Genomic DNA, 57,671 nt, shown 5'->3' with positions numbered 1-57,671 from the left:
CCAGGGCACCGGGGGATCCGCTCAAGGCGGAGAGCAATCGGTTCTGGACATCCGGCGCTTCTTCGGGCATCCATTCTTCATCCAGATAAGCCGCCTCCTGTGTCGCAAAAAAACCGAAGGGCAGGACATGGTGATTCCGGAGAAGCCGCGTTTCCTCGCCCCGGCTGATTTCGGTCCTGGTGCGGTCATCGAAGATGCGGTCCTGGCGGACGATCAGGTACTCAATTCCCAGCAGGCTGTCCATGACGATGGTTGATTCCTTGTATTGGAAACTGTTGACTCCATTGGTCGGATAGCCCAGGTCGGAAAAAAAATCGATTGAGGCCTGTGGAAAAGGCGAAGCAAAAAGAGACATGCCGTTGGAAGCAAAGAGAAAAGGATCATTGACACAGGTATCGGGCAGTATTTCCGCACGCCAGGGCTGGCCGCGGTGTGCTTCTTTCAGGTCGGCAGTCATCTGAAGCACCTCTCTGGCGTAATGATTGTCAAGGTAGTAAGACCGGTCCCCGAGCGGTGCGACCTGCTGATAGAGCACTGCGGCGGTGAAAGCCTGAAAGAGCAGCTCGGCGACCAGGAAAAGAAAGAGGAGGGACTGCGCGCGGCGGTAGCGGAGCAGGCCGGTCCGTGTCGCTGGTTCTGGAGCAGGAATTCTTTTTCGCTTCAATGCTGCCAGCGAGGCCAGCCTGTGGCGGGGACTGAGCTGATGGCGCCCCGACATGATATAGAAAACCCCCCGTCCGGGCACCCGCTCTCTGCCGCCTGGGACGGGGCGCATCCGGGCAAAAACCGTCAGATAGAGGATCAGGAAGAGCGAGGTGGCCCAGAGCCGCCAGTGAGACAGGGTGTCATTTTGTTTGAATTGCTGCTCCGCAAGCAGGAGAACAAATACGGACACCGCCGACGTGACAGCCGCTCCGCGTGAAAGGGTGAGATCGTCCCCCATCGCCTGGTAGGCCATGGCCAGGGTCAGCAGGATAAAAACAAAGGCGTAGCGGTAGTCAAGGGAGTTGGGATAATGGCCCCCGTGCCAGAGGAAACTCAGGGTTTTCGACTGGAATGAAAAGAGAAGAAACCCCAGCAAGAGGCCGTAGGCCACGCGGACACGCAAAGGGCGCCTGCGGTTTGCAAAAAAGGCGGGAATGAGCAGGAGGACAAAAAGGCCCGCGAAGATATTGGGCAGGCCGCTCATGATCTGCGGAGCCCTCAGCGGTGTCATGCGAGCCAGCATGTCAAGGGCTGACTGCCCGAAGGCGAAGCCACGGGGGAAGGCATCACCGGCCGCTGATGTGATGGCCAGGGCTTTAATTGTCGGCCAAAGCGTGATGGCGGCAAGGAGGGCCGACAGACACGCGTAACCGGCGAACCGGGCAAAGGCAGCCAGGGAGGCCAGCAGGCTTCGTTTTTTCGGCGCGAACTGGCACCGCAGGACGAAATAATAAAAGAACAAAAAAACGCAAGCGAAAAAAGCGGTGTAGTAGTTGGTCAGGAGCATCAGGGTCAGGGCCAGGACAAAGCGCCGGGGTCTTCGATCGCGGACCAGTTCGACCAGGCCCAGACAGGCCAGCGGGAAAAAGACCAGGGTATCCAGCCACATGATGTTCCAGCTGTAGGCGTAAACCCAGGCAGAGAGAGCGTAGAAACCCGAAAGGACTGAGGCTGACGGATCTTTGCGGAAAGAACGCGTCAGGAATTCCCGAAAAAAGAGGCTCGAAAAACCGAGCTTCAGCAACGTCAGCAAAGTGACGGCCTCCGTGATGAAGGTGTCAGGGAAGAGGAGGGTCACAATGTTGAAGGGACTTGCCGTGTAATAGGTGAAGAAGCTGTAGAAATTGACGCCCAGCCCGCCGCTCCAGGAAAAGAACAAGCCGTCACCGGACAGGATTTTTCTTTTCAGTTCCAGGAGGAAGGGGGCATATTGGTGGTAAAGGTCGTAAGCCAGCAAATGCTTGTTGCCAAAAGGCCACAAACCGTGTGCCACAAAACCGAAATAAAAGGCGATGACCGGGAGCAGAAAGGCAATCAGCCGCTGATACAGCTCTTCCTGGCGCTCTTTCTTCTCGAGCAGGGTCGTCATGGGCCGGAACCTTTCGCGGGCAATCACGCCCCCGAGCGCAGGAGCTGGTCAATTAACCGTTCGCGCTCGTCGGCGTTGTGAAAACGGATGACAATTTTCCCTTGTTCGGTTCCGCCTTCCAGGGTGACACGGGCGGCAAGCGCCCGCCGCAGATTTTCTTCGACCGTGCGGATGTGAAGCCTTTCCTGGGTGTCGGCCCTTGCTGAAGGCTTTTTCCTGGGCGGCGGCTCCTTGAGGCCCTGGACAAGTCTTTCCGTGTCGCGGACGCTGAGCTGTCTGGCCAGCACCTCGGCCGCTGCCTTGTTTTGCTGGTCTGCATCCGTCAAGGCCAGGATGGCTCTCGCGTGGCCGGGCGACAGACCGCCTGTACGGATCAGATCCTGGAGGCTGTCGGGCAGGTTGAGCAGCCGGAGCGTATTGGCGATGGCAGGCCTGCTTCGCCCCAGTGCTGAAGCCAGAGTTTCCTGCGTCATCCCGAATTCCTTAATCAGCCGATCGTAGGCTTGAGCTTCTTCCAGGGCATTCAGGTCCTGGCGGACTACATTGTCGATCAGGGCCTGGCGCTGGACATCCTCCCTGGTCAGCTCCCGCACGATGGCGGGAACGCTGCGCAAACCGGCCATCCGGGCGGCGCGCCATCGGCGTTCACCGGCAACGATGGTGTAGTGATCCGGCCTTTCGGAAGGGGTGACGATCAGCGGGGTGATGACCCCCTGATCGCGGATGGAATCCGCCAGGTCTTTCAGGGACTCCGGGTCAAAACTTCGGCGGGGCTGGTCCCGGTTGGGCTCCAGCCGGTTGATGTCCAGGTCAGCCGCCTGGCCCCCGTCCCGGCGCCCGGGATCCGCCTCCGATTCAAACAGGGCGCCCAAACCGCGGCCCAGGCCGCGCTTCGATTTCGGAGGCATCTCTCTTCTTTCTTCGGCCATGCTTGATCTCCTGCTCTATCAGCCTGTCCGGCTAAATTTGTCCAAGGCTGCCATCCTGCCAGGCCTTGCCTGCCAGGCGGCGGGAAAGTTCTCGCGCCAGCGTCTTGTAGCCCTGGGCTCCCCGTGACCGCCTGTCATATTCGAAAATGGTATTCCCGAAGCTTGGCGCCTCGCTCAACCGCACATTGCGGGGAATACAGGTTTCGAGAAAGTCCTGGCGAAAATACCAGGAAACTTCGTCACGAACCTGCTTGGAAAGTTGTGTCCGCGCGTCAAACATGGTAATGAAGACTCCCGCCAGGCGGAGTTTGGGATTGTAGGCCTTTTTGACCAGGCTGAGCGTGGTCATCAGCTGCATCAGTCCTTCCAGGGCATAGTATTCTGCCTGCACCGGGATGAGCACGGCATCGGAGGCCGTCAGGGCGTTGACCGTCAGGAGGCCCAGAGAGGGCGGACAGTCGATCAGGATGTAGTCGTAAAGATCCCTCAGCTGGGACACGATCTGAGCCAGCCTTCTTTCCCGTTCGCTCAGGGCAACCAGTTCAATTTCGGCACCCGCCAGATTAATGTTGGAAGGCAAGAGATGGAGATGGGGCCGGGCTTCCACAAGGGAACCTCTGACATCGCTGGAATTGCCCACGATCAGGTCGTAGGTCGAGCCCCGGAGCATTTTTTTGTCGACCCCCATTCCGGAGGTCGAATTGCCCTGTGGATCGGCGTCCACCAGCAATACTTTTCTGCCTTGACCGGCCAGGGCGGCTGCCAGATTGACGCAGGAGGTGGTCTTCCCTACGCCACCCTTTTGATTGGCAACAGCGATCACAATTCCCATGATTTTCCCACTATCCTTGTCGATCTTTTCGTCAAACCGTCAACGCGTCAATTGTATCATGACCGGTGACACCCTCCGGACAAGGCGTGATTTTATGACAGCAACCGTTCGATATCCTCGGGGCGCGTCGTATAGGAGGTCACAAAACGACACACCTGACGACCGTCATCGGTCGTCATGATGCGCTCAAAGACGGCACGCTCGGCAAAGAAGGCCTCCTCTCCCGGATCCAGCATGACGAAGAGCTGATTGGTCTGCGGAGGTACCATGAAGTCGATCCCCCGCGACCGGAAAAGGGCGGCCAGTTCACTCGCCCTTTGATTTCCGTAACGGCCGATCTCGCAATAGAGATCATGGCGGAAGAGGGCGGCAAACTGGATGCCCAAAAGGCGCCCCTTGGCTAAAAGTCCCCCCCGCTGTTTCATCAGGGAACGGAAATCCTGTTTCAGGGATTCCCGGCTGATGACCAGAGCCTCGCCAAACAGTGCACCGCACTTGGTTCCTCCGATGGTGAACAGGTCACAAAGACGCGCCATATCGGCGAGGCCAAGCCCTGTTTCAGGAACTGCCAGCGCGGCGGCCAGCCTGGCTCCGTCTACATAGAGAATCAGTCCCCGTTGATCGGCAACTTTTCGGATGGCCTCCAGGTCCTCCTTTTTGTAAACAGTTCCAAGTTCTGTCGGCTGTGACAGATAGATCATACCGGGTTGCACCATGTGTTCCGCTGTCGGATCGTCCTGATAGGCCTGGCAGAAACGGTCAATTTCTGCGGCATCGAGCAGGCCGTCCCGGGACGGAACCACCAGCACTTTGTGTCCGGTCGCCTCAATGGCACCGGCTTCATGGACGTTGATGTGGCCTGTGCCTGCCGAGATAATTCCCTGCCAGGGCTTGAGGGCGCCGGCTGCCACGATCAGGTTGACTTGTGTTCCGCCGACAAGGAAATGGACGTCTGCCCCGGGGGCGCGGCAGGCCTCTTTTATCAGGCGGGCTGCCTCTTCGCAGAAGGCGTCCAGGCCGTAGCCGCTCGTTTTTACCTGGTTGGTTTTAATTAATTCTTCGAGCAGGGCCGGATGGCAGCCGGCATTGTAATCATTTTCAAAAGAGATACGGTCGCGTTTCATGGCCCGGTAAGCCTCCTCCGTCAACAGGAATTCTAACGATGCCTCCGAGGAGGGAACATCGCGCTTTCTTTCAAAGGTGCGGGAAAAAGCAAAACCTGTTTTCTCCAGCACCCGGCGGCTTTGATGATTGGACCGGGAACAACAGCCAACCAGCAGGGTCGCCGGGGTAAAGCGAAAAAGATAGCCGACCAGAACCGCAAGCGCCTCCGCTGTCAGCCCTTGCCCCCAGTAAGTTTTGGACAAGGCATAGCCAATTTCCTTGGCATGGCGGTTTTGAAAAGCTTCGGGAAGGGTCTGGGGGACTGGATGGACTCCCATCGAGCCGATGACCTTGCGATCCTTTTTGTGATAGACGGCCAGGACCTCCCCGGCTTCCATAAACTGCCTGAGAATGGTCCTGGTTTCTTCTATCGACCGGTGATGGGGCCAGCCGGCCATCTCCCCGACACCGGGCACCCGGGCATAGGCGTGAAAGTCATCCAGGTCGGAAAGCTCCCAGGGTCTAAGCTGCAGGCGGTCTGTTTCGAGGGTAATGCCTTTGATTGAAAATTCAAAATCCATGATTTACCAAAGCCGGCAGAAATGTTTCACGTGAAACAATGCATGATTCAGGTATCGAGCGTTGCCAGTTTGGCGTTTGCCCGGATAAAATCCCGGCGTGGCTCCACTTTATCGCCCATCAGAAGGGTGAAGGTCTCATCCGCTATTTGCGCGTCGACCACCTGGACCTGGAGGAGTTTGCGCTGCTCCGGGTTCATGGTCGTCTCCCAAAGCTGATCGGAATTCATCTCACCGAGACCTTTGAAACGCTGAAGTTTTGGATTGTCCCAGCCTTCCTCTTCCTTAATCACAGCAATCTCCTCCTCATCGTAGGCATACCGGCTCTTCTTATCCTGATAGACCCTGTAAAGCGGTGGGCAGGCAATGTAGACATGCCCGGCATCAACCAGCGGGCGCATGTAGCGGAAGAAAAAGGTCAAAAGCAGCGTCCGGATATGCGATCCGTCCACATCAGCGTCAGCCATGAGGATGATCTTGTGATAGCGGAGCCTCTCCAGATCGAAGTCGTTGCCGATGCCGGCGCCGAGCGCCATGACAATGGGCATCAGCTTGTCATTATCCAGCACCTTGTCGACACGTGATTTTTCCACATTCAACATTTTCCCCCACAGGGGCAGAATGGCCTGGTATTTTCTTTCGCGGCCATTTTTGGCGGTGCCGCCGGCCGAGTCTCCCTCCACGATAAAAAGTTCACAGAAAGTCGGGTCCTTTTCCTGGCAATCGGCCAGCTTGCCCGGCAGGGCATTGCTGTCCAGAGCACTCTTGCGGCGGGTCATATCCCTGGCTTTTCGGGCAGCTTCCCGGGCCTGAGAGGCTGCCAGGCTCTTGCCCGCGATCATCCGCGCCGTTTGGGGGTTCTCTTCCAGGTAGACCATGAGTTTCTCGTTGACCGTTGACTCAACGACTGTCCGCACTTCCGGATTACCCAGGCGGGTCTTGGTCTGTCCCTCAAACTGGGGGTTCTTCAGCTTGACGCTGACAATGGCGCACATGCCTTCCCGGATATCCTCGCCTTGAAGATTTTTGTCTTTTTCTTTCAGGATGCTGTATTTTCGCGCATAGTCGTTGATCGTCTTGGTCAGCGCAGAGCGGAAACCGGTCAAATGGCTGCCGCCCTCAATGGTGGCGATGTTGTTGGCATAGGTATAGACATTTTCGCTGTAGGAATCGTTGTATTGAATGGCAACTTCGACAAAGCAGCCGTCCTGTTCAGCCGAAAAATAAATGGGCGGATCGTAAAGCACGTTCTTGTTGCGGTTGAGGTATTCGACAAAAGACACGATCCCCCCACCGTAATGCAGGTGTTTGACAAGCGGCGGCGACACACGCGCGTCAATCAGGGTGATGGCTACATCACGGTTAAGAAAGGCCATCTCCCTGTAGCGTGTCGTCATGAGATCAAAATCGGCATCGAGTTCGCTGAAGATCTCAGAGTCCGGCTTGAAAGTGGTCACCGTTCCCGTTTTATCAGTCGCCCCCGTAACCGTCAGGGGCGTCACCGTCTCTCCCCGTTCGAAACGTATAAAATGAGCCTTGCCGTCCCGGTTGACTGTCACCTCCATCCATTCCGACAGGGCGTTGACGACTGCCGCGCCGACTCCGTGAAGTCCGCCTGACACGCCATAGGCTTCGCCGCCGAATTTGCCGCCCGCGTGGAGCATGGTGTGGACCACTTCCACGGTTGGGATGCCGGCGGTCGGATGGATACCGACGGGAATGCCGATGCCGTTGTCTTCGACACGGATCGACTGATCAGGCAGCACGGTTACCTCAATGGCATCACACCTGCCCGCCAAAGCTTCGTCAACGGAGTTGGCGACAATTTCATAAATCAGGTGGTGGAGGCCGCGTGCCGTCGTATCCCCGATGTACATGCCGGGCCTCTTGCGGACAGCCTCCAGCCCTTCGAGAACCTGGATATCACGGTCCTCATAGCTGGCGGTTGATTTTGTGTCGTAATCTGTCAGCTGGACGGCAGCCAGTGACTCTTCATCCTCGGCGTAATCGTCGGTCAGCGCACGGACGTCTTCAGCCAGATTGACCAGCCCCTCTTCGGAGGATCCTGCGTCTTCTTCCGCCCTTCGAAGCATTTCTTTCAGACTTTCCGATGGTCTGCTTTTATCTTTTTCACGTTCTTTGTTCATGGCATCCTTCCGCCTTTTATTTCCGCCCTGCAAGCCGGGAATGCAGTGTTTCCGCCGAAACAGGCGACAAAAATACACGGTCTACCGTGACAACCAGAGAACGGGGCAGATCCGCTGTCATCCAGTCCAGCCGACCCTCCTCTTCCAGCTGCCTCATCAAGTCCGCCGTTCCCCCTGAAGGTGCGATGCGGTCGAGATCAAATATTCCGACAATCCAATGGGCTGGCAGTGAAACATCGGCGCCGATGTGTACGTACATATTTCTCCGGTTCAGGGTGAAATCCCTTATGCTTGCTCACTTGAAATTATATCATATTCCGGCTGAAACGGCTCGCAGCTGCCCCTGGTTGGAGAGTTGAAATCAAGCCGTTTCAGGCCTTTTCGCCGGTTCAACCTTTCCCTCTTTGACCCGGTAAAAGTGGACCGGCCCCGACCAGACGTCAGGATCGCTGCCGGAGCCGGTCGGATCCGGATCGGTGCAGGTAATAAAAACCTGGTGATCGCGGATCACCTCCATCAGCCGGGAACGTCTGGCGTCATCAAGCTCTGACATGACATCATCCAGGAGAAGAATCGGTTTTTCACCGGTCATCTCAGTCAGGATGGTCAGCTCAGCGATTTTCAGGGCCAGAACCGCGGATCGTTGCTGCCCCTGGGAAGCATAGACCCGGGCATCTGATCCGTTGAGCAGGATCAGCATGTCATCGCGGTGGGGGCCCTGCGAAGTGCTTCCTCGGGACAGATCATCCTCCCGCGCCCGGATCAGCCGTTCGAGATAGAGGGAGGCGATGGCCCGGCGGTCCATGCCGGTAACCAGACCTGCAAGCCCTTTGTAATGCAGCTCGAGGCTCTCTTTTGACCCGGTCAGATGTTGCAGTGACAAGGAGGCGTACTGGGAAAGAAGACTGACACACCGGATTCTTTTTTCCAAAATGGCTGCCGCGTGCCCTGCCAGGGTCTCGTCCCAGACATCCAGCTGGGTGCCTGAATCGACGGGGAGGCCGCTGGCCTTTCCGGCTGGCGCATCTTCTGTTTGTTCGCGGGCTCTAAGGGATTTAAGCAAGCGGTTGCGATGAGCCAGAATCCTCCAATACGCCTGCAGGTCGAGAAAATAGGTGCGGTCTGTCCGCGAAATCAAGATATCAAGAAATCTCCGGCGCTCTGCGGGACCTCCCTTTACGATCTGGAGATCTTCCGGTGCGAAAAGAATGGCATGAAACAGGCCCATCATGTCGGCCAACCGGCCTATCTCCATCTCGTTATACAGGATGATCCGCGAGGGGGCGCCGTTTTTTTCAGGTGGCCTCCGATATTCGATGGAAACCGATTCTGAAAGCCCCCGGTCTGTTACAAAGCCGACCGATGCCCGGTAAAAGTCCTCTCCCTGGCGAACCAGTTCATCATCACGGCCGGTCCGGTGTGAACGGGCGCAGGTGCAAAGGTAAATGGCTTCAAGCAGATTGGTTTTTCCCTGCGCGTTAGAGCCATGGAAAATGTGCGTTCCGCCGGGAAAAGAAAGCCGGAGGTGCCCGTAGTTCCTGAAGTTGATCAGTTCGACAGAACAAAGGCGCATGGATGGCCTAGCGGCGAAGCGGGAGAATCATGTAATAAAATTCATCGCCTTTTTCCGGCTTGAGCGAACAGGGCCCGAGGCTGCCGCTGAAGGTCATCAGGATTTGTTCGTCCTCGATCTCGCGCAGGGCCTCGATAAAAAAGCGCGGGTTGAAATCGATTTCGATCTTGTCGCCGGACAAGGCCACAGGGATCTCCTCCCTCGCGGTCCCGATGTCTGTTTTTGACTCAATAGTCAGGGTTTCGTGGTCGGGCGAACTGAAGATAACCGGGAACTTGCGGTCTTCGGTGTCAATCATGATGGAGGCCCGGATGACTGCAGCAAGCAGCACATCGGGAGCAATGGTCAAGCTGGTATCGGCGTCACGGGGGATGATGCTGCGGTAATTCAGGAATTCCCCCCGGATTAGCCGCGTCACAACCCTGACCTTTTCCTTGCTGAAAATAATGTAGTTGTGCGAAGGAGAGACCACCACTTCCTCATCTGTCTCAGACAAAATTCTGGCGATTTCCCCCATGGCTTTTGCGGGGACAATAATATTGATATTGGCCGTCACTCCCGGGATGGCTTCCCTGCGCACAGCCAGCCTGAAACCATCCAGGGCGACCAGGGTCAGGGTTTCGTCCTCGACGATCAGGTTGATCCCCATCAGTATGGGCCGGCTTTGGTCGGTGCTGACAGCGAAACTTGTCTGGTTGATCATCTGCCGCAAGGTTTTTTGATTGAGTACGATTTTCGTTTCTTCTTCGAAGAACTCAATCTCGGGATATTGTTCTGCGGCATAGCCACGGATATTGAACACACTCTTGCCGCTTTCGACCACAAGAACTGTCCCGTCCTTGATCGCAAGATAGACCAGATTGTCGGAAAGTTTTTTGACAATCTCGGACAAGACCCTGGCTGGCACCACAAGACTTCCCGCTTGCGAAATATCGGCCTCCATCCGGTACTCGATGCCGGTTTCGCTGTCGTAGCCGGTCAAAACCAGTTCCTGATTGGCTTTGAGCAGGATGCCGTCCAGAACAGGATTGGTTGACCGGGTTGAAACGGCCCGCTGGACAGTCGTGATGGCTTCCATTAAAAGATTTCTAGAGCATGTCAGTTTCATTTTCAAGTCTCCCGTTTTGCCTGTTGCCTTCCTGGATAATTCACCCTCTTCTTATTCTAGGTGTCAGTTGTGTGAAAAATCCGCCTTTACCGAAGCATGCAGGGCCTTTGGCCTTGTTGCTAAACCGTTGATTATCTGTGCATCTTTTGTTGAGAAATCGTCTTGTCAACAATCCCGCACCTGTCCACAAAAGATCAACACGGTATTGACAACGAATTATCAACAAATGATCATAACTTGTTCATTACTGCAACCGCATTTCGATGTTGTTGATGGTTTCGGAGAGCGCGGGATCCATCACAATACCTTCTGCAATTTTATCACAGGCGTGAAGGACGGTTGCGTGGTTCTTGCCGCCGAAGGCTGTCCCGATTTCCTTGAGGGTTCTGTTCAATTTTTTGCGGCAGAGATACATGGCAATCTGCCGGGGTTCCACGATGTCCTGACTCCTTTGGCGTGATTTCAGGTCGTCGACTGAAATGCCATAATAATGGGCCACGATTTCCATGATCAAGGGGAAATCGAGGGCCTTGACCGCGCCGGGTTGAATGACACTTTGCAGGGCTTGCCTTGCCACCTCGGCTGTGACGTCAGTACCCATCATCTGCAAGGCGCTGACCGTCTTGAATGCGCCTTCTATTTCGCGGACGTTGGAAGTGATATTCCCTGCGATGTATTCGATGATATCGGAAGCGATGTCTACGCCCTGCGTGCGGCAGAGGTTCTTCAAAATTGCGATCCGTGTTTCGTAGTCGGGCGGCTGGATGTCGATGGTCAGCCCGCTGATAAAGCGGGTGCGCAGGCGGTCCGTCAGGGACGCCAGGCTTTGGGGCGGCTTGTCGCAGGTGAGAATGATGTTCTTGCCCGACTCGTAAAGGGCATTGAAGGTGTAAAAGAACTCGACCTGCATGCGTTCCTTGGACTCAATGAACTGGATGTCATCGATCAGGAGCATGTCGGCCAGCCTGTAATGGCTGCGAAAGGCCTCGAAGTCATTTTTCTGAATGCAGGTAATAAATTCATTGACGAATTGCTCAGATTGTACGTAAACGACGCGTTTGTCGGGGAAGTCCCGGCGTACCTGATTGCCGATCGCGTGCATCAGGTGTGTTTTCCCGAGACCTGACCCGCCATAAAGAAAAAGCGGATTGTAATTGCCCGGGGATTCCATGGAAGCCACAGCCACAGAGGCGGCATGGGCAAAACTATTGCTGGAGCCCACGATGAAGGTCGAAAAAGTGTAACCGGGATTAAGCCGGCCGATCTGGAAAGAGCCATTGTGACCGAAAGCAGTGTCCTGACGCCGTTCCAGTTCTTCTCTGCTGGGGATGCTGCCGTCCGGCCGAACGGCGATTTCCAGGTCGTAATGGACCCGGGTTGCGTTTCTCAAGGCAAATTCGATCTGCTCGCGGTGCTGGCCGATGTATTCCATGGCAATCTCGTTGGGGACGGAAAGGCCGAAGGTGCGCTCGCTGGACAAGTAGGGTTTCGCATTGGTAAACCAGGTGTTGAAGGTCAGGGGGTTAATCTCTTTGCTCAAGGTTTGCTGGCAGACAGAACTCCAGATCGAATCAGCGCTTTTTCTTGCCATCTTGGAAAAATACGTCCCCTTCCGCTATGCTGATGCCTCTTCTTTTACGAAATGATCGTGTTCTACATGCTACCAGAAAAAAGCAAGCCGTGAAAGGCTAAAATGTCTGATTTTTCGGGCATTTTCAGGATTGTCCGAAGAAAATTCGGCTAACAATTTGTGAGATGCAGCTTGTGAATTGTTAATAACTTTGTGGATAAGTCAATCGCTCCCGCACAGTTGTGAACCGGGCGGTTATTTTCTGCAAAAGGAAGAAGGAAACCTGCGAAATGCTGTTGATAACTTGTTGATTATTCAGAGAATGCATGTTGAAAAATCATTTTCACCTATTCTCTTTGAGCCTCAAAATGGTTTTTGGCCTCATCAATCCAAAGATCAGCCATGGCATCACCCGGCATCTGCCAGGCTGTGAGCGGGACAAGGCGTCTGGGAAAGACCTGGATCCCCTCCGGAGACGCCGTGCGCTTGAATTGATTGCGGAAAAATCTTTGGATGAAAATTTCCATCCAACTGGCCAATTCTTCCTTTCCAAAGTCCTTTTCGAAAGCTTTCCAAGCGAGATTGAGCACAGCAGAGGGTTTTTTGGCGCCGAAAACCAGATGCCAAAGGAAAAAATCGATGACTTCATAGGGACCTACCACCTCTTCCGTCAGCTGGGAGGGGGCGCCGTCCTTGTCAGGCGGCAGGAGTTCAGGTGATACCGGCCGCGACAGGATGGCACGCAGGGCTTCAGCTGCGGCGAGCGCCCGTTCCCGGTCGCTGATCAGGGGGGATTTGCCCTTTTCCAGAAAATCCGCAGCCTGGCGCACCATCTCCCGGATGACCGTTTTGGGGATGGAGGCGTTGATGGCATACATGGACATCTGGTCACCATTATAGGTGCACCAGCCCAGCGCCAGTTCGGACAGATCACCCGTCCCTACAACCAGCCCGCCCTCCAGGTTGGAAAGGTCCATGAGAATTTGGGTCCGTTCCCGGGCCTGGGCATTCTCGAAGGTCACATCCGTGCGGTTCCCCTTGTATCCGATGGCCTTCAGATGAAGGTCAAGGGCCTCATGGATGGAGATTTCGCGGAAATCGAGGTCCGCTGCCTCTGCCAGTTGGCGGGCCAGTTTGATCGATCTTTCCGAGGTTCCGGGCCCCGGCATGGAAAGAGCCAGGATGTCCGAAGGAGGCCGCCCCGACAGCCGCATGGCTTCCAGGCAGGCCAGGAGGGCGGCGGCGGAGTCAAGGCCGCCGGAGAGCCCCAGGACGGGCCTGGCGCCCAGGAGCCCGAGCCGGCCTGATAGCCCGCGGCCCTGGATGGCCAACGTTTCTTCATAGAGGCTGGCGGCCTCAAGTTGACTGCGCATCAAAAAGGGAAGCTTGTCCGGCTCGTCCTTTTCGGTTTTTTCCTTGCCGTTTTTCAGGATATCCCAGCGGGTGCCGGCCTGGCTTCTCAGGCGGAACAGGTCTCCTGCTGCCAGGTCAGCCAGGGTTATGCCGCTTGTGTAGGGATCACTTTCAGCCAGGACGCGGCCGTCGGAGATGATCAGCCTGTGACCCGCGTAAACACCGTTGCTGACCGATTCCCCCTGGCCGGCCCCGGCGTAAAGGATGATGCTGTGGTCGCGCAGTGAGCGTCGGATCAATTCCCGCTTGAGCCTTCGATAATCGCCGGTCCACTCAGGCCGGCCGTCGGCGATGGCTGCTACCGGGATGGAACCGTGTGCCAGAGCGTCAAGAGCGTGAGCCGGCTCGAAATTGAAGAGCCTGACATCCCGGCAGTCATGGAGCTGGCCCGGCAGGAGCGAAGGGCGGACGGCCAGACAGGGAATAACGGTGCAAAGGTTGACAAACTGAAAGGTAAAAGACAGCAGATTCTCCGCATTGATATCACAAAGGGAAAAGTCAAAGCCCGACAAGCCGTCCCATTCACCTTTTTTCGGGGGCACAAGAGGTTCGTCGATGGCATGACGCAGGATGGTGGGGCACTCGGCCGGCGGAAGGCTGACCTCCATGATGTCTCCGGTCTCACCCTTGCCGGCTTCGGCGATCAGTTCACAGGAGAATGCCTGGTGATCTTCCAGGTCGGGGGAGAGAGGGTCGGAAAACCAGCGTCTTTCTTCATGGGAAAGGTAAGAGGCGGGTGTCATGCCTACAATTTCACCATGGTACAGGATGGCCGTCGCTTTGAAGAGGCGCTGTTCGAGGCGCAGGGGCAGGGACAAAAGGACCAGGAGGTGGGAGTCGGCTGTCGCGCGCGTGATGCGGGCCAGACTCTCCAGGCAGGTGTCCTGGAGGATGCGCTGGAAGAAAAGATCCCCGGCGGTCATGCCGGTCAGGGCATGGTCGGAAAAAAGCAGAAGATCGGCCCCGGCTTGAGCCGCCTCGCCGATCAGGGCCAGGATCTCTTGTTCGTTGGCCTCAACGTCTCCCAGCCGCACTTGCGGGGTCGCGACGGCCATGCGGATGTCGCGGAAGTGGTCAAGATGCCCGCTTGCCGCCAGCTCCAGCGTCAGCGTTTCATCCTGAGTCAGCGTGATGGTCGCCGGCTTGACGGGGCTTTGGGTTGGCGCACCGGCCATCTTGGAAGTGTCCGCTTTTGCTGGCATGGCCCGCCTTCCTTCACAAGGGTTCTGTCTGGTCCAGGACAAAACGGACCAGGTCCTCATCCGCAAGAGAGGGAATGACCGCCTCTCGTACCGACTGGTGGTAATCGTTCAGCCAGGCTGTTTCCTCCAGCGTGAGGAGGGCCGGATCAATGGCCGGGCGATCAAAGGGGACATAGGTCATGGTCTGGAAACGAAGGAAGACATCGCCGTCTTCGTTCAGGAGCTCTTCGGACTCGACGAGCGATGGCATGCCATCCCGGAATGCAACCGCCTGATTGGCCTTGAGCACCAGGTAGTCGTTTTCCAGCCGTATCCCATGTTTGCCCTGGCGGTAAACGCCGGGTTCGATGGTGATGACCATATGTTCGCGGAAACCATAGCTGCCAGCCCGGGGATTATGTGTCAGCCGCTGAGGGCCTTCGTGGACACCCGAGAGGTAGCCGAATCCGTGACCGGTTCCGCACTTGTAGTCCAGCCCGTAACGCCACATGACCGACCGGGCAATGGCATCCAGGGCCACACCGCTGGTCTCCCGCAAAAAGGGTTGCGAAGCCAGGGCGATATGGGATTTCAGGGTCATGGTGTAGTCGCGTTTTTCCTGTTCGGTCAGATGACCCAGGGAGACGGTCCGGGTGATGTCGGTGGTGCCATCCAGGCTTTGGGCCCCGCAGTCGACAAGGTAGAAGCCTTTCTCTGCCAGGAGACTATGCGCTTCGGGGCTTGCCTGGTAATGCATCATGGCAGCGTTGGCCCCGTAAGCTGAGATGGTCGGGAAACTTTCGATGATGAAGTTCCCGGATTCACGGCGGATGGAGGCCAGCTTTTCTGCGGTCTCAATCTCGCTCAAGCCCTCCCGGGCTGCCCGGGTCTTCACGAAGTGTAGGTAGCGCGTGACTGCCACGCTGTCCCGGATGCCGGCCCGGAGCTGGCACATGAGCTCAACCTCGTTCAGCTCGGCCTTCATCAGGTAGGGATAATCTTTCCTGGCCAGGACCTTGACATGGCCGGGCAGGGCCTCGATCAGGGACCGGCCTGTCCGCCCGGTGTCGGTGACCAGCAGGCCCGGGGAAAGCCCCTGCAGCTTTTCCCCGATTTCCTGATAGGGCAAAAGGGTGATCCCCTGTTTTGAGAAAATGCCCGCCATTTCACGGTTGACTTTCACCGGATCGATAAAAAGAAAGGCCTCCTCTTCCGCGATCAGGGCAAAGGCCATGGCAACCGCACTATGGGGAACATCACTTCCGCGGAAATTCATGAGCCAGGCGACATCATCCAGACCCACGTAGAGGGCGTAAGCTGCGCCATCCTCCTTCATCTTCTCCCTGACAGCGGCAAGCTTGTCCGCCGCTTCCCAGCCGGTGTATTGAAGGTCATGATGAAAAACAGGGCCGGAAGGCAGAGCCGGCCGGTCTTCCCACAGGTGACCGACCGGATCCAGGTCAGTAACGAGAGAAATTCTGCGGGCCGCAAGTTTTTCCTCCTGCTCCTCCGCTTCTTTTTGGGGGAGCAGGCGGCCGTCAACCGCAACACACTGGCCCGGACCCAGCGATTCCGCCAGCCAGTCCCAGGGGCCCGGCGTGCCGGGGGAGCCCTGCTTCATGAGCTCGAAGGGTGATCCTTCCAATTGCTTTTCTGCCTGGATGAAGTAGCGTCCATCGGCCCATAGCAGGGCCCTGCCGGCAGTTACAACTGCCGTGCCTGCCGACCCTGTGAAACCGGTCAGCCAGGCCCTGGCCTGGTAATAGGGGGCAACGTATTCCGAGTTATGAGGGTCAGCTGTGCCAATCAGGCAGGCATCAAGCCCCTCCTTTTTCATCCAGGCGCGAAGCCGGCCAACTTTGTCATGAACCGTCATCGAAAGTTTCTCCTCCGAGGTTTCTTCCTTTCATTGTAACACCCGCAAGGCCGGCCTGAGAGTGTTGTACAATAACGGGACAGTCACAAGAGGACAAGCCTTCCCGGGCAGGGGTCCAGAAGTTGAAAGGCGGCCATCCATGAGCAGGCAGAAAACGGCATTGGTAACAGGCGGCGCGCGCGGGATCGGACTTGCCATCTCCGAAACCCTGGCCCGCGACGGCTATCATGTCCTGGTCAATTATTTCCGATCGGAAGAGGAAGCCAAAGACCTGCTGGCAAGGCTCCGTGAGACAGGATGTGCGGCGACCCTGCTCCGGGCTGATGTGGCCAATCCCAGGGACGTCCGGGAAATGGTGGCTGCCGCCCTTCTGGAAACCGGCCGGATCGATGTCCTGGTCAACAATGCCGGACTGGCTTCCTGGGGCCTTTTGACAGAAACACCCGAGGAGACCTGGGACCGGGTCCTGGCAACCAATCTGAAATCGGGCTACCTGCTGTCGCATGCCGTCCTGCCCAACATGATCCAGAACAAGGCGGGCAGCATCGTCAATGTGTCATCCATGTGGGGGGTGCTGGGCGCTTCCTGTGAGGCGGCCTACGCGGCCAGCAAGGCTGGCCTGATCGGGCTGACCCGTTCTCTGGCCCAGGAGGTTGCGCCCGCGGGCATCCGGGTCAACGCCGTGTCACCGGGGGTTATCCAGACCGATATGATCCGGGGCTTCAAGGAAGAAGAGCTTTCCGCCCTGATCGACAGGACACCCCTTCACCGAATCGGAACGGCCCAGGAGGTGGCTGAGGCCGTGGCCTTTCTCGTGTCCGACAAAGCTTCTTTCATCACAGGCCAGGTCCTGGGGGTCGACGGCGGTTTTACCTGCCAATAAAAAGGAGCTGCGCCGGGCAGCTCCTCAATGGGATCCACGATGCGGGCCTAGTAGCCGAACAGTTCAGGGCGGGGGAAGAGGGGCATCATCTTGTCAAGGTCCAGGGGCGGCCCCAGGGCCCGGATGTCCTCAATCAGCACCGCATTGATCCAGACCTCTTCGGTGAAGGGAAAGTAGGGGTAGGCGCCGGCCAGGAAGTCCGCAAAGGCTCCCATGAGATAGGGATCCTGCAAGGGGATGACAGTTTCACCGGACGGCATGGTATCGAGTGTCCGGAAGGGGATCACGATAGCCTTGCCAGCCAGAACGTCATCGAAAGACTCGATAAATCCCCGGAATTTCTGGGGTTGGATCACATGGAAGCAGAGACTTTCATAGCCGTCTTCGAAGACGAAGAGTTGGGGTACGACCACCCACGGATTCCACCAATCCATATCTTCCCCCGCCGCTTCAGCATCCATCAGGCTGCCCAGGTCGGTGAGGCGGATGTATTCGAATGAACGCTGGTCAGCGGCCCGCACAGGGATGCTGTGCACTTCGACCCCGAGCTGGGAGAAGTTTTCTCTGGCATCCATATCCAGGAAATAAAAGTGATCCTCACAGTAGATAAGAGAGGATTCGCCGGCAACAGAAAAGTCAATCAGCCGGAGCCCATAAGGCGTCTCCGTAAAGACGACCCAGTAGCCATAATAAGGGAAATCCCCGGTTGCGTAACAGGAACAGTGGACCAGATACTCCATAAAACCGTCCCCGTTCAGATCCAAAGCGCCGTACTCATAAATCGGCTTGGTCAACAGGATGGTCAGGAAGTCCGCGTTGGGCAGGGCGGCTCCCGGCATGATGTCCGTGGCATAAGGCGGCATGCAGTAACGCCATTCAAACTCGGCCGGGTTGAAGTGAAGCAGGCCGACAATCCGCTCCCATTCGGCGTCTGAATCAAAGGGGGTTTCATTGATGGAAATCCCCGGTTGAGGGCTGTCCAGCAGATGCTGGCTCAGGTAGACGTAATCGAAAAAGACCGGGCTTTGATAGAGTTCTTTGGCAGTCCAGGCCGGGCCGGGGCCCGCCGTAAAATTATCCCGGACCAGCAGCTCACCCCCTTGTACCGGAACCCAGGCGGCCCTGACCGTTGTGCCCTGGCTTTCGATCTCTTCAATGTGGGCAAGCTCCTTCTGCTTTTGTTCCTCTGACAGGAGGTCAATCCAGACGGTGATGCCTTCTGCTTCATGGCCGGCCTCATAATCCCTCAGAGAATTGAACTGATAGGAGATGGTCTGGCGGTGGGTTACGGTGAAACCGTTTTCCGTGGGGAAGACAAACATCATGCGGGCGGCTTCTTCCTCTCCCCTGAGGTCGATGGCGATGTCCAGGGTCGGATGCTGGTAGTAATAGACAGGGTTGGCCCCCAGGTGCTGGATTTCATAGGGATCAAGGGTCAGCGCCCATTCAGCGTAAACCGACAACTCCGTTTCCGGCTCGGTTTCCTGAGGCTCGGTCTCCCCGGGCTCCGTCTCGGCGGGTGCCGTGGTCCGGGGCCGCCGGGTTTCTGTGGTGGGAAAGTGAGTGGGTTCAGGACGCTTGTCTTTTTTCAGAAGCAGCAGGTAGACGGCAGCCGCCGCAGCTCCAAGGAAGACAATGGCTGCCAGGATGATGGCGGTGATGGCGCCGGCGCCAAGTTTCTTCTTGGGCGGCGGAGGCGGCGGATAGTAGCCGCCGGGGTAGCCCTCCCAGCCGGGAGGCGGCGGATAAGGCGGCGGGTAAGGTGGAGACGAATAGGCCGGAGGGTAACCTGGCGGCATTTCCGTGGGGCTTCGGCCGTTTTCCTGGTAGGAGTGGTTGCTGACCATGGGGAACCTCCCGGCGCCGGGCGTCTTTTGGGCGAAAGGGTGGAAACTGCAGTACTGCTGTGCCTACACACTATATAAGGAAGGGCTTCCCGTCAACTGTTGATGAGCGGCTCTTATCAAGGCCCGGAGCTATAAAAGGGCAAAGAAGGAGCCGCGCGGGGCGGCTCCCTGACAAGAACAAAAGTCTGAGACTAATAATCGAGCAGTTCCGGGTGGGGCAAAAGGGACATAACTTTGTCTTCGGTCAACGGCGGTCCCAGAGCCAGAACCGAGGACACGGAAACCGCATTGTCCCAGTCTTGTTCAGCGAAGGGAAAGTAGTGGAACTCACTGTCCAGATAGTCCACAAAATTCCGCATGCGATATGGATCCTGCAGCTGAACGACGGTCTCCCCGGGCGGCACTGTATAGGGGGTCCGGATGGGCACCACAGTCGCCCTGTCTGACAGAGCCCCGTCCAGCGTTCCGACCACGCCCCAGAATTCGAAGGAGTTGATCACGTAGTAGTCAAAATACTCGTAGCCTTCATCGCTGGTGAAATGTTTAGGGACGATCACCCAGCTTGCCCACGGATCCAGGCTGTCGCCCTCGCTTTCCATGATAATCAGTTCGTTCAGATTGGTGAAGTAGGTGTATTCGAGCGGCCGCAAATAGGTGGCGGGCACGGGGATGCTGTGCTCTTCCGCAAAGAAGCTGTTGTCACCGTACTGACCGCGGGCCCCCAGAAAATAGAAGTGGTCGTCACTGTACACGAGATTGGCCTCGCCTGAACCGCAAAAACCGATCAGCCGCAAACCGTAGGGCGTCTCGGTGAAGACAACCCAATAGCCGTAACGCTCGGGACCATACTCATAAGAATCACAGCAACAGTGAACCAGATACTCGTAGAAGCCGTCTCCATTCAGGTCCAGGGCGCCGTATTCATAGATAGGCACGGTGGACAGATCCTCCAGGAAGGCCCAGTTGGGCAGGCCAACGGCCGGCCGGGGATCCCTTGAATAAGGCGGCATGCTGTAGCGCCACTCAAATTCCGCGGGGTTGGTGTGGAGCAGGCTGACGATCTCCGCCCATTCGGCGTTGGCGTCACCCGGAGTCTCTTCCACCTGAACCCCCGGCTGGGCACTTTCCACCAGATGATGACTTAAATAGACATGATCAAAAAAGACGGAGCTATTGTAGAGTTCTTTGGCGTACCAGGCGGAGTCCGGGCCGCCGGCCATATTGTCACGGACGTAAAGCGCGCCGTCCTTGACGCGGACCCATTCGACCAGGACCTCCTCCCCCTCGAGGCGGCGGGTGCTGATGGCGGCAATCTCCGCCTGCTCTTCCTCAGGCGACAGGAGATCAATTTGGACCGTGATGGATTCCACGTCCATGCCTCCCGGATAGTCTCTCAGCGAGCCAATCGCATAGGAGATGGCCTGGCGGTGGGTCACCGTAAAACCGGTTTCCGTGGGGAAGACATACATCATGCGGGCTGCTTCTTCTTCTCCCCGCAGATCAATGGCAATGTCCAGCGTCGGGTGCTGGTAATAATACACGGGGTTGGCCCCCAGGTGCTGGATTTCATAGGGATCAAGGGTTCGTGTCCGTTCAGCGTAAACCGACAACTCCGCTTCCGGCTCTGTCTCCTGCGGCTCGGTTTCCACAGGCTCGGTCTCGGTGGGCGCCGTGGTTCTGGGCGGCCGGGTCTCTGTCGTGGGCCAGGTGGGTTCAGGTCCCTTGTCTTTTTTCAGCACAAAATAGTAGACGGCAGCCGCCGCAGCCCCCAAGACGATGACGCCGGCCAGAATAATAGCGGTAATGGCGGCGCTGCTGAGCTTTTTTTTGGGCGCTTGCGGCGGCGGATAGTAACCGCCGGGGTAGCCCTGCCAGCCAGGGGGTGGGGGAGGATAAGCCTGGGGCGGTGGGGGCGGGTAAGCCGGAGGTGGCGGGGGGTAGCCCGGAGGCGGTGTTTCCGGGGCGTTCCGGCCGTCTTCCTGGTAAGAGTTGCTGCTGGCCATGGCGATCCTCCCGACGCGAGGCGTCAATCTTGAAAATGGGTTGTGACAGCAGTTTTGCTGATGGCTTCACACTATACAAGGAAGGGTTTTTCGTCAATACAAAACCGGCAGAAAGCGTTAGACTACAGGCAGGAAGAACTGATCGAAAAAACATAACGGGCTTATGAAAGAGGCATGGAAGTGATAAGTGAAAAATTGATTGAAGTGCTAAGTTCCCCGCCTGACGCCGCCTTGACTCTGGTCACCCAGGGCGAGGATGGCGCTCATCTGGCCAACTCCTGGAACAGCTATGCCCGCATCGAAGGAAACCGGCTCCTGCTCCCTGTGGGAGGGATGCGGGAAACCGAGCGAAACCTGGCCGTGGACAGCACAGTCAAGCTCTCCATCTCCAACCGGGAGGTTCAGGGCCTGACCTACAGGGGCACTGGATTCCTGCTTACCGGAAACGGGGAGGTTCGCGCGGAAGGCCCAGATTACGAGAAAATCAAGGATTCCTTTCCCTGGGCACGGGCCGTTCTTATCATCACGGTGACCCGGGCAACGCAGACCCTGTAAAAAAAGAGCCGCTCCCGGGAGAGCGGCTCAGAGGCGCGAAAACAATTTTGTTCAGCGGTCCAGGTGGAAGGCCCCCCAGCCGGCATAAACAGCGGCTTCTCCCAGCTCTTCCTCGATACGGAGGAGTTGGTTGTACTTGGCGACCCGGTCGGTTCTCGATGGCGCTCCGGTCTTGATCTGGCCGGCGCCCATGGCGACTACGATGTCGGCGATGGAAACGTCTTCCGTTTCGCCGGAGCGGTGAGAGACCACGGCTGTCCAGCCGCTGCTTTGAGCCATGTCAATGGCATCAAAGGTCTCTGTCAGGGTGCCGATCTGGTTGAGCTTGATCAGGATGGAGCTGGCGGCATCCTCTTCCAGGCCGCGGGCCAGCCGCTCGGTATTGGTGACGAAGAGGTCATCGCCCACCAGCTGGACGCGGTCGCCGATGCGGTCATTCAGTTTTTTCCAGCCTTCCCAGTCATCTTCTGCCAAGCCGTCCTCAAGTGAAATGATGGGGTACTTGTCGGCCAGCATCTCGTAGTAGTCGACCATCTCGTCCGAGGTCTTGAACTCGCCAGTCTTCCAGAAGAGGTAGCCTTCCTTGCCCTGAGCCTTGGCTTCTTCCCAGAGCTCGGTACAGGCGGGATCCATGGCGATAAAGAAATCGTCGCCCGGCTTGTAGCCTGCGGCCTCGATGCCGCGGATCAGCCACTGGATGGCTTCCTCGTCGCTTTTCAGGTTGGGCGCAAATCCGCCCTCATCACCCACGGCCGTCGCGTAGCCTTCTTTTTTCAAGAGACCCTTGAGGGTGTGGAAAACTTCAGCTGACCAGCGGAGGGCTTCCTTGAAAGAGGGGGCGCCGACCGGCATGATCATGAACTCCTGCAGGTTGACGTTGTTGTCAGCGTGCTTGCCGCCATTGATCAGGTTCATCATGGGGACGGGCAGGACATGGGCCCGAAGGCCGCCGAGATACTGCCAAAGGGGCAGGTCAAGGGCCGCTGCCGCTGCCTTGGCACAGGCCAGGGAAACGGCCAGAATGGCGTTGGCTCCGAGGTTTGCCTTGTTGTCTGTTCCGTCCAGCTCGATCATGACCCGGTCGATTTCAACCTGGTCAAAGACATTCATGCCAATGACCTCGGGAGCAATGGTGAAATTGATGTTGTCCACGGCCTTTTGAACGCCCTTTCCAAGGTAGCGTTCCTTGTCGCCGTCACGGAGTTCAACGGCCTCGTAGGCGCCGGTCGACGCGCCCGAGGGCACGGCCGCGCGGCCCATGGAGCCGTCTACGGTATAGACTTCCGCCTCAACGGTCGGATTGCCGCGGGAGTCCAGGATTTCTCTTGCCTTTACGGCCTCAATCCATAGTTCTGTCATCTTTATTTATCCTCCTGATTCAAAATCACAAATTGAAATTTGTCGATCCAGGCGATAGTATAGCAAATTACGCCGGAAAAAACGCCCGAACCCAAAACTACTCCCGGAAGCCCTTGGGAACTGCTTTCCAGGAGAAGATCAGGATCAGAAGCTGGGCGGCTGAGGTGAACAAAAGCAGATAGGCGATGGGGAAGAGGTCGGCCAGGGGGCCGAAAATGGCGGCGCCCAGGGGGATGGCTGCGGAGCCGACCATGTAAAGCAGTGAAAAGACGCGGCCGTGGTAGGCCCGCTCCACCTGCTCCTGGAAAAAAGTGGTGACAGCTGTCGTGTAGAAGGGCACGATGATGCCCAACAAGAAGGCCAGGGCGATGAAGAGAACAAAGAGAGGGGAGTCGACCAGGCCGAAGCAGGCCAGGCCCAGGGTTCCCGCCGCTACCAGCAAGCCCGACATGCGGATGGTGTTGAGTTTGCTTTTAAACTGGCCCTTGAGCGATACGGCCAGGCCCCCAGCGGCCATGCCGGTGAAGACAGCCGTCTGGGCAGCAGAGACCCGCCAGACCTGGGCGTCGAAGTGGCGCCTGATGAAGAGGGGGAAGAGGGTGGCGATGGGGGACAGCAGCACCATGAAGAGGGCATAAATGATCATGAGGTTGCGGATGACCGGGTTGGTCCCGACATAGGCGAAACCCCTGCGGAATTGGCGGGTGACCGGTTCATGCGGCAAAGAGACGTCTTCCAGGTCCTCCCCGGCGGCCGCAATTTCCAGTTCCTCCGGTGTCGGGAAACCCCAGGTGGTTCCCGGCTTCAGGCGGGGCCGGCGGCCGGTCGCCGTCGTGATAATGCCGGTCCGCTGATGGGGGACGGGCAGACCCAGCATGATGGAGACAGCGATGGCGGCGGTCGCCACGTCGACCATGAAGACGATCCAGACGGGAAAGAGGGTGATGAGCGCGCCGCCCAGGACAGGCGACAGCAGTAAAACGACATTGTCCAGGGTACTGTAAAGCCCGTTGATCCGTACCAGTTCCTTGTGCGGCGTGATCTGTGGAATCAGGGCTTTAATGGCGGGGCTCTGGATGCCGCCGCCCAGGGACCGGATGGCGGCCGCGATGTAAATCATCCAGACCCGATCGTAGCCCAGAAGGAAAAAGATAGCGGTGGCCAGGGTCACCAGGGCGATGCCCGAATCCGAAAGGATGATCAGCCAGCGCCGGTCGTGCCGGTCGGCCCAGACGCCTGCGAAAGGGGCGATGACCAGCTGGGGGATGAAAGAGGTCAAGGTGATGATCATGAGGGCGGTGCCGGAGTTGGCCCGCATGGTGACAAACCAGATGATGGCGAACTGAACCAGGCCAGAACCCAGGATGGAAACGGCCTGGCCGCTCAAAAATGCCGCGCTGATTCCCTTCCACCGCTGCGGCTGCTTTTCGGCACACCCCTGCATAGGCAAAAGTATAGCACGAAGCCCTTGTGCTTCCATTGAGAGCCGGGGTCGGTTTTGTTACACTTGACAGGATGAAACAGGCCTCGCGTTTGTCAACAAGACACGCAAACAAAGGAGCAAACCGATGACTCTTGACTGGAAAAACCAGATCAGACGGTTGACGGACCAAGGCGCCTCCTACGCCGATGTCCGCTATTACCCCAAGGAAGAGGAGGACTTCCTCCTCATGTGGAACGGCAACCTTTTGGCGTTTAACCGTTCCGAAACAAGCGGATTTGGCGTCCGTGTGCTGGCAGACGGTGCCTGGGGCTTTGCCGCCTCGTCCAGCCTGAACGACATCCAGGCCACTTTTGACCGGGCACTGGAAAATGCCCGGGCGGCCGCCGGCCGCCTTAAACGGCCCATCCGCCTGGCCGACAAGGAGGCGGTTAAGGGCTGCTTTGACAGCCCCTGCCAGACCGATCCCTTTGAGATCCCGCTGGAAGACAAACTGGCCCTGATGAAAGAACTGGATGGTTTCATTGACCAGCCGGGCGTCCAGCAGCGGCGGGTCATGATCAGCACTTCAAAAAGGACAGTTCACTATTATGACTCTGAAGGGGCTGAGATCGAAAAGCGGATTATCGACATCTTTCCCAGCATCCAGGTGGCCGCCATGGACGCGGACGGGGTCCAGCAGGAGCGAAAATACCTGCCGCCAAGACTCGGCCCCAGCCGGGGCTGGGAGACCATGGACCGTGACCACTGGCAGGGTGAAGCGGAGCGGATCGTCAGGGAGATGAATCAACTCCTGACAGCGCCGGCTTGCCCCAAAGACCGCCTGTCAGTCATCCTCTTGCCCGACATGATGTACCTGCAGGTTCACGAGACCATCGGGCACCCCCTGGAGCTGGACCGGATTCTGGGCTATGAGCTCTCCTACGCCGGAGGATCTTTTGTCAGGCTGGAAGATTTTGGAAAGCTGCAGTACGGTTCCAAGAAACTCAACGCCCGGGCCGACGCCACCCTGATCAACTCGCCCGGCAGCTTTGGCTATGACGATGACGGCGTTCCGGCCCAGAACCGCATGCTGATTGATCAGGGCATCCTGGTGGGGGCCCTGACCTCCAGGCAGATGGTGACCGAGGCCAATGACAAGGCCGGCCGGCAGCTATTTGACAGCTCCGGCGGTGCTTGCCGGGCCTGCGACTTCAACCGGGTGCCTCTGGAGCGCATGACCAACATCAACATCGATCCGGGAGAGGACGGCAGCCTGGAAGACATTATCAAGGGAACGGAAAAAGGCCTGCTCCTTTCCGGTGACAAGAGCTGGTCCATCGGCTCCAACCGCGAGCAGTTCCATTTTGCCACCGACATCGGCTGGCTGATTGAGGACGGGGAGCAGAAGCATGTTTTGAAAAACTGCTCCTACAGCGGCATGACCCTTGAATTTTACCGCTCGCTCTCCGCCGTTGGCGATGAGTCGACCTGGCAGGTCCAGTACGTGGACAACTGCGGCAAAGGGGTTCCCGGCCAGGTCATGCAGCTGGGGCACGGCGTCCCCGTCTGCCGTTTTGACCATGTGAAGGTAGGTGACTAGGATGAGACCTGAAGCTGTCATAGAAAAACTGAGAGAATTAAGAGAACACGCACTCAAGCAGGGCGCCCGGGTCCAGATCAGGTGGAGCTCGGAAGACAGCCGCATGGTCCGCTATGCCAACTCGGCCGTCTCGCTCAATTCCCACGAAGCCATTACCCGACTGGAGGTCATGGCCATCGGAGACCACCAACAGGCCTCCGCCAGCCTGACGGCTGACGAGGAGGACCTTGAGGCCATGCGGGCCACCGTGGACAAAGCCATCCGCATGCTGCCCTTTGCCTCGAAACTGTCCTACCAGCCCAGCCTGCCAAATATCCAGAAGACCTCCATCTCCGAGGCCAGCTATGACCCGGCCGTCGAACAGCTGACCAGCCGTGAGGTCGTGGATTTTGTCAATCAGGCGACCCAGGGCCTGGAAAGCGATGACATCCTCCTGTCAGGCAATTTCTCATCCGGTTCTGCCGTAACGGCCGCCATCTCGACGGCCACGCCGGAGGTGGTCTACTGGCGGGCCAGCGATATCGGCATCACCCTGGTTCTGGCCTCGGAAAAAAGAAAATGGGAAATCAATGCCGAGCAGTTCGTCTATAAAAAGAACGACCTGGACGCTCGGGCCCTCCATGACCGGCTCTCATGGCTTTCAAAGCTTTACCAGACTCAAGAGGAGACCCGGATCCCCGAAGGCCCCTGCAAGGTGGTCATGGGTCCCGCCGCTGTTGCCGAATACCTTGGCTACCTGGGCTATCTGGGTTACCAGGGCGGCATGATGAAGCGCGGTTTTTCCATGTTCAGGGAAACCGATGTGGGGAAAAGGGTCATGTCCTCCCTTTTTACCCTGACGGAGGATCCTTCGCTCAAGGAAACCTTTGCCATGCCGGTCGATTTTTATGGCAGGACAAGAGACAGACGCAAAATCATTGACCAGGGAAAACTGACGGGCTTCATCTGGGATCAGCAGTCAGCAGACGAATTCCAAGAGGAAGCGACCGGCCACGATGTCAATAACCTGTCGATTCTGGTCCAGGGAGGGACGGAAGAAGTCAAAACCATTCAGGAGCTGGCTCAAATGCCCCGTGAAGAGGATATCCTTTACGTGCCTTTCATGCACTACATGAACGCGGTCAATCCCAGCGAGGGGCAGCTGACAGCGATATCCCGCTTCGGCGCCCTCCTTTTGAAAAAGGACGGCTCCATCCAGCTGCCCTACAATGTCCGTTTCACAGAAAAGATGAAGGAACTTTTTGGCGACAAGCTCCAGTGGATGTCAAAACACACGGTGCCCTACGGCAGCTCCTCCCATTATTACGGGCGGGAGCCCTACGCCATCCTGGTACCTTCACTGACCTGTTTTGACGGCGTAAAGGTGGAGATTTCCAACGAGAGTTTTGGCTAGAAAGCCCGTAGAGAAATCCGGGAAGATTGATTCGCTGAACCTGGAAGACTCCTGTTCAAGGGTCCATAAGATCGCGTGATCTAGCCCTTGATCCCGCCTGTGGTCATTCCCATGACAATGTATTTTTGGAAGGCCAAAGTGATGACGACTGGGATCAAGGCGCCGATGATGCCGGCCGCGGAGATCATCCCGTAGTCGATTGTGAACTTGCCGTTGAATTCGGCGATTGCGACGGTGATTGTCTTTGAAGAAAGGCTGGAAGTGAAGACGAGCGCATAAAAGAATTCGTCCCAACTCATGAGAAAAGCCAGGATGCCTGTCGCGATGGCGCCCGGCCTTGCCATGGGCGCGAAGACATAAAGCAGGGTCTGCAACCGGGACGCACCATCGATCTCGGCTGCTTCCTCGTAAGTCTTGGGGATACTCCCGAAGAACCCCTGCATGACCCAGATGATGAAAGGGATCGTGAAGGAGAGGTAGAGGATGATCAGGCCGAACCGGGAGTCCAGAATCCCCCAGTTATTGAACATCTTGTACATGGGGATAACCAGGGCGACTGGCGGTAGCATGTAGGTAAACAGGGCCAGAAGCATGAGACTGCTCCGACCCTTGAAATTGAGGCGGGCAAATGAGTACGCCGACAAGGTGCCGATGATCAGCGAGAGAACGGTGACAAAGGCGGCGACGATGGTGCTGTTATACAAGGCCCGCCTGAACACATAAGCCGCGTCGCTGGTTCTTTTGCTCTGAAAGATCTGCTGGTAGCGGTAGAAGGTGATATCTCTTGGTATCAGACGAATCGGGTGCGCGGTCAAATCCTTCAGGTACATAATGCTGGTGAAAAACATCCAGATAATGGGAGCCAAAACCAAAGCAGCGACCAGGACGCCGAACATGAAACACATGATCTTATGACGGGTTTTCCTCTTGGACATTATGGAAGATCCTCACTCATATGGTTTCACGGCCCCTTCTCATCATTTTTACGTAGGCAAGTGTCATCAGGGCAACAAAAAGAGCAATCAGGTAGGAGTAGGTAGCTGCCTGCGAGAAATTCAGATGCTTGAAAGCTTTCAAATAAGCGTCGTACATAAGCGTGCGGGTTGCGTTGGACGGGCCTCCCCGGGTCATCAGATAGAAGAGGTCGAAAGATTTGAACTTATCGACCGTGCGCATCACAGCCACAATGATAATGGTCGGCATCAAGTCGGGGAGCGTCAGCTTGAAGAACCGCTGAAATACATTGGCCCCGTCCACCATGGCAGCCTCGTGAATATCCTTGTTGGAGCTCTGCAGGGCGGCAAGAAAAAAAATCACGGAGAGTGGTGCCATCTTCCACACATCCGCAATGATGATGGTGCGCATGGCGGTAACCGGGTTTCCGAGCCAGCTGCGAAAATTCGGGATAAGCTTCAGGCGCAGCAAAATTTCGTTCAGCACCCCGTATTCACCGTGGAAAATCAGTTTCCACAGGCTGCCGCTGACCACCGTTGGCAGAGCCCAGGGGATAATGATGATGGATCGAAGGAATCTGACACCGGGGAAACGCTCGTTGAGGAGTAAGGCGATAAGCAGTCCAAAGGTTATCTCCAGGACGATGGAAACGACGGTAAAGTCAAGGGTGCGCCAAAGATCAGCCCAGAACTCCCTGGAAGACAAGGCACTTAGATAGAAGTGCAGTCCGGCAAACTCTCCGTACTGAGAACTCATGAGGTCGGAGTGTACCAGACTGTACACCAGGGTGGCGAAGAGAGGCGCAATGATAACCCCGAAAACCACAACCATGGCGGGAGAGATAAGAGTCCAGGCGTATCGTTGTTCTTCCCGTCTTCGTTTCAATCCAGCCTCCGTCAATCATGAAACGCGAAGCAGCCGGGGCAAGTTCGAAGGCTTGCCCCGGCAAGTCGGTTACAAGCAAACCCTATTTGGCAGCAAGATCAAGTGCCTTTTGCTGCATGTTGTCAAGTGCGTCCTTGGCGCTGACGTTGCCCAGCAGCGCCCTTTGCAGTTCTGCCTGCATGAAGGTAGACAGTTCACTGTAATAGGGTACCATGGGACGGTTCTCGATATACTGGAACTGGGTTCCCGAAGCCTCAACCAGATCCGCGCCAGCCGTTTCAATGACCCTGCTGTCAGTATACAGGGATTTCCAGATAGGCAGGGCATTGGCGCAGTATTTGGCCTGAACATCCTTTGACGACAGATAGAGCATGTATTCCCAGGCTTCGTCAGGATGTTTACAGCCCGTTGTGATCATGAGGGGCATCCCGCCATTGACCGTTGCGCTGACGATATCTCCCTCGCCGGGAATGATGGCAATCTTGCACTGGCCGGCAACCGCCGACTGTTCGGGGTCGTTCATCACGCTGTTCATGTAGGTCCAGTTGACTGCGAAAGCGGCATTCCCCGCACAGAAGGTGTTAAGCACGTCGTCTTCAATCATTTCAATCGATGTGGGGTTGATAAGTCCATTGTTCAAGCTCTCAACCCAGAATTCGAGAGCGGTCAGATTTTCAGCGCTGTTGATGGTCGGGTTGTTGCTGGCGTCAACGAAGGCTCCTCCATGAACACCCGCGATAACGGTGAAGGCTGTGATCATGCATTCTGCCTGCGCCCAGCTGGAAACAACCGGGTACTCCACGATGCCGGCATCCTTGATCTTTTGCGCAAACTCAAACATCTCCGACCAGGAGGCGGGCGGCTTGCTGATTCCAACCTGCTCGAGCATGGCTTCGTTGTAGAAGAGGTACTGAACATCGTTCAGCCAGGGAAGACCGTAGTACTTGCCTTCATACTTGCAGGAGTCCAGAGCGCCCTCATAGATGTCGTCCAGGTCGAGTTTCTCGACCTTGTCAGTCACGTCGAGGACCAGCTTGGCTTCGGCAAAGGCGGGAGGCCAGATACAATCGCCCAGGACCACGTCGTAGCCACCGCTTTCAGCAGACGCAAGAATTTTGGGTTCCAATTCTTCATAGGCGACGAAAGTCAGGTTGATCTTGATATTAGAATTGGCAGCCATGAATTCATCTGTCATCGCTGTAACTTCATCTTCACTGTAACCTGCCTGTTTCATGAACAGGGCGTTCAGAGTGATCTCACCACCTGCAGGCCCGGGTTTGGCACATGCGGTAAAAGTGAAGAGCATGACCATCACCAGGATGAAGCTCATCACGATCCGTATTCTTTTCATTCTTCTTTCCTCCTTAGGTTTTTTCTCTCATTTCCATCGGCGCGTTTATCGCCGTTCCAACCATTCAGTGCTCGCTGACGACAATCTTCTCGGCCAGCTGCTCGACAAAAAAGAACTTGCCCGGCAAAGTGGGCATGTAGGACGAAGGAATCCACCTGGAAGGCCCATGGCGCAACGTGCACCACAAAGACACACCGGCGGTGGCGGCTCCGTAGTCGAAGATAGCGTCCACACCCCCAATGCAGTAATCACTTTCCAAAAAAATCCCCGGACCAATGGTGTTTGCCCGGCAGGGTACGCTGGTAAAGTCACTTTTATAACTCAAAATGGCATTCTGCTCGATGGATAAGGGATGAAGCTGGGCTGCGATTCGATGAGTAGCCTGGCGCCACTCTTCATCGGAATCATAATCATCGCCGAAATGCGGTTCCCAAAAAGCAACATGAAAATCGCGTCCGACTCCGTACACGGTGATCAACTTGCCGCCGTCCGCTTTGATGGCATCAATCTTATCCCGGTAGAAGGGCAAGAGTTCCCTGGTCGCGAAAAATCTTTGATCGCGGGGGACCGTCAGCTGGCCGAGCTTGCCAAAAAAACCGCGTTCCATGGCGAATTGAAAAGATCCGATCTCATCACCGGGAGTCGAGTTGCCCTGATCATCGGTCCATTCATCCATGCTGAAGCAATAAAGATGGTCGCAGCACACATTCCAGTATTTGAGGAAATACACCACCCAGTTGTACTGTTCCATGGGCCCCACAGGCAAAACTAAAGCCAGTTTGGTCTTCTCCTCCCTGGCCCTTTTGATCTGTGAGGCGATTTCAAATCCGAGCTTCACGTAAAATTCAGGTCTGTCTTCGCAAGAATCCACCTGAAAGTCCGGATGCCAGAAGGGTTGTCTCAGCATGGCTTCCTCGGGTGATGTCCCAAGGCAGGCACGGATCTTCTGCAGATCCCAGCCTGATGGATAAAAATTCTCCATCAAAGAACCTTTGATGGTGTTGAGCATGTTGAACTTCATTCGCTAATCGTCTCCTAGAAAATAAACTTCGTTTACTAAAGCAGGGTTTTGCCTCCACCTTCAGCCATAAGTCTGCAAGGATTATAGAACCGGACAGGGGAAATGTCAACAGAATTTTGTGCAGAATGACCGATATCAAGGAGATAAAAGAGAAGCCAGAGCGCTGCACGATTGACTTTGTGGCCCAATGGCATGATAATATCCTAAACAGACGAGTTATATTCAAAAGCTTTTAATAATGTCACATGCGAGAGAAAGGCAAATTAAACTGAAACACGGCGTCAATCAATTTGTGCAGAAGCAGAATAACTTATCGTTAATCCTGCATTACCTTGTCAGGAACCGCTCCTGCACAAGAGTCTGGCTGGCAAAAAAAACGGGACTGACCCAGGCGTCCGTGGGCAAACATATCGCACAGCTCCTTGAATGGGGAATGGTCTCCGAAGAAGAAGGGATCGCGACGGAAAAAGGCCGCAGGCCGCGCCGGCTTGAGCTCCAGGGTGCGAAATACCGTAGCATTTCCATCCGGGTCAACCGCGACTACATCGCCTGCGCGCTCTTTGATATGTCCGGCAGACAGTATGACTACAGATGGATTCCCGTCAAGGCGGTCGAGGGGGTGGATGCCGCCATGGCCCGAATGCTCGACACCGTCAACGGGATGATCCATGCCAGTGACGTCAAGCCGATCTGCATCGGGGTGGCGGTAGCGGGACCTTATAACAAGCGGACAGGCAGGATTGTTCTCATGAGCGGGTTCCCCGGATGGGAAAAGGTGGACTTGAAGGCGGAACTTGAGCAGGCCTTCTCCATTGATACCTTCGTCGAACATGATGCGGTTTGCGGCGCCATGGCGGAAACCTGGTTTGGCAGTTCAGGGTTTCACGACAACCTGATCTTTATTGCAGCTGACAAGGGCATTGGCGCGGGCATGGTAATCAACGGAAGTATCTACGAGGGCCGTGATGGATTCGCTGGGGAATTCGGTCACTCCAGCATCAATGTGTTCGGTCCCAAATGCGAGTGCGGCAATTTGGGCTGCCTGGAACTGTATGGCACCCTGAAAGCCATGCTCAATGACTACAGGGATGTGATTGGAAACCCGTTGAACTCAGGGCTGGAACCGGAAGAGATCACGGAGGAGTACTTCATCGAGAAAGTGAAGGGAAAGGATCCGACAGCGCTTGATGTCTATAAAAAAACCGTCAGCTACCTGGGTTTTGGCGTTGTCGGCCTGGTCAACACCATGAGCCCCGACGCGGTGGTTTTTGGCGATAAAATCATCTTCGAAAGGGATCTCTTCCTCGACACAGTTACTCAGGTCCTCAAGCGTTATTTGGTGGATGAGATTTTCCGCGGGCTGGAGATCCGTGCAGCATCGCCCGATATGGATTCCATCCTGGCAGGCGCGAGCGTTATTGCTTTCGACAGGTTGCTGCAGAATCCTTCGGCCAGTTTTACTGTGGGCTGAGAAAGGGGTGTCATGCCTTTTTATCTGGGCATCGACTTGGGCACAACGGGTCTCAAGACCATTGTGACAGACGGGCAGGGTGCGATTTGGGAGAGTGCCTACCAAGGCTATCCCATCTACACTCCTCTGCCGTCGCACGCTGAACAGGATCCGGAGGACTGGTACCGGGCCTTAATCCAGACCGTCAGGCTGGCGCTGAAAGGTGCGGGTATCGATGGCCATGACATTGCCGGCATCGGCTTATCGGGCCAGATGCATGGAACAGTGCTTCTGGATGACAAGTTAAGGCTCCTGGGTCCGGCAATCATATGGTGCGATCAGCGATCCAAAGCGGAGGTGGCACAGGTATACCGTCAGTTTTCTCCCCTGGAACTGGCTGACCTGGTGCAAAACCCGGTTGCCGCAGGGTTTCAATTGAGTTCCCTGCTTTGGCTGCAGGCCAATGATCCGGCAGCCTACCGGCGGATCCGCCAGGTCCTGCTGCCCAAAGACTATTTGCGTTTCCGCCTGACAGGAGCTATTGGAACAGAGCCTACAGATGCCTGCGGTACATTGCTTTACGACGTGATCAGGGAGGAATGGAGCCAGGAAATGCTCCGGCAATTCGATATTGACCGCAGATTGCTCCCTGATCCCGGCCACCGGCCCTGTGACATCGCAGGCACGTTGACGGCGGCGGCTGCCGGGGAGCTGGGCCTTAAAAAACAAACGTTTGTTGTTTTTGGAGGAGGCGACCAGCCAATGCAGGCTGTAGGAAACGGCGTCCTGAAAGACGATCAGCCCCTTCTGACTCTGGGAACAGGAGGACAAGTCCTGGTGCCGACCTCCACACCCACTCCGGATCCGGAACTCCGCTTCCATACTTTCTGTCACGCCCAGGCGGGCAGTTGGTATTATCTGGGTGCTGTTCTCAACGCCGGCCTCGCCCTCAACTGGGCTCTCAGGAACTGTTTCGATCTCACTGTTTTCCAGGAGGCGGATGAACTGGCCGGCAAGTCACCTGCTGGCAGCAGAGGTTTATTTTTTCTGCCCTATATCAGCGGTGAGCGGACCCCTTACATGAACCCTGACGCCAGAGGCATCTTCTGGGGCATGGGTCTTGGCCATACACGGGAGGATCTGATCCGGGCCGTCTTGGAGGGGATTTCCTATTCGCTTTGGGATGCGTACGAGTGCCTGCCTTTTGTCAGCGGAAAACCTCATTCCCTGATTGTCAGCGGAGGCGGCGCCAAGAGCAGTCTGTGGAAGCAGATACTGGCTGATATGTTGGATGTCCCCGTGTTCACGACAGATAGTACAGAAGCCGCCTGCCTGGGAGCAGCTATTTGCGCCATGATTGCCAATGGCGACTACACCGATCTGGCAACTGCTTGCGGAGAGATCGTCGGGATAAGCGGCGACCCGGTGATCCCTGTTTGGGAAAATGTGGAAATATACAAAGAAAATCATGTCACCTTCAAGAAGATTTATCAGGCTAACCGGCACCTGTTTTAAGGACTGTGCTTACGAAACTGTTGGATCACGGCTTTACGGATCCGTATTGCGTATAATAAAAAAAAGAAGAGATTTTCATCAAATAACTGACAAAGGCAGGGGGTGTTGAGATGGCGCAAGTGACCTTGAAGGGAGTGCAAAAAATTTATCCCCTGGACGAGGGCCGCAAGGCACGAAAGGCCGATCCAGCGGAGGGGAGAGAAAAAAATTCTCAATACACAGAAAAGGGCTTCATTGCAGTCCAGGATTTTAACCTTGATATCGAAGACCGTGAGTTCATTGTCCTGGTCGGCCCCTCAGGTTGTGGCAAGTCGACGACCCTGCGGATGATCGCCGGCCTGGAGGAAATCACCGCGGGAGAATTGTACATTGGAGACAGGCTGGTCAATGAGGTGGCGGCCAAAGACCGGGACATCGCCATGGTGTTCCAGAGTTATGCGCTCTATCCCCACATGACCGTCTATGACAACATGGCCTTTGCGCTGAAATTGCGCAGGCTGCCAAAAGACGAGATCGACAGGGCTGTTCGGGAAGCGGCGGATATCTTGGACATTGCGGAATATCTGAAACGGAAACCGAAAGCTCTTTCAGGCGGCCAACGCCAGCGGGTTGCCATCGGCCGGGCGATTGTCCGCAGACCGCAGGTCTTTTTGATGGATGAACCCTTGTCGAACCTGGATGCCAAACTCAGAAATCAGATGAGGGCCGAAATCATCAAACTGCGCCAGAAAGTCGACACAACCTTTATCTACGTAACCCATGACCAAGTTGAGGCCATGACGCTTGGCGACCGCATTGTGATCATGAAAGACGGTCTGATCCAACAGACCGGCACCCCGCAGGAAGTCTTCGACCACCCCGCCAACCTGTTTGTGGCGGGCTTTATCGGCTCTCCGCAGATGAATTTCTTTGAGGTCACACTTAAAGAGAAAGAGGGTCGATACTTTATTGCGGTCGACGGCAATGAGATCGCGCTTTGCGATGAAATGCAAGCGGCGTTTAAAGAAGGCAAGGTACGGGGAGGCGAAGTAATTCTCGGCATCCGCCCCGAACACATTGCTTTGTCGGAGGAATCCCTGGCGCACATGAGCGCAACCGTCGACGTCTCCGAAATGATGGGCAGCTCCATTCACCTTCATGCAAAAAAGGGAGAAAAATCGCTGGTGGCAATCATTCCCGACCAGGGCTGGTCGCACCGGGCCAGTTTTCAATACGGTTCACCGGTCTTTTTTACCTTTGATACGGAGGTCATTCATCTTTTCGATAAAGATACGGGGGCCAATCTGCTCGGCGGGACTTAAAACCTCAAGGCTGATCCACGCAATCCCGTTTCTGTCTGTCGTGACACGACCTTATGCCGTGCTGTCAAGGACAGGACTGAGAATTGGTTTCGTGCGATAATGACTCCGGAGTGAACCATGATCTACTTTGACAACGCGGCGACCAGCCTGACCCGGCCCCCGGAGGTGGGACAGGCCGTCCGGTACGCCATTGATCATTTTGGCAATTCGGGGCGGTCCTTTTACGACGCCGCCATGGAGTCCGGCCGGGCCGTCTTCGATGCCCGGGCAGGCATCGCTCAACTGATCGGCCTGGACAATCCCCTTCAGGTAGCCTTTACCTCTTCGGCCACCGAGGGCCTCAACCTGGTCATCCGCAGTTTGATCAAATCACAGGATTCAGTCATTAGCACGGTTACGGATCACAATTCGGTCCTCCGGCCGCTTTACCTTACCGGCTGTGACCTCCGGATCCTGGGCTGTGACGACAAGGGCAATCTGCTCTTGGACGACCTGGACCGCCTGGTCCGGCCCAATACCCGCTTCATGGTCTGCAACCACGGCTCCAATGTGACCGGCAATATCAATGACGCAAGAGCCATCTACAGCTGGTGCCGTGCGCACGGCATCACCTTGATCCTGGATATTGCCCAGACATTGGGTTCCATTCCCGTGACCGCCGACATGGCCGACATCTTCTGTTTTACCGGACACAAAGGCCTTTTTGGCCCCCAGGGGACAGGCGGCATCATCGCCGCAGAAGACCGGCCCTTCCCCCTGGTCAAGACGGGGGGCGCCGGTACCGACAGTTTTGAGCGGCATCAGGCCACCCGCATGCCGGATGTCTTTGAGGCGGGCACCCAGAACAGTCACGGCCTCTTCGGGCTTCTCAAAGGGGTGGAGTTCATCAACCGAACCGGGCTTGCCAGCATCCAGGAAAGAGAAAGCCGGTTAACCGAAAGGTTCCAGGAAGGTATCCGGGATCTGGAAAAGATCACCGTCTATGGCGACTTTTCCAAAGCCCGGCTGGCCGTCGTATCCCTGACCCTGGAAGGCATGGATTCATCCGATCTGGCCCTCCGGCTGTGGGAAGAGGACCAAATCGCCACCCGGGCAGGTGCCCACTGCGCCCCCCTGATCCATCAGCATTTTAAGACTGAAGAACAGGGCATGGTCCGCTTTTCCTTCTCCCGGTTCAATACGGAAGAGGAGATTGACCAGGGCATCAAGGCCTTAAGGAGGATTGCCGGTTAAGATGGAGTACCTCATTGCCTTCACCAGCACCAGTCAGGCCATCCGGGCCGAACGCCTGCTCATGGACGCCAAACTGAAGATCCGGGTCATGCCCCTGCCCGGTCAGATCAATGTGGGTTGCGGGATTTGTCTGAGGGTCGAGGCCGAAGAACTTGAAGAGGCCCTACGGATCCTCCAAAGCCGTCTGATCGGCGGGATCGAGGTCTATCAGAAGACTTTGGAGGGCAAACGGATCATCTATCTGCCACACCCCATTACCACCCAGGAGGATGAATCGACAGGATGAAAAAAGAAACTGAGCTGGTCATTTTGATAAGCAGTGACACCATGGGACAGGGATCCCCGGAGCTGGGCCAGATTCTGATCAAAAGCTATCTGGCCACCCTGGACGACCTGCCCCGCACACCCGACTGCCTGCTCTTTATCAATGCGGGGGTCCGGCTGACGACCAAAGACTCCACGGTCCTGGAGGATCTGAGAACCTTGGAATGCAAGGGAACACGGCTTCTGTCCTGCGGCACCTGTCTCAACTACTTTGAGCTGGGAGAACCGGAGGTGGGTTCTGTTTCCAACATGCAGACCCTGTCGGAGGTCATGGCCTCGGCAAAGCGCTTGATCTGCCTTTAAGCTGATCAGGTAAAAACAATGACGGATGGCTCCGGCCTCTTTTCTGTGAGAAGATGGAAAAGAAACCACTTTTCAGTTTACCTTTGGAGCCGGACCCTTGGACCCTGTCATTTTGCACTGTGACCTGAATGCTTTTTACGCGTCAGTGGAATGCGTCTTTCAACCGCATTTGAAGGACCTTCCCATGGCGGTGGCAGGTAACCCGGATCATCGGCACGGTATCATCCTGGCCAAAAATGAGCTGGCCAAACAGACTGGCGTCAAAACAGCGGAAACCATCTGGCAGGCCAAAAGGAAATGCCCCAACCTGGTTTTGGTTCCGCCCCGACACGATGAATACGCAAAATACTCCCGCCTGGTCAACGACATCTATGAAGAGTTCACCGACCTGGTGGAACCCTTCGGCATCGATGAGAGCTGGTTGGACGTGACGGGTGTCCTCCACCTGTTTGGCCAAGGTCAAACCATTGCGGACCTGATCAGGAAAACGGTCAGGGAACGGCTGGACCTTACTCTTTCAGTGGGAGTTTCCTTCAACAAGATCTTCGCCAAACTGGGCAGTGACTATCAAAAACCGGACGCCACCACGGTGATCACAAGGGACAACTACAAAACACTCCTCTGGCCCCTGCCCGTCTCCCGCCTCCTTTTCGTGGGCAAGGTGACTGCAAAATCCCTGACCCGGATCGGGGTCTCCACCATCGGCCAGCTGGCTGCCATGGACAGGAAGAGCCTCATCAGCCTTCTGGGCAAGACGGGCGGCATGCTGCACGACTATGCCAATGGCAGGGATGACAGTCCGGTCCGGTCGGCCTATGCCGGTGAAGATTTGAAATCCGTCGGCAACGGGACCACTTTCGATCATGACCTGGTGGGTTACCCCGAGATTCTTGCGGGCCTCCTGCCCCTTTGCGACCAGGTGGCCGCCCGACTGCGCAAACACAACCTTAAGTGCCAAGTCATCGCCGTGACCCTGAAAGACCCACAATTCAAAACCTTTTCCAGGCAAAAGACCCTGTCTTCCCCCACCCATCTGACCCGGGAGATCGCCGATACGGCCATGGAACTGATCCGAAGCTTTTGGGATGAACGAAAACCGGTGAGGAGCATGACCATCACCGGCTCTAACCTGGTGACCCAGGAGGATGCGGTGGAGCAGCTGTCTTTTTTTGATGAGCTGGACCGGCAAAAGTATGAGAAACTGGACAAGACTGTGGATGAGATCCGCCAGCGTTTTGGCAAAGGAGCCATTGGCCTGGGCGGCAGCATAAAGAGTGAGGAGAAGCCATGAAAAAGCAAATTCGCCTGATCAGTGACCAGATCGACGGTGACCGGATCCTGAACGATGTCCGCAAGATTACCACCTTTCACCGCATCCAGGCCTCTGCAGGCTACCGTGAAGCGGCACAGGCGGTAACTGAGCAGCTCCAAAAGGAGGGCCTTGACTGCAGGCTTCTCTCCTACCCCTTTGACGAGGAACGCTGGTACCTAGCCATCAAGTCCTTCCTCGAGTGGGATTGCCAGGGAGCCTTCCTGGATCTGGTTGAACCGGAGAAGAAACGTCTGGCGGATTTTCAAGCCAACAACATTTCCATTATTCAAAAGAGCTTCCCCTGCGATTATTCCAAAGATTCCCTGGACATCGTCCTTCTGGACAAAGGATCTGAGGAAGAACATTACAAGGACCTGGACCTTCAAGGCAAACTGATTTTCATCCGGGACGATTTTTCTCCCTACATGGACTGGGCTTTTGAAGAAAGAGGGGCTGTGGGTTTCATTTCGGATTACATGCGGGAGGCTCCGGGATCCCGGGTCCGGGCCGACCTTTACGATGCCAGGAACTATTCTTCTTTCTGGTGGCGTGACAGCAGGGCGGAGCCTAACATTTTCGGTTTTGTCTTAACACCAAGGCAGGGGGATGAACTGGCCAAGCTCTGCAAAAAGATGGAGGAGGAACACCAAAAAGATACAAACAAACCCAGGTATCCCCAAGCCCAATGCAAGATTGATTCCAGGCTTTATCCGGGAAATATCGAAGTTGTCGAAGTTCTCCTGGAAGGCCAATCAGAGGAAGAGATCCTGATCGTTTCCCACCTTTGCCATCCCCGCCCCTCGGCCAATGACAATGCCAGCGGTGCCGCTTCGGCCATGGAAGTGGCAAGAAGCCTGAAATATCTGTTGGACAACAAGATCCTTGATCCATTAAAACGTACCATCCGGATTCTCCTGGTACCGGAGTTTGCCGGCACCTATGCCTGGTTGGCGGATGAGAAGAATCAAAACAAAAAGATCCTGGCCGGCCTCAACCTGGACATGGTGGGAGGCAGGCAGACTGAAGGTTATGGCCCAATTACCATCTGCGCCCAGCCGCATGCGATGCCGTCCCCGGTGACGTCTCTGGCAGCCTTCTGCCTGGACGAAATTGCCCTGAACACCCCCGCCGTCTACATGACGGGGCAGGTGCCCATGTTCAATTATTTCGTCAGCGACTTTTCAGCCGGTTCCGACCACCAGATCCTGTCGGATCCCACCATCAATATCCCGGCCCCCATGTTGGGCCAGTGGCCGGACAGGCATTACCATACATCGGCCGATACGGTGGAAAGGGTGGACCCCTTTCTCCTTCACAAGTCGGCTTCGCTGGCAGCGTCTTTTGCATACAGCCTGGCCAATCTGGAACCGAAAGATGTTCCATCCATCCTGGGCAAGGCCCTGGAGCTTGCAAGCAGGGATATGGCCAGGATAGGCGCTGAAGCAACAGAAAAGAAGCGAGAGGCAGGGAATTCCTTCGAAGAACTGGAGCATTACGCACGATTCCACAAAGAGACCTGCCGGGACCTGAAGCGATTCTTTGACCAGGATGAGTACCAAAAAGAGCTGGAAGCAATGGTCGAGGACAGCTGCTCACTGATTGATCAGCAAATGGAGCTGGCTTTCAAGTCTTATCTCAAGGTGACAGACCAGGAGGATTACAAATACCAGCCTGAAGAGATTCCCGAAGAGTACCGGGTGGTTCCAATCCGCAAGTTCTGGTCTCCCATCCTTCGTCTGGAGGAGTTTGCCTCCCATGACCAGGAGCTATTGAAGGCCTGTAAAGTCTACAAGAAGGAGCAGCATGACCGGGTGAAGCATGCCTATACCATAGAGCTTCTGATTCAGTACTACATGGATGGGAAAAGGAGCCTTTTTGAGATTGCAAAAGAGGTCATCATTGAGGCAGGTGGGGGGGATCTGGAGTTTGTTGTGGCTTATGTGAAGGTGCTCGAGACAGTGGGCCTGGTGGAGTAGGCAGGCGAAAAAGGCAAAATGTGGAAGAAACCCTGAAAAGAGTTGTGGAGATGGGTAAGCTGACCCGACCGGTTTTCAATTTTGCCCGGGATTCCTTGCTTCTGGAGATGCGTTTACTCGATATGGTGCTCTTTTGCCTGTAACCAAGTCCCTCTGTATTACTTCTGGCAACGGACGGCCAGCACCTTTGCCACGGATAACGGGGTAATTGCCCAGTCGCTACAGGGCAGAGAATGATACCATCGACCATCATCACATGTTCTGCTTGGCGCGAAAGTGATGTGAATTAACATTTGGCGGGTAATTTTCATTATCATGAGCCCGGCCCAGCGATTTTGGGATTCTCCTAGATGCACACAATTGGCAGGGGTGAGGAAAATGTTCAAGTGATAGTATAAACAGAGGCAGGGTTTGGCGCTCATCGATCAACAACTACCTCGCAAGCTTGGTGCTTGACTTAACCAAGGGGATTGAGGTTTCAGTAATTCCATGTCATCGATCGATGAAATAACCAATGTGTAGGGTGGACGTATGAGACTCTTGACCTATCTAAGAAAACTTCTGTCTGTATTAATCACATTTTCTAGAAAGATGACTCCGAAAGATCCTCCCTCGGATCCCATTAAGAAGTCGCCCAACTTACGAACTCGAACGCATCTTTCCACATTCAGGGAACAATCAAAGCAAATATCGATACCAAATTTTGGAAGAGCAGCCCAGCGTTTGCATGTAGAAGAAGATTTTCTACAAGAGAGGCTGAGGCAAAATTCGGAGGAACAGCTGAGCACCATAGAACTATTCTCTGGAGGAGAGACAAAGAAGCAACATAGGGATCTGCCTACTACCATCCTTTTTTCTAAGGCAGATGGCACCATAAGAGAGGAAGTTGTGTGTGAAGACGTACGCCACGACGCAGTCAACCAGGAAGCCGTTGAATCTACGCTTGAGACTGATCAAACAGAAGAGCGGGCACACGATCCAGCGGATGGCGACCTCGCCACTCTTACGGAAAAACCGTTTCCCGAAAAGGCGTCTGAGCCGCTGGACAAAGATAATTCAGAAGCCGACAACTCTGATCCAATAGTGGAAGATGATTCTCAGCTTCATGACCTAAGAGTTGCGGGCATGGAATCTGCGTATGAGCACAGTGATATGGAGGATACCTTATCGACTAGCACAACCTTTAGTGAGGTCATTAAAACTGCCCATAACTCTTTAATTGAAAGAAGGTACAACCTCGAGCAAATCAGCATTCTACGGGATCCCGGAGACTTGGGAAGACAAAACACTTTCCTCGAAGGTACTCTGTTTGACGATCCAGGGACGGTTGTAGAAGCTGCCACCACAACTGATTTATCAGTTTCCTGGAAAACCCGAGAGCCGAGCGCTGATACTCTACCTTCTGAATCGACCGTCACATTCGATCACGATCTTACGGGAGATATTTCAGATGTTGGAGATCCTGCTCTCGGAGCTTTGAGAGCTCGCGAACCTTGCCCTTTTGAACGGCTGGTTCTCCGGCCAGAAATGATTAATTTGGGCGATCAGGAAATAGAGACGTTTTTGGTGAAGCTAGAAACAGACGATTTTGGAGAATTCTTGCTCCTACAAATTCCCAAACTGGAAGCACTATTTCTAAAGTCTCTTGAGCGCTTTGATTACATAGGAGAGTTGCCAATTTCGAGGCAATTTTTCGAAAGATTTGTCACTTATCTGAAAGAAAAAACTGAATCCAAGGGAAAACCTGATCCAAGGCACTCCCTTCCAGCTCTATTCGTGATCAGTATGGTTTTCTTTGCCAGATATTCAGAGACGGATTCCAGAGCCTTCTGGGGGCCCTATGCCAAACAAGTGTGGGATCGAGATGATCAGCAATACTTTGAGATTGTGAGTCGAAAACTCTTTCGATTCGCACGCAACTACCTGATGGAGATAGTGGGATTATCCTTCGATATCGACAGCCAAGGCGATGTTGTGCGCCCCGTTTACCAGCACGCAATTATTCCGCGTTATCTTCACGAGCCCTTCGTCGATTGGTTGGTTGACCATTTCAAATCCCTGATGCACTATCCGCCAGAGCAGCTGCAAAAGATCCTGGAAACAGAAAAATCTTTAAATTACTTTTATCCAAGGCTCAAAGATTTTATCCGAAAACCCGAAACGCGAGAGGCTGCTGCCAGGCTGATCGCTCGGATGACGAGCGCGATTTCCTTGTTCAATGAAGTAGAATCAAGCGAGCTGGTTGCAAAAGTTCTCAACTCGACACTCGAGCGATCCCTTTGGCGTGTGATCTACCGCAAGCTAACAATGGACCCCTCGAAAGTATCGGTGCTCCGCAAGATATCACCTCAATTAACCTGGCGCTGGAGCGAAGAAAAAGGCCTCTATCTGCATCTAGCCAATGTTCGTTCAGCGGGAGCGGCAAAACCCGATATGCTTGTATGGGCCCATCCCGAAGAAAAAGAAATCCGGAACCGGGATCTAGTTAAGATCGTATACCCTTGGAATAATAGAATGGCTAATACTTGGGAATTGGAACCGGAAGATATTCGGGGTAGGGAGCTTTTAGACGGGCGCATCATTCTTTTATCCGACAACTACAACTTGGACAAATCACGTCGAGAACAGGAGGAAGATATTATCCTGGAGCGACCGGTTCCAGCCTTGCCCGATGAAATTATGTATTTTCGGATGAATCATGACCGAAATGTCGCTGTGTTACGTGACGTAATCGATGCAGACGGTTCTTGGATTGTCTTTTCAAAAGGAGAAGCCCGCTTCGAAGACTTGTCAGGACAGCCTTGCGAGGTGGCCTTGAAAGCTTTACCCGAAGCCCTTCACAGTGCGGGTTTTACGCATGGGGCACTTTTCAGGCTTGAACTTCCTGCCATCCTGGTGTCGCATGGCCAGCAAAGGTTTGACAAAACAGCTGAATTGGTTTCTGTTAACCCGCTTCTCAAGGGCGATCATAAGTTGAAGAATATGTCAAAAGGCCTGCCTCCGATCTTCTCTTCACCCACAATTTTGTTGGAGATGAATTGCAACCCTGATAGCCGATCCTTTAGGAAATACATCCTTCGGGCGCGAAGAAATGGAAAAGCTCTTGATTCATGGTACCTCACGGACCTAAAACAACGTGGCTGGCTGAAAAGAACGGATCTTGGTTGTATTCTTGATTTGACCCCAATAATTGCTGACCCCGGCGCGTATTTATTTGATTTGATGCTCGATCTCAAATCAATCCTGGATGAACCTGTCCAGTTTGCCTGGTTGCCCGACACAGTCGAAATATTTGAACCTGATCCGGCTACATGCTATTCACGTCAACACCCGCTAAAAATCGCGATCCAGGGGGTGCCTTCTGAAGACATCCAGCCTTATGACAATGAAGAAACTAAAAAATTTCATTTTGAAGACCGGGTAGAAATTTTATGGCCTATGGTTCGGGGCCGGCAGTGCCGTTTTGATATCTACTGGGACAACCACCCTATCCATTTTTGCTGGGAGGTCGATCGAGTCGCAGCCTGGATCGTGGGCGGAGGCGACGAAAATCATATCTTTTCAGACCAGGAAGAGAACATTCAGATGCATGTTCGAGGGAAGCCTCGGGAAAAATACACATGGTTTGTGGAAGGGCTAAGTCCTCGGGACGAATACTTGAATGCTCAAGGGGAACTCGAAGTGAGCCTATCTGAAACTGTTCTAAGAGATATGCTACAAGAAAGCAGGCTGCTTCAACCTTCGGCTGTGATTAGGATCCGAAACGATGAGTGGAAACTATTTAGCTACATCAAAAGACCATCCATCAGGATCACGAATATCTCCTATCAAAATTCATTGCTGCAGTTTACCACAGCGCGTGACCGTGATCTTGAGGGAGAATATATCATTCAAGTGCGTAACAAAGAATTTTCTACCTCCGTAGAGACAATCTATAAGGCTCATTCCTTGGTTGATGAGATGACCCTGCCTGTTACGTTGGTGCCGGGCCTCTACCTATTGGAGATTGTAGCAAGCGGAGAAATTTTGGCGGTATCGCAAGCGTTCCGCGCGTTCGAGCAAACCGTCCATCCATCCGAAAAAGCTGATCCTATGGTTGTTGAACTGACTGCGGATCGTTCGCGAACACTTTTCCAGGCGCTCACCTCTCCCCAACCATACCTGCTCACGTGGATTGACGACAGCTACGGACTTAAAAATGTATTGGAACAGATTGAATGGATCCAAAAGAAAGTGAACAGGCTGGATGTACCAGAGCTGGAAGATCCAAAAAGAAAGCTCTTGCCCGCCTGGGCCATACTGGGGTGTCCCTTACGCTTCACAACGAAAACACACCAAAGGGTATTGCACGTGTTTCCTGAACAAGCTTTGTATGGGGGACAAATCGGCAAAGGTTACGTGGATCTCAAAATACACGAGGAAAAAATACGGGTTGCCGCGTACTGGAAACCATCAAATCGAAATGATTACGTACAACTGTGGATGAGAATTCCTCAAACCTTGGTTGATGGAAAGTATGGAGAACTGGATCCTATGGATCTTTGGCCGGCATACCAATGCAGAGGTTGCGGGGAAGTAGTTGCATCAAGAAATGGAACTTACCTGGCGCTTTCTCCGAGTGTTGTCCAAGCCCATCAGCATGGTCGTGACATTTCTGTTCGGGAGCAGTTTCTCGATACTGTTTACCCTCAAAATGAGGACCCGCTCGAAGCAACCATTTCACAATCAAAAATGGCGCGTCTTTTCCATGCCTATAGAGTCGAAGAGACCGTACAACCCGGTTATCTTCAATCCTTAATGGAGAGGATCGTTCGGCCTGAAGATGATGACATGGAACTGAGTGTGCCGGTCTATTGGCAAGATACCCTTGATTTCCAAGTGGCGGTCAGTGAGCTTTATCGCCAATTAGATGAATTAGACTGCAAGAGATTTTACACCTGTTCCCAGGGTCTTGAGCAAGCTTCCTCTTATCTGGAAGAAATGGGGGATCTGGTACCCCCCTACGCCGCAGCTTCGCGGATGCTCGAGGTTTTGAGAGAAAGGGAGCTTCCTCTAAGTATTCCACGCTATGTCTTATTGCTGGCTATGATCCTTCGAACCAAAGCCTATAAACCGATTCGTTTTACTAGGCTACTGGGACAAACAGAACTTACCGACAATGACCTGATGGTTTTGATTGATGCAGCTCTAAAAGGTTGTCCTAAGCTGTTGGAATGGGCCGTCGCATGGGCGGAACTCTTGTTCATCCATGCGGCCTCTTAGGAAAGAGAGAAATTTATGAATGCCGTCAAAATTACGCAAACATTAAAGCAGGCTCTCGTTAATTATCTGACGACCACTTTTGATGCCAACAAGGATGGAAAAGAACCTGAACTGGCAAGGAAGATCAGAGAGAGTTTCGAGGAGCCGCGTGCCCTGTTCACGGGTCCCTATCTGGAATTAATCTATCCATATATCAAGGGAGCTTGTCTGAATGACCTCATTGATGAGGGAATTTTAACGGATCAAATTAAATCCCTTTCCTGCTTCAATCTGCTCAAGCCAGAGCCGCTTCCACTTGGTGCCCCGCTTTATTCGCACCAGGAAAAGGCGATTCGAAAACTCTGCGATGAGAATACGAGTATCGTGGTGTCTTCAGGGACTGGAAGTGGAAAAACCGAATGTTTTACCATTCCAATCCTGAATGATCTACTGGAGGACGAAACACCGGGTGTCCGTGCGATCCTGATTTATCCACTCAATGCATTGGTGAACGATCAGATGGAACGTTTGCGGGTCCTGCTGAAAGGAACCGACATCACTTTTGGTAGATTCACAGGTGAACTGCTCGATCGGGCAGAGCGAAGCGAAGAAACACTACCCAACGAGATCATCAGCAGAGAAGAGATAAGAGATCAGGGACGAATCCCCCAGATACTAATTACCAACTACGCCATGCTGGAATACTTGCTTATTCGTCCAGAAGATGCCCTAATCTTTAATTCAGGCTTATGGAAGTACATCGTTTTAGATGAAGCCCATACCTACAACGGTGCCCAGGGAATTGAAGTGGCTATGCTGATCCGCAGGCTCAAACAAAGACTGGCCAAAAAACAGGGAGATGTTCTATGTGTCGCGACAAGTGCGACCTTGGCCAATGATGACCCGAACCAAGCTGTTGAGTTTGCAAGTAAGCTCTTTGGTGAGAAATTTTCCCCCGATGATGTAATTTTTGGTGAAGAAGAGATTCAGCACTTCGACAACTCCTCTGCCCCTCTTCGAAGGGTAGAGCCGTCGTCTTATCTCAACTCTCAGTTCGAAGACATGCTGGAGGAAATAAGAAAAGAATCGCCGGGTAGCGGAAACCATGCCGCTCAAACCGCTGATATTGAAAAAGTGGCTCTGTGGTTGGCTGAAATTGGCTTGATCAATGACAACGATCTTGAAATCGCGGAACGACATCAAGGGGGCCTGCCAAGTTTCCTGTATGCCTGTCTTTCAGACAACGCACAAATCAACCAACTGAGAAACTGGCTAGTCGAAAAAAAAGCTCCTGTTTTGTTTGAAGAAGCCGCAGCCTACTTGTTTCCGGAATTTGACGACCAGGATCAGGCGAAAGCGCTATTCCATCTCATTGAACTTGGTGCACTCGCCAGATCAGGTCCCAATCAACTGGCCCTTTTGCCTGCCAAATACCATATTTTTGCTCGGCCTCCTCAAGGAATGTGGGCCTGTATTAATCCGGAATGCAGCGGCAAGGATCCTGCCCTGGATGTGCCGTGGTCTCGCATCTACAGCAATCCGATTAATCGCTGTGAAAGTTGCGGGGCGTCTGTCTATCCCATTTACTTATGCAGAGAATGCGGTCAAGCATTTCTCGTAAGCCATTTTCGAAAAGCCACGAATGAGTATCTTCCGGCCCAGGATCATACAAGGGAAGGATATGTGGCGTATTATTTCATTTGGAAACCCTTCGAAGAAAGAAGGGATTTAGCTATCGACACTGACGACGAGCAATCTGACGACGTGGCTTATGCGTTTGAGCCGGAGGAAATCCAAATTTGTTTGAACTGTAGGCGTGCAATCCGATATTGTTCCTGTGATGATCCTAAACCCTCGATCCCCATATACCAAATCTATCATGTCAAAACAGAAGAACGTAAAGGTGTTATACGGGTTAGAAGGGCCCCCATCTTATCTCTCGAGGAGTGCCCCCGTTGTCGCAGCAAAGCACCACATGCCAAAGAGGAGATCGCAACATCAATTTCTATGTCAGGAACGGGACCTTTGGCAAACTTAACCTTCGAGCTTTATAGACAGTTACCGGCATCTGGGGACGAGTTAAAACGCATGCTTCCTGGAGAGGGGCGAAAACTCCTGACATTTTATGACAGCCGTCAGGGTGCAGCCCGTTTCGCTGCTTTTTTGCAGGATGTGGCTAACAGCCACAACTACCGCCACATCATCCCTGAGGCCATTAAGCAATCATTGGTGCCGGACGAATGGAGTGGGGAGATATTAACGCCGGATCTCTTTACCCTGAGCCAAGTGAGCGGAAAAATTGCCTGGGAGGAGCGAATCCTCCAAAATGACTCAGACTCGCATTACTGGCAAATGTATGAAGAGAGGTATTCGCAAGCAGTTAGCCGTGAGGCGGCTATATGGATGGCGAAGCGAATTCTAGCAGAGTTCACGGTGGGCCGCAAAAGACGTCTCTCTCTCGAATCGCTTGGACTCGCCGGCGTCTTCTATTACCAAGAGGACAACCGACCTGATTTTGCAGCCTTGGCGCGACAGATCGGGTTTTCAGACCAAGATACCGAGATTCTCGTCAATTATTTACTCGATGGACTTCGAGGAGACAAAGCCATTACCCTGCCAAACAGCATCATGGCGGATGAACCTGAATTTGGTTCGCACATTGGTCATCCTTGCTTTATTCGACAGGGCAGTCCAAGGAAATGGGAAAGGCGCTGGATCGGAGTCACTGCCAAACAAGGCCGGCGACGGTATGTCCAATGTGTATTAGAAAAAATGGGAATGGACGCTTCGGAAGAAGCGGTTATATACGTTATGAATGCTATTTGGGATTGGCTTATCACGCAGTCAAATGGTTTGCTCGAGGGATCTTCCTCAGACGGATACCGGTTAAGCCACAGGAAGCTTTTTTTTGATAATCGCCAAACCTGGTACAAGTGTCAAAAATGTCAACGCCTCTCCTATCGGGGGGATTCGCTACCTTGCCCATTCCCACATTGTGGAGGTGATCTGGAGGCCATCGATATCGAGACGGAGCAGAAAGAGAATTACTATTTCCATTTGTTCCAACAAGCTCTCATCCCGATTCGGGTTGAAGAACACACCGCTCAACTGAGCCCCAAAAAAGGGGAAGACTACCAGAAGCGTTTTAGAGAAGGCTATATCAACATGTTAAGTTGCTCAACAACCTTCGAAATGGGGATCGATCTTGGTGATCTACAGACAGTCGTGATGAGCAATGTGCCACCAACGGTCGCCAATTATCGCCAGCGATCAGGACGAGCCGGCAGGCGGACCAGTGGAACTGCCTACATCATGACCTGGTCATCAGATCGTCCCCATGACCAGGCCTATTATCATAACCCGGCTGAGATTATTAGTGGAAATGTCAGGGTTCCCATGGTCACGCTCGAGAATGAGCTGATTGCTCAAAGGCATGTCAATGCTCTTCTTTTAAGTGAATTTTTGAGATACCGCAGGGCAAAGGGAGCATCAATTGAAAGCCTTACTTTAAGTGGAGGTTTTTTTGATACCTGGCAAGCAGAGCCGCCCCATTTCCATCATCTAAAAGAGTGGGCGGAGGCAAACACTCGATCCATCCATCAGCAGCTTGAGACCTATGCCATACATTTTCCACCGACCTTAAGACCCTTCATTAAGAGCGGCTTGGATGGTTTTTTCAATATGCTCCAGAAGGTGAATGACGGTCATTATAGGCCGATCACAGATTACTATTACAAGAAGATCGAAGAGCTTGCGAAAACAAGCGCCGATATGAGCCTTGATTCAACAGAACGAGACAGAGCGGGTGAAGAAAGGACCTACTTTGAAAATCTATTGCGTCGTATTAGAGGGTCGCGAGGAAATACGTCAGGCTACCTGATCAATTATTTGAGTGAAAATGGCGTTTTGCCAAGTTATTCTTTCCCTCTCCACACAGTTGAGCTCATGTTACCAAGGAAGGTCAGTGACCGGGCAGATTTGCGTTTAACCAGGGATCTTCGCCAGGCGATAACGGAATATGCCCCTGGCTCTGAAGTGGTCGCAGATAAGCGGTTATGGGCAAGCCAACGACCTCTTTTCTGGAGGGACACTCCTCCCAAAAACGAGTATAGGATATGTGAACATTGCCAATATCTTGAGATCAGCGAAGGAGCGGGCGTTCCACTACCTCGCTCACAGATGGTTTGCTCTGTCTGTTCGGAACCTTATGGCAACAAGTCTAAGGTTCGGGTTTTTGTTGAACCGGAAGGTTTTCAAGCAGATCCAAACAGTGGAAAACCTGCGAAACAGTATGTGAAAGTGGAACCAAGACAAATGCGGTCTGCCTTGATACCAGAGCATAGCCTGAACGAGGAAGCACATAATCAATTCGTCTATCTGGCTTACAATCCGAAAGGCAGGCTCCTCTTCGTGAATGAGGGGAAATACGGAAGCGGTTTTGAATTTCCATTGAAAGGTTTTGCTTTGACCGAGGGAATCAAGGGGACTAGAGATAGATACTCCCTCGGCCATATCCAAAACACCAATACCTTGCACATCCGATTCGAGGGAAGCCGGGATATGCCCATCCCTTCACCGGATAATCATTCCTTTTGGCTGTCCCTGCTTTACGCCATCTTGCACGGAGCCAGCCATGCCCTTCAGATTGAACGACAGGATATCGATGGTGTTCTGTTTCCCAGAGGTATAGGAGGTAACTGGGAACAGACTCTTGTTCTTTACGATAATGTGCCGGGTGGCGCGGGACATGTGAAGAATATTCAGGAGCACATGGATCTTGTCTTGGAAGAAGCGCGAAATATCCTCAACTGTAATGATTGCGCGCCTGATACCAGCTGCTACCATTGTTTGCGGGATTATGGAAATCAGTATTTTCACCATGAACTCAAACGGAAGGATGCCCTGGCATTTCTGGATTTACTCATTGCCAGCCTGGAACCTCTTGATATAGGAGTACTGGGAGCTGTTCGTGTTGTGGCGTCCGACCCAACCAACTGGTTGTATGAAAAGATCCGTTACGCAGCACATGCGCTTTTTATGGCCATTCCTAAGATGACTTTGGGACATCCAAAGGGAGAAAATTACACCTGGATGGATACTCTGAACGATTTGTTGAATCGAGGTTGTGAAATCCATCTGTATTTACAAGAACTCCCAGGAGATAGGCCGGAGGACATGAGTATTGCGTCTCATCTTCAAGTTCTCATGGGCAAAGGATTGAAGCTCTATCAACGTTCAACTATACCGGACTGGCCATTCCTTATGGATCCCCATCATGAGCAAAGGAGGATCATTAAAAGTCAGAATGGGGTGATCGGACTTGATCAGACCATTGGCGTCAAAAGCCTTTTGACTTCCACCAACAAAGAAGCGGTCCATGCTGTGTTGACGCAATGGGAGCAAATGAGGGCGCGTGAGATAACCTGGGATCAGCTGAATCCACCGCAGCATGTCAAAGTCATCAATGTGGACGCGTCAGCTACCAGGCAGTTTGATTTGGAAGCAACACTCGATGATTTCTTCACTCAACCTGTTCAACGGATGACCATCCATGATCCCTACCTTTTTGACCGTGAGCGCTTGGTCAATCGTCTGAGCCCCTACATTCAAATGGCTTCTCGACACCAAACACTTGAGAAGGTGATTATCCATACAAAGCGGGCAGATGATAGGCATAGGCAGGATGCTGCCGAGCAGGAACTTAAACAGAGGTTCCCAGATTTACTGGACTTCAAGCATACGGCTGACCACGATCGCTTTTTGGGGGTAGTCAGAGTAAGTGGTGAACGTGCAAGGATCTATATAGGGCGAGGATTTGATTTCATTCGACCGGATGGGTCGACGAGAGCGACATATATTGTGATCCAGGATCCGGTGTGAATCAAGCACCCATTATGGTAGCAGTATGTTCAGCAGAATAGATAACAATCACTTTGAAGTGGCATCAAAGCTCCACCTTGCCATTTCCGCAAAAAAGTGGTTATTTGCTAGGCAGCTCGCGCCCACCTTGCGTACGGGCTGGGCCTTAACTTCCGCTGACGATTGGTTTCTATTCCGCCGCACTCAACTATCCCAATCCAAAATACCTCTCAAAGAAAGCTAGAAGCTTATCGATGATGGTTTGCTTTTTGATCGCTCGCTGGTTAGAAGCAAATCTTGAAACGGGTGGCATCAAGCGATCGATGTCCGTACCAGTCGTCCTCATGATGCCGTCACGGAAAGCGTTATCCACAAATCGCCTTGTCTCTTCTTCTTTCAGATTTTCCTCGCTAATGAGCGCTTTAATTTCTCTTTCTTTGCTTTCCTCAAGATAGGCCTTCCAGTCTTCATCAACATTTGTGTCGACGTTCACTTGTGCAATGAAATTCTCGATGAGATCCTTTTTGCTCCTGAGTTCAAGCGATGAATTGATGGCTTTGTCAATGGCCGTCAGAATGTCCTTGTCTTGGCAATTTGAGTCTTTGTATTTGGCGACCAGGATGAGGATGTAATCAATATTGACTTCAATCTGGCGGACGAGCTCCAGCTCAAAAATGATATCGTCATTGATATCTTCTTTGTCCACCGCCTGTTTGCCACGGATATCCTGGTAAAGATCAAGGTAAATGCTCTGGTAATCTTGCAGATCCCTGTCTGAAAGCAACTGATCGCTTTCAAATTCATCAAAGGACGTCAAAATGTTTCTAACTTTCAGGATCTTGCCAAACAGTTTAATGAAGTCCTTTTGCTTCGATTCGCCAAGAATAACCTGACCCAGGGGATAGCCGTTCTCCAGCTGCCCGACAAGATCCCGGTAGCCAGGCTGCCAACGCCCCTCCTGTTCGTATCCCTCATAATATTCTCGGTAGGTTCGAAGAAGGACGATCCCACCGGCATCCTTGTCACCAAAAAGAGCGATGGCCCGATCCATTTCTTCTTTTAAATCCCGAAAACAGACAATATTACCAAAAGTTTTCACTGAATTTAAAATCCGGTTGGTCCTTGAAAATGCCTGGAGCAAACCGTGCTGCCTGAGATTCTTGTCCACCCACAAGGTATTCAAGGTGGTGGCATCAAAACCCGTAAGAAACATATTGACGACAATGAGAATGTCAATCTCTCTGTTCCTGACTCGCTGAGAGAGATCTTTGTAATAATTTTGGAATTTGTCTGAACTGGTATCAAAATTGGTTGCAAACAGCTGGTTGTAATCTTGGATGGCATCTTCTAAAAAATCGCGCGAGGGTTTGTCTAAGAAATTGGTATCTAATGTTTCATCCACCGGGAGACCCTCGATCTCTTCTTCATTGGGGGCGAAAGAATAGATGGTCGCGATCTTCAGATCAATATTCCTTTCCTGAATTCTTTCTTTAAGGGCTTGGTAGTATTTCATAGCCATAGGGATGGAGGCGACTGCAAAAATAGAGTTGAAGCCTAAAACAATTCGTTTTTCTCGTCTTTCAATCCATTCACGGCTCCCCTTTAACTTCTCGTCCCATTTGGCGGTCATGGTATAGGAGCTTTGACGTTTGGTCTTCTGATCGAAATGATCCAAGATGTATGTCACCACCTCGCCAATTCGTTTAGGTGCAGCTAAGGCCCGCTCCCGATCAATGGCATAGACTTTTTCATCTACAATATGATCTGGCAATTTCATGGTGTTGATGAAATCAATCCGAAAGGGCAAGACATTGCCGTCATTGATGGCGTCAACAATGGTATAGGTGTGAAGCTCTTCGCCAAAGACCTGTTCTGTGGTAGAGAAAGCTGGATTTCCTCCTAAGGGTGCATTGGAGGAGAAAATGGGGGTGCCTGTAAAACCAAAAATGTGATAGCGCTTGAAGTGCTTGGTGATGGCGCGATGCATCTGGCCAAACTGAGAGCGATGACACTCATCGAAAATAAGGACTACATGCTGGTTGTAGATATCGTGTTTCCGATTTTTCTTGATGAAAACATCCAGCTTCTGAATGGTCGTGACGATGATCTTGTAGTCCTCATAACCCCCACGGTGGTTCCTGTTTTCCAGCTGCCTTTGCAAGACCGCCGTCGAGGTATTGCCATTGGCCGCGCCTTTTTCAAAGCGGTCGTACTCCTTCATGGTCTGGTAGTCCAGATCTTTCCGGTCAACCACGAAGATGACCTTGTCAATACCAGGAATTTCGGTCGCCAATACTGCCGTTTTGAATGATGTTAAGGTCTTGCCCGACCCTGTCGTATGCCAGATATAACCTCCTGCGTCAATGGTGCCTGTTTGCTTATGATTGCTGGACACGATGATCCGATTCAAGATTCGCTCGGTGGCAGCGATCTGGTAAGGCCTCATAACCAAGAGCATGTCTTCACTGGTGAAAACACAGTATTTAGTCAACACATTCAAGATGGTATGTTTGGCAAAAAAGGTCTTGGTGAAATCAATTAAATCAGGAATGGCTCGATTGTTGGCATCGGCCCAGTAACTGGTAAATTCAAAACTATTAGAGGCCCTTTTACTTTGTCGCCTTTTGGAGGCGACAAGCTCTTTGATATGAGATTCCCGGGTCGTGTTGGAATAATACTTGGTATGGGTTCCATTGGAGATGACAAAGAGCTGGACGTATTCAAAGAGTCCATGGGAGGCCCAAAAAGAATCTCTTTGGTAGCGGTTGATTTGGTTGAAGGCTTCCCGGATGGCGACTCCCCGTCTTTTTAACTCGACATGGATGAGAGGGAAACCATTGACCAAGATGGTCACATCATAGCGATTCTTGTAGTTGCCCTCAGCTTCATACTGGTTGATCACCTGGAGCCGGTTGTTATGGATATTCTTCTTATCGATTAAATAGACATTTTTTGAGGTCCCATCATCCCGCTTCAGGACCTGGGTATGATCTTCTTGGATCTTTCGGGTTTTTTCAACAATGCCTTCATTGGACGATGCGAGCGATGCTTGAAAGAACCTGGACCATTCGTTATCGGTGAATTCAAACTGATTGAGCTTCTCAAGTTGAATTCTCAAATTACGAATCAGATCATCTTCTGACCGAATGGGAAGATACTCATAGCCTTGCTCCACCAAGAGCCGGATGAATTCGTTTTCAAGTGCTTCTTCCGACTGGTAGCCTTGACCCCTGACCCGGTAATCCGGTTTGTATTCAGCGACCACGGTGACCTCATCGGTGGTTGCGACCAGGTTATATGAAGTCATGTCAGCTTACCTCTTCTTCTAATGGTTTGAAGGTTAAAAGTTTCTCCCGGTAGTACTCGTATTGTTTTTGTCGGGCTTCGATTTCGGCAGGCAATCCGATGGAGATATCGTTCACCAAGGTATCGAATTTGTCGAGGATGGAGACGATGCGTTCTTGTTTACCTAAAGAAGGTATGGGAATCTGAAAAGATTTGACAATTTTGGCGTTAATATTTGACTGAGAGCCACGACCCTGTGACTTCAGTTTAAAATATTGACTGGCGAGCCAGTGAAATACATATCTATAGTGTGCGAGCTCGGGATTTATTTTTAGGTTGCAACACGCCTGGTTAGTGGTTAATGGAATTTTGTTAATCGCAACCTTGGCTGCTGTCGCACCGTAGAGAGCCACGATTACATTATTTTTTTCGACCCAACTTGCTGACGAATTTGCTAAACCCTCTTCGGTAATTTTTACTCTGGTATCGTACACATCTGCAAAATCAACTTCTTGTGTTCTTAGCCACGGGATCGTGCCACCGTAATAGGAAGTAATCGCAGATGAGGGTGTACCGCCAGAGGTAATCTCTTCACATATTTCGCCTATTGTTTTCCACGTTACTTCATCTGACTTCATAACAAATAGTTTTTGTCTATAGTAGTGAAACTGTTTTTTTCGTGCTGTAAGCTCCGCTGTAAGCTCTGCTGTAAGCTCTGCTGTAAGCTCTGTGAAAGTATCCAGGATCCGGACGATTTCCTCTTGGACAGGGAGAGGTGGAAGGGGGATTAATAGTTGCGAGTATTCTTTTATCCATCTTCGTCTATGACCTGAAGGTACAAAATGGATATTTTTCATCCAGTGATATATGTATCGAAACAAAGCCGCTTCCGATCTTGGTTTTAGCATTTTTATTGCAGATGACTTCACTTTGAAAGGGAAATCTACCCAATGAAAAGCTGCTGTGAAATCATCAAATATTATGACGGGGTTTTCAGTGCTGGCTTTATATACTCCACTACTTTCATCTGTATATCCCAAAATAAATGAATCACCTGCTGTCAAGACAGGCGTTTCAAAGTGATCGTCATAATTTGTGGTATTAACGAGATATTTCCCAGGTTGTTCATACTCTAATACGTTTCCCAGCCTCTCGTGATTCACACCATCAGGACAAAGCTCTTTTATTAGCCGATCTAACCTACTCATGAGATTCACCCTCAATTTCCATCACGATCTGGTCAATGGTGTTTCTCAGTGATTCCTGCCTCTTTACAATCTCCTCAATTTCCTTATTAAGGACCTTGATATCAACTTTCTCCCTCGTGTCTTCAATCTCCACATAAGTGGAAACCGACAAGTTGTAATCTTCCTTAGCAATATCACCGTTGGGAACTAACTTGGAGACGTACTGAATCTCATCTTTTTTCTCATAGATGGACAGGATGTTTTGAATATTTTCATCAGTTAACTTGTTGTTATTGGTAATCTTGACAAATTCTTTGGAAGCATCGATAAAGAGAGTCGAATTCTCCGATTTAGCTTTCCTCAAAACCATGATGCAGGTGGCGATGGAAGTACCGTAAAAGAGGTTATCTGGAAGCTGGATGATGGTATCCACGTAATCGTTGTCGATGAGATACTTCCTGATCTTTTGCTCGGCTCCCCCACGATAGAGAACCCCTGGAAAACATACGATGGACGCTGTACCATTGGTGGCAAGCCACGCAAGAGAGTGCATGATGAAAGCAAAATCTGCTTTCGATTTAGGAGCTAAGACGCCGGCAGGGGAAAATCTTGGATCGTTGATGAGAAGGGGGTCCCCATCTCCTGCCCACTTGATCGAATAAGGAGGATTGGAAACGATGACTTCAAAGGGTTCCTCATCCCAGTGGATCGGGTCTGTCAACGTGTCGGCGTGGGCAATATCGAATTTATCGAAATCCACATCGTGGAGAAACATATTGATACGGCAGAGGTTGTAGGTCGTGAGATTGATTTCCTGACCAAAGAAACCTTGCCTCACATTATCTCTTCCCAAGATCTTGGCGGATTGTAAGAGCAAAGATCCTGACCCACATGCCGGGTCATAGACTTTATTGATTTCTGTCTTGCCTACCAGAGCTATTCGAGTCAATAGCTCTGAGACCTCTTGAGGCGTGAAGTATTCGCCACCTGATTTCCCCGCATTTGAGGCATACATGGCCATGAGGT

General features: G+C 53.4%; 34 protein-coding genes and 2 pseudogenes (1 of these 36 running past the window's edge). 14 read left to right on the top strand and 22 right to left on the bottom strand.

Translation table 11 applies throughout. The annotated features are described in order from the left end of the window. From GX839_04395 to GX839_04345, 11 genes are all read right to left on the bottom strand, one after another. Positions 1-2,101, bottom strand: partial view of a YfhO family protein gene (locus GX839_04395; protein NLB04697.1) — the 5' portion only. Its footprint begins 722 nt before the window's first position; the window shows 2,101 of its 2,823 coding nt (coding positions 1-2,101); its start codon is at positions 2,099-2,101; the stop codon falls past the left edge of the window. After that, positions 2,098-3,003, bottom strand: a complete 906-nt coding sequence (locus GX839_04390; protein ID NLB04696.1) for a ParB/RepB/Spo0J family partition protein — start codon at positions 3,001-3,003, stop codon at positions 2,098-2,100. The genes GX839_04395 and GX839_04390 overlap by 4 nt, the downstream gene beginning before the upstream one ends. A 31-nt stretch (positions 3,004-3,034) precedes the next feature. Further along, positions 3,035-3,835 carry a ParA family protein gene (locus GX839_04385; GenBank protein ID NLB04695.1) on the bottom strand — a complete coding sequence of 267 codons (801 nt, stop codon included), beginning with the start codon at positions 3,833-3,835 and terminating at the stop codon, positions 3,035-3,037. Between the two features lie 92 nt (positions 3,836-3,927). Then, the gene (locus GX839_04380; protein NLB04694.1) at positions 3,928-5,520 is read right to left on the bottom strand and encodes a GNAT family N-acetyltransferase; all 1,593 of its coding nucleotides are present in this window, start codon (positions 5,518-5,520) and stop codon (positions 3,928-3,930) included. 47 nt (positions 5,521-5,567) lie between these two features. Continuing rightward, complete coding sequence (gene gyrB, locus GX839_04375; protein ID NLB04693.1) at positions 5,568-7,664, bottom strand: DNA topoisomerase (ATP-hydrolyzing) subunit B; 2,097 nt, start codon at positions 7,662-7,664, stop codon at positions 5,568-5,570. Positions 7,665-7,680: 16 nt separating this feature from the next. Further along, positions 7,681-7,923 carry a DUF370 domain-containing protein gene (locus tag GX839_04370; protein ID NLB04692.1) on the bottom strand — a complete coding sequence of 81 codons (243 nt, stop codon included), beginning with the start codon at positions 7,921-7,923 and terminating at the stop codon, positions 7,681-7,683. A gap of 102 nt (positions 7,924-8,025) precedes the next feature. After that, entirely contained in the window at positions 8,026-9,237 is a 1,212-nt protein-coding gene (gene recF, locus GX839_04365) for a DNA replication/repair protein RecF (protein NLB04691.1), read from the bottom strand. Between the two features lie 7 nt (positions 9,238-9,244). Further along, positions 9,245-10,345: a DNA polymerase III subunit beta gene (gene dnaN / locus GX839_04360; GenBank protein NLB04690.1), complete on the bottom strand. Its 1,101-nt coding sequence runs from the start codon at positions 10,343-10,345 to the stop codon at positions 9,245-9,247. 244 nt (positions 10,346-10,589) lie between these two features. After that, positions 10,590-11,936 carry a chromosomal replication initiator protein DnaA gene (gene dnaA, locus GX839_04355; GenBank protein NLB04689.1) on the bottom strand — a complete coding sequence of 449 codons (1,347 nt, stop codon included), beginning with the start codon at positions 11,934-11,936 and terminating at the stop codon, positions 10,590-10,592. Between the two features lie 326 nt (positions 11,937-12,262). Continuing rightward, on the bottom strand, positions 12,263-14,530 hold the full coding sequence (nadE, locus tag GX839_04350) for an NAD(+) synthase (protein ID NLB04688.1): 2,268 nt from the start codon (positions 14,528-14,530) through the stop codon (positions 12,263-12,265). 13 nt (positions 14,531-14,543) lie between these two features. Continuing rightward, positions 14,544-16,385 (bottom strand): M24 family metallopeptidase, encoded by a 1,842-nt coding sequence (locus GX839_04345; GenBank protein NLB04687.1) that lies wholly within the window; start codon positions 16,383-16,385, stop codon positions 14,544-14,546. Positions 16,386-16,524: 139 nt separating this feature from the next. Here GX839_04345 and GX839_04340 point away from each other — a divergent pair, with 139 nt between their 5' ends. After that, positions 16,525-17,268, top strand: coding sequence for an SDR family oxidoreductase (locus GX839_04340; protein NLB04686.1), 744 nt, complete (start codon positions 16,525-16,527; stop codon positions 17,266-17,268). A 1,694-nt stretch (positions 17,269-18,962) separates the two neighbouring features. Here GX839_04340 and GX839_04335 read toward each other — a convergent pair. Both GX839_04335 and GX839_04330 read right to left on the bottom strand, forming a co-directional pair. After that, positions 18,963-19,064: pseudogene (locus GX839_04335) on the bottom strand (DUF4190 domain-containing protein). Between the two features lie 1,922 nt (positions 19,065-20,986). Further along, a pseudogene (locus GX839_04330) lies at positions 20,987-21,067 on the bottom strand (RDD family protein). Between the two features lie 231 nt (positions 21,068-21,298). On the opposite strand from GX839_04330, the gene GX839_04325 reads away from it, so the two are divergent. Continuing rightward, positions 21,299-21,673 carry an FMN-binding protein gene (locus GX839_04325; protein NLB04685.1) on the top strand — a complete coding sequence of 125 codons (375 nt, stop codon included), beginning with the start codon at positions 21,299-21,301 and terminating at the stop codon, positions 21,671-21,673. Between the two features lie 51 nt (positions 21,674-21,724). On the opposite strand, the gene eno is transcribed toward GX839_04325, so the two are convergent. Together eno and GX839_04315 are read right to left on the bottom strand one after the other, a co-directional pair. Beyond that, positions 21,725-23,032, bottom strand: a complete 1,308-nt coding sequence (gene eno / locus GX839_04320; GenBank protein NLB04684.1) for a phosphopyruvate hydratase — start codon at positions 23,030-23,032, stop codon at positions 21,725-21,727. A 97-nt stretch (positions 23,033-23,129) separates the two neighbouring features. Continuing rightward, on the bottom strand, positions 23,130-24,419 hold the full coding sequence (locus GX839_04315; protein ID NLB04683.1) for an MFS transporter: 1,290 nt from the start codon (positions 24,417-24,419) through the stop codon (positions 23,130-23,132). Between the two features lie 181 nt (positions 24,420-24,600). Here GX839_04315 and GX839_04310 point away from each other — a divergent pair, with 181 nt between their 5' ends. Together GX839_04310 and GX839_04305 are read left to right on the top strand one after the other, a co-directional pair. Further along, complete coding sequence (locus tag GX839_04310; GenBank protein ID NLB04682.1) at positions 24,601-26,055, top strand: TldD/PmbA family protein; 1,455 nt, start codon at positions 24,601-24,603, stop codon at positions 26,053-26,055. 1 nt (position 26,056) lies between these two features. After that, on the top strand, positions 26,057-27,448 hold the full coding sequence (locus GX839_04305) for a hypothetical protein (protein ID NLB04681.1): 1,392 nt from the start codon (positions 26,057-26,059) through the stop codon (positions 27,446-27,448). Positions 27,449-27,528: 80 nt separating this feature from the next. Here GX839_04305 and GX839_04300 read toward each other — a convergent pair whose 3' ends face one another. The 4 genes from GX839_04300 to GX839_04285 all read right to left on the bottom strand — a co-directional run bounded on the left by GX839_04300 (position 27,529) and on the right by GX839_04285 (position 31,659). Next, positions 27,529-28,383 (bottom strand): carbohydrate ABC transporter permease, encoded by an 855-nt coding sequence (locus GX839_04300; protein NLB04680.1) that lies wholly within the window; start codon positions 28,381-28,383, stop codon positions 27,529-27,531. A gap of 16 nt (positions 28,384-28,399) precedes the next feature. Beyond that, positions 28,400-29,233, bottom strand: a complete 834-nt coding sequence (locus GX839_04295) for a sugar ABC transporter permease (protein ID NLB04679.1) — start codon at positions 29,231-29,233, stop codon at positions 28,400-28,402. Between the two features lie 136 nt (positions 29,234-29,369). Next, positions 29,370-30,638: an extracellular solute-binding protein gene (locus GX839_04290; protein ID NLB04678.1), complete on the bottom strand. Its 1,269-nt coding sequence runs from the start codon at positions 30,636-30,638 to the stop codon at positions 29,370-29,372. A 64-nt stretch (positions 30,639-30,702) separates the two neighbouring features. Then, positions 30,703-31,659 carry a glucosamine-6-phosphate isomerase gene (locus tag GX839_04285; GenBank protein ID NLB04677.1) on the bottom strand — a complete coding sequence of 319 codons (957 nt, stop codon included), beginning with the start codon at positions 31,657-31,659 and terminating at the stop codon, positions 30,703-30,705. 238 nt (positions 31,660-31,897) lie between these two features. Here GX839_04285 and GX839_04280 point away from each other — a divergent pair, with 238 nt between their 5' ends. From GX839_04280 to GX839_04235, 10 genes are all read left to right on the top strand, one after another. After that, positions 31,898-33,130, top strand: a complete 1,233-nt coding sequence (locus tag GX839_04280; GenBank protein NLB04676.1) for an ROK family transcriptional regulator — start codon at positions 31,898-31,900, stop codon at positions 33,128-33,130. A 12-nt stretch (positions 33,131-33,142) separates the two neighbouring features. Further along, entirely contained in the window at positions 33,143-34,624 is a 1,482-nt protein-coding gene (gene xylB, locus GX839_04275) for a xylulokinase (GenBank protein ID NLB04675.1), read from the top strand. A 110-nt stretch (positions 34,625-34,734) separates the two neighbouring features. Next, positions 34,735-35,925, top strand: coding sequence for a sn-glycerol-3-phosphate ABC transporter ATP-binding protein UgpC (gene ugpC / locus GX839_04270; GenBank protein NLB04674.1), 1,191 nt, complete (start codon positions 34,735-34,737; stop codon positions 35,923-35,925). Between the two features lie 117 nt (positions 35,926-36,042). Continuing rightward, a complete protein-coding gene (locus GX839_04265) occupies positions 36,043-37,158 on the top strand; it encodes an aminotransferase class V-fold PLP-dependent enzyme (GenBank protein ID NLB04673.1) in 1,116 nt (371 codons plus the stop codon). Between the two features lies 1 nt (position 37,159). Beyond that, positions 37,160-37,444 carry a DUF3343 domain-containing protein gene (locus GX839_04260; GenBank protein NLB04672.1) on the top strand — a complete coding sequence of 95 codons (285 nt, stop codon included), beginning with the start codon at positions 37,160-37,162 and terminating at the stop codon, positions 37,442-37,444. Next, entirely contained in the window at positions 37,441-37,785 is a 345-nt protein-coding gene (gene yedF / locus GX839_04255; GenBank protein NLB04671.1) for a sulfurtransferase-like selenium metabolism protein YedF, read from the top strand. Before GX839_04260 ends, yedF begins: the two co-directional genes overlap by 4 nt. Positions 37,786-37,882: 97 nt before the next feature. Then, complete coding sequence (gene dinB / locus GX839_04250; GenBank protein NLB04670.1) at positions 37,883-39,076, top strand: DNA polymerase IV; 1,194 nt, start codon at positions 37,883-37,885, stop codon at positions 39,074-39,076. Continuing rightward, positions 39,073-41,073 carry a DUF4910 domain-containing protein gene (locus tag GX839_04245; protein ID NLB04669.1) on the top strand — a complete coding sequence of 667 codons (2,001 nt, stop codon included), beginning with the start codon at positions 39,073-39,075 and terminating at the stop codon, positions 41,071-41,073. Before dinB ends, GX839_04245 begins: the two co-directional genes overlap by 4 nt. Before the next feature lie 531 nt (positions 41,074-41,604). Beyond that, entirely contained in the window at positions 41,605-46,335 is a 4,731-nt protein-coding gene (locus tag GX839_04240; GenBank protein ID NLB04668.1) for a hypothetical protein, read from the top strand. A 15-nt stretch (positions 46,336-46,350) separates the two neighbouring features. After that, positions 46,351-52,194: a DEAD/DEAH box helicase gene (locus tag GX839_04235; protein ID NLB04667.1), complete on the top strand. Its 5,844-nt coding sequence runs from the start codon at positions 46,351-46,353 to the stop codon at positions 52,192-52,194. A gap of 187 nt (positions 52,195-52,381) precedes the next feature. Here the strand turns inward: GX839_04235 and GX839_04230 are convergent, their stop codons facing one another. From GX839_04230 to GX839_04220, 3 genes are all read right to left on the bottom strand, one after another. Further along, positions 52,382-55,480 (bottom strand): type I restriction endonuclease subunit R, encoded by a 3,099-nt coding sequence (locus GX839_04230; protein NLB04666.1) that lies wholly within the window; start codon positions 55,478-55,480, stop codon positions 52,382-52,384. Position 55,481: 1 nt separating this feature from the next. Then, a complete protein-coding gene (locus GX839_04225; GenBank protein ID NLB04665.1) occupies positions 55,482-56,666 on the bottom strand; it encodes a restriction endonuclease subunit S in 1,185 nt (394 codons plus the stop codon). Further along, on the bottom strand, positions 56,659-57,671 hold a 1,013-nt coding region (locus GX839_04220), incomplete at its 5' end, for a type I restriction-modification system subunit M (GenBank protein NLB04664.1). The genes GX839_04220 and GX839_04225, both read right to left, overlap by 8 nt.

Source organism: Fastidiosipila sp. (genome assembly GCA_012511175.1).
GTDB lineage: Bacteria > Bacillota > Clostridia > Saccharofermentanales > DTU023 > UBA4923.
This window is presented reverse-complemented; position numbering and strand designations above follow the sequence as displayed.

What these genes read in the sequence shown, in the direction of transcription:
- GX839_04390 (NLB04696.1), bottom strand. Translation starts at nt 3,003, where the DNA reads ATGGCCGAAGAAAGAAGAGAGATGCCTCCGAAATCGAAGCGCGGCCTG.
- GX839_04385 (NLB04695.1), bottom strand. Translation starts at nt 3,835, where the DNA reads ATGGGAATTGTGATCGCTGTTGCCAATCAAAAGGGTGGCGTAGGGAAG.
- GX839_04380 (NLB04694.1), bottom strand. Translation starts at nt 5,520, where the DNA reads ATGGATTTTGAATTTTCAATCAAAGGCATTACCCTCGAAACAGACCGC.
- gyrB (NLB04693.1), bottom strand. Translation starts at nt 7,664, where the DNA reads ATGAACAAAGAACGTGAAAAAGATAAAAGCAGACCATCGGAAAGTCTG.
- GX839_04370 (NLB04692.1), bottom strand. Translation starts at nt 7,923, where the DNA reads ATGTACGTACACATCGGCGCCGATGTTTCACTGCCAGCCCATTGGATT.
- recF (NLB04691.1), bottom strand. Translation starts at nt 9,237, where the DNA reads ATGCGCCTTTGTTCTGTCGAACTGATCAACTTCAGGAACTACGGGCAC.
- dnaN (NLB04690.1), bottom strand. Translation starts at nt 10,345, where the DNA reads ATGAAACTGACATGCTCTAGAAATCTTTTAATGGAAGCCATCACGACT.
- dnaA (NLB04689.1), bottom strand. Translation starts at nt 11,936, where the DNA reads ATGGCAAGAAAAAGCGCTGATTCGATCTGGAGTTCTGTCTGCCAGCAA.
- nadE (NLB04688.1), bottom strand. Translation starts at nt 14,530, where the DNA reads ATGCCAGCAAAAGCGGACACTTCCAAGATGGCCGGTGCGCCAACCCAA.
- GX839_04345 (NLB04687.1), bottom strand. Translation starts at nt 16,385, where the DNA reads ATGACGGTTCATGACAAAGTTGGCCGGCTTCGCGCCTGGATGAAAAAG.
- GX839_04340 (NLB04686.1), top strand. Translation starts at nt 16,525, where the DNA reads ATGAGCAGGCAGAAAACGGCATTGGTAACAGGCGGCGCGCGCGGGATC.
- eno (NLB04684.1), bottom strand. Translation starts at nt 23,032, where the DNA reads ATGACAGAACTATGGATTGAGGCCGTAAAGGCAAGAGAAATCCTGGAC.
- GX839_04310 (NLB04682.1), top strand. Translation starts at nt 24,601, where the DNA reads ATGACTCTTGACTGGAAAAACCAGATCAGACGGTTGACGGACCAAGGC.
- GX839_04305 (NLB04681.1), top strand. Translation starts at nt 26,057, where the DNA reads ATGAGACCTGAAGCTGTCATAGAAAAACTGAGAGAATTAAGAGAACAC.
- GX839_04300 (NLB04680.1), bottom strand. Translation starts at nt 28,383, where the DNA reads ATGTCCAAGAGGAAAACCCGTCATAAGATCATGTGTTTCATGTTCGGC.
- GX839_04295 (NLB04679.1), bottom strand. Translation starts at nt 29,233, where the DNA reads ATGGTTGTGGTTTTCGGGGTTATCATTGCGCCTCTCTTCGCCACCCTG.
- GX839_04290 (NLB04678.1), bottom strand. Translation starts at nt 30,638, where the DNA reads ATGAAAAGAATACGGATCGTGATGAGCTTCATCCTGGTGATGGTCATG.
- GX839_04285 (NLB04677.1), bottom strand. Translation starts at nt 31,659, where the DNA reads ATGAAGTTCAACATGCTCAACACCATCAAAGGTTCTTTGATGGAGAAT.
- GX839_04280 (NLB04676.1), top strand. Translation starts at nt 31,898, where the DNA reads ATGTCACATGCGAGAGAAAGGCAAATTAAACTGAAACACGGCGTCAAT.
- xylB (NLB04675.1), top strand. Translation starts at nt 33,143, where the DNA reads ATGCCTTTTTATCTGGGCATCGACTTGGGCACAACGGGTCTCAAGACC.
- ugpC (NLB04674.1), top strand. Translation starts at nt 34,735, where the DNA reads ATGGCGCAAGTGACCTTGAAGGGAGTGCAAAAAATTTATCCCCTGGAC.
- GX839_04265 (NLB04673.1), top strand. Translation starts at nt 36,043, where the DNA reads ATGATCTACTTTGACAACGCGGCGACCAGCCTGACCCGGCCCCCGGAG.
- GX839_04260 (NLB04672.1), top strand. Translation starts at nt 37,160, where the DNA reads ATGGAGTACCTCATTGCCTTCACCAGCACCAGTCAGGCCATCCGGGCC.
- yedF (NLB04671.1), top strand. Translation starts at nt 37,441, where the DNA reads ATGAAAAAAGAAACTGAGCTGGTCATTTTGATAAGCAGTGACACCATG.
- GX839_04245 (NLB04669.1), top strand. Translation starts at nt 39,073, where the DNA reads ATGAAAAAGCAAATTCGCCTGATCAGTGACCAGATCGACGGTGACCGG.
- GX839_04240 (NLB04668.1), top strand. Translation starts at nt 41,605, where the DNA reads ATGAGACTCTTGACCTATCTAAGAAAACTTCTGTCTGTATTAATCACA.
- GX839_04235 (NLB04667.1), top strand. Translation starts at nt 46,351, where the DNA reads ATGAATGCCGTCAAAATTACGCAAACATTAAAGCAGGCTCTCGTTAAT.
- GX839_04230 (NLB04666.1), bottom strand. Translation starts at nt 55,480, where the DNA reads ATGACTTCATATAACCTGGTCGCAACCACCGATGAGGTCACCGTGGTC.
- GX839_04225 (NLB04665.1), bottom strand. Translation starts at nt 56,666, where the DNA reads ATGAGTAGGTTAGATCGGCTAATAAAAGAGCTTTGTCCTGATGGTGTG.